Genomic DNA, 57,671 nt, shown 5'->3' with positions numbered 1-57,671 from the left:
AAAATTTCAGCTTTAGCCAGTAAAGGGCTCTTTTGAAGCCTGGCTTCTTTTGGGGCAATCCCAAAGTGCTGTTTAAAGGCTTTTGAAAATGAAGCAAGGTTGGCAAATCCTACTTTCAGCGCAATAACCGAAATGTTATCACTGGTATAAAGCATCAGCTTATAGGCATTCTCCACCCTCAGCCTTTTCTGGTAAGCACCAACTGTTTCTCCGCAGGTATATTTAAATATCCGCTGAATGTTTCGGTACGAGTAATGAGATACATCTTCCAGTTCCTCAATGGAAATCACCTGGTCATAGTTTTTTTCAATAAGGCTAATTGTATTGTAAACACAATTCAGGTTTGCGGAAGTCTCGTTTTTCATTTTCTATGCCGCCCAATGTGCGGACAGGATTTCCGATCAAAACATGTGCCTCTTTTCGTTCCGCAGATTGAAGGTCGCATTTGTCCGCTTCAGGGATCAAAACATTGAACCACCCTGGTGTAAGAACTAGTTTTAACATCAGGGTGCAAAATAGCACCGATATAAAAAACAGGATCATGAAAAATCTGCAGACTTTGATCAGAAGACAATTACTGACCGCCATGATGGCTTTTGCATCCGCGGTCTCCATTACAACGGCCAGGTTCGAACGGGATCCGCAAAGTTGCGGAATGATCGTCATGAGCCTTAAAAAAAAGAAGAAATCTGATGCTGAGGGAGGATGATGTTTCACCAGGTCTACAGGGAAATGATCAAAGGTTCCGGCGTTTTCGGGTAGTGATATGTCCGGTTGAAAGCTCAGGCTGTCTGCTTCAACCCGATATTGATTTCTGCAAGGGCTCTTCCGCTATAGTTTTGTCCTGTCAGATGATTAAAAAATCTGAATTACAGACCATAAAACAAAGACATCAGCATGGAATATCAACCAAACTTAGGTCGCCGCCGCTTTCTGAGCATTGCGTCCATCACTATTGCAGCTGCCGGGCTTGGCAATGCGGGCATTTTAAAAGCTGCACAAACAGCAACAAAGGCCAGTGTAAACGGAACTCAGCTATACGGCAGCTTTGACAAGATCAAACAGGTAAAAGCAGGTGTACTTGATATCGGATATGCAGAACTGGGTCCGGAGAACGGGCGTCCCGTGATTCTTCTTCATGGCTGGCCATATGATATCCATAGTTTTGCAGAATCCGCAGATATACTGGAAAAAAAGGGTTTTAGGGTGATCGTACCACACCTGCGTGGCCATGGCAGTACAACATTTCTTTCCTCAGAAAGTCCCCGGAACGGACAGCAATCGGCCTTAGCCCTGGATGTGATTGCATTGATGGACGCCTTAAAAATCAGTAAAGCCATTATCGGAGGTTTTGACTGGGGAGCCCGAACCGCCTGTATTGTGGCCGCTTTATGGCCGGAGCGTTGTGAGGCGCTGGTATCTGTAAGTGGTTACCTAATTGGCAGCCAAAAGGCCAACGAAATGCCGTTGTCGCCAAAGGCCGAACAAGCCTGGTGGTACCAGTTTTATTTTGCAACAGAGCGAGGTCGATTGGGCTATGAGGCGAACTGGCATGATTTCGCGAAGTTGATCTGGCAAACGGCTTCACCTAAATGGCAATTTGATGAGGCCACATTTGAACGCTCAGCAAAGTCACTCCATCATCCGGACCATGTGGCGATTGTGGTACATAATTACCGCTGGCGACTGGGCCTTGCCGAAGGAGAGCCACAATACGATGCGCTGGAAAAACAGCTTGCTGCTGCGCCGGTGATCAATGTTCCCGCGATTACGCTTGAAGGAGATGCCAATGCAGCCCCACATCCGGATCCCTCGGCCTATGCCCTGAAATTTAAAAGCCGGTACAGTCACCGGAACCTCAGCGGAGGTATTGGACATAATATCCCCCAGGAAGCTCCTCAAGCCTTTTCCGAGGCCATCATCGAAATTGCAAGCTGGACAAAATAATCAAATCACTTATCATAAATTTAAATAAAATGGAAACTCAAACAGTAATCACTGCAGCAGCTGCTGCCACAATCACTAAAGTTTTATACACAGGAAAAGTACTGGTTACCGGAGGCCGTGAGGGTCAGGCGAAAAGCACTGATGGCCGGTTGGAAATCAACCTTTCCAGTCCGGGGAGCTCAGGTACGGGCACCAATCCGGAGCAGTTGTTTGCTGCAGGATGGTCTGCCTGTTTCATCGGAGCAATGAAGATCAATGCTTCCAGCTTACAGATCCCCCTGCCTGCTGAAACCTCAGTAAATGCAGAAGTAGATCTGGCAAGTGGCGGGGATGGTTATTCGCTTCAGGCAAGATTGCAAGTCAATCTACCCGGACTCACAGCAGAACAAGCAGGCGCGGTTGTTGAAGCGGCCCATCAAACCTGCCCCTATTCAAAAGCTACACGTGGCAATATTGGTGTCCGGATCAGCATTGCGATTTAAACCTCGTTCTGCAAAACACAAAGAGAAGAGGAAATCGCTTCCCTTCTCTTTGCACCTTCACTGATCTTTTCTAATGATCAAAATATTTATCAATACATTAGATGATCATTATTTTAGAATTACCCTTGCAATAAAACACCTCATTATTGATGAAGAAAGCAGGCTTTAAGATTTCTCACACCATCATCTGGACCAGTTCAATCGTCTTAGGACTGCTGTCTTCTGTGCCACAACTGGCCTCACGTCAGTTTAATGCTTTAGAGGCGGTTGTGAATGCCGGCATTACCGCAATTTTCGCGGTGATGATGTGGTATTTCAATATTTACATGCTCTCAGGCAATGGCGATAAAGCCCGGAAACAAAGCATCTCTTACGGAAAACTCCTCAAATCCTTACTTTTTGGACTGGTCATCATGTTAGGGCTGGCTTATGTGCAGCAACTCATTCTTTCTCATATCGATTTTGGGCCGGTCATGCTCATGGTGGAGGTACGGGGAATCCTGATCAACCTTGTGTTTTACATGTTCCTGAACCTGCTTCAGCAGAACTATGAAAACCAGCATGTCAATATGGAACTCGAGCGCACCAGGAATGATAACCTGGGTGCACAATATGAATTGCTCAAACAACAGGTCAATCCTCATTTTCTATTCAACAGTCTGAACACCTTAAAAGCAATGGTAGAAACCGGGGATCAGCAGTCCGTAGATTTCATTTTGAAACTCTCAAATTTCTACCGCTATACCCTGGAAAGCCGCAAGCTGGACCTCATCCATGTAAAAGAAGAAATGGAGATCCTGGATGCTTACCTCTTTTTACAAAAAGCAAGGTTCGACGAAGGGTTCACCTTCAATAGCACACTGGACAACAATGCTTTAAGTACACTCATCCCTCCTTTCACTTTACAGCTATTGGTAGAAAACTGCCTCAAGCACAACATTGTATCCCTGCAAAGGCCCCTGAAAATCAGGCTCTACCAGGAGGGCGAAAAGATCGTGATCGAGAACCACATACAACTGAAAACCGGAGAGGCAGGTTCACTCGGTGTGGGTCTGAAAAACATAGAACTCAGGTACAGCCATTTGCTGGACAAACAGGTAGAGATCATCAATGACAACATTATATTCCAAATCAAACTCCCCATCATCTATGAACATCATCATCATTGAGGATGAGCTCAGAACAGCAAAATCTCTCGAAAATATCATCCGTGAAATCCGGCCGGAAGCCAAAATCACCGGCCCCTACCAAAGCATAGAAGCATCGGTTTCGGCACTCTCTGAAGACATCCGGCCCGATTTGATTTTTATGGACATCCAACTGGCAGATGGCCTCAGCTTTGAAATCTTCAAATCTGTAAAAATCACCTGTCCGGTGGTATTTTGTACCGCCTTCGACGAATATTCACTGGAAGCTTTTAAGGCCAATGGGGTTGATTATGTACTCAAGCCTTTCTCCAAAGAAGACATTGCCGGCTCTTTTAAAAAGGTTGATGAGCTGAAAAATTTCTTCCAGCAAAAGCAGATTCCGGATTTGGCAGAAATGCTGATCAATATTGTTCAACCTGCAGAAAAGACGAGTTTTCTGGTATTCAAGCACCAGAAATATACCACCGTACAAATTGACCAGATTGCATTCTTTTATATCCGTAACGATTCCACTTCAATCATGTGCTTTGACGGACAGGAATTTGCCTTGAACCAGGCATTGGATCAGGTTGCGGCTTCCGTTTCCTCAAAGCAGTTCTTTAGGGTAAACCGGCAGTACCTCGTCAACTTTAAAGCGATCAAAGAAGTGGAACATTATTTTTTACGCAAATTGTACGTTAAGCTCCTGGTGGAAACACCCGACAAACTGCTCATCAATAAGGAAAAGTCACAGCTATTTCTTTCCTGGATGGAAAACCGCTAGTTCTCGCACTTGTTTGTCCAACTCGCGGCTCGAAAAGTCTGGTTCAACCATTTTCAACTTAGTTTTAGCACTATTGAGGGATACTTTTGAATCAAATAAAAAATCAAAAGCTATGAAACCAATCCAGATTTCAACAATATGTACGCTGCTTGCACTCCTATTGTTTAGCGCGATCCTCGCCAGCAGAAGCGTTGCTTCAAAATCATCAACAGAAAGAACCATTAAGGGAGATGGTTTTGCGGTCCTTGAGCTCTTTACCTCAGAAGGCTGTTCCAGCTGCCCGCCTGCAGATGAGCTTTTGGCTAAAATCCAGAAAGAAGCAGGCAACAGACCGGTATATGTATTGACTTATCATGTCGATTACTGGGACCGTTTAGGATGGAAAGATGCCTTCAGCAATGCTGATTATTCCAAACGTCAGTACCAGTATGCCAGCAAGCTCGGCGCTCAGGTCTATACGCCACAGTTGGTTGTGAATGGCAAAACAGAATTTGTAGGTTCGAACGAATCCGCAGCAGATTACGCGATTAACAGCGCCTTAAAAGGCAGCCCTGCGAGCTCACTAGCACTCCATGGAAGCCTGCAAGCCGGTAAAATGGCATTGGATTATCAGGTCAGCGGAGATGGCGACAATGATGAACTTGTGATTGCGGTAGTACAGAAAAATGCGGTCAGCAAGGTAAAACGTGGTGAAAATGAGGGAAGGACCTTAGCCCATGCGCAGATCGTCAGACAGCTCTGTTCCTTTGAGCTGGAAAAAGCTAAAAAAGGCCAGGTCAGCATTTCGCTTTCAGAAGGTTTCAATACCGCTGGATGGGAACTGATCGGTTTCCTTCAGGATCCGGAAACAAGGGCCATTAATGCGGCAACCAGAGTTGTCTTTTAAAGCTCCCTTTTTAATCTCAGAACATTTTGCAGAAAAATGCCCCGTCCTTATCTGGACGGGGCAGAAATATCAATTAATTAAATCAAACCTGTCCAGGTTCATCACTTTTGTCCAGGCTTTCACAAAATCTTTTGCAAATTTACCCTGGGCATCTGAACTTGCATACACTTCGGCAATCGCTCTCAGTTCGGAATTAGAACCAAAAACAAGATCTGCACGTGTACCGGTCCATTTTACTGTTCCACTGCTGCGATCCTGGCCTTCATAAACTTCCTTATCGGCAGAAACCGATTTCCATACCGTATTCATATCCAACAGGTTGACAAAGAAATCGTTCGTGAGCTGACCAGGGCGTGAAGTAAAAACACCATGTTTAGCGCCATCAAAATTGGCATTCAATGCGCGCAAGCCACCAATCAATACGGTTAACTCAGGTGCAGTTAAAGTCAGCAAATGTGCTTTATCGATCAATAGCTCTTCCGTTGATACCGGAATTTTTGATTTGCGGTAGTTGCGGAAACCATCAGCCGCAGGCTCCAGATAGCCAAATGACTCAACATCGGTTTGTTCCTGCGAAGCATCCATACGCCCAGGTCTGAAAGGCACTGTAATGGCATGGCCTGCGTCTTTTGCTGCTTTTTCTACCCCTGCATCACCTGCAAGTACGATCAGATCTGCCAGCGAAACTTTTTTACCATTAGTCTGCGCATCATTAAATTCATTCTGAATGCCTTCCAGTATGCTCAATACGTTATGCAGCTGCGAATTGTTATTTACCTGCCAGTATTTTTGCGGGGCAAGACGGATACGGGCACCATTGGCACCACCACGTTTGTCGGAACCACGGAAGGTAGAAGCTGAAGCCCAGGCTGTAGAAACCAGTTCAGATACCGTAAAACCTGTTGCCAATACTTTTGCTTTCAGTGCTGCGATATCATTTTCATCGATCAGAACATGGTCTACCGCAGGGATTGGGTCCTGCCAAAGCAATACTTCCTGAGGTACTTCAGCACCCAGATACCGTTCGCGCGGGCCCATATCCCGGTGCGTTAACTTAAACCATGCACGTGCAAAAGCATCTGCAAAGGCATCAGGATTTTCCAAAAAGCGGCGTGATATTTTTTCGTATGCCGGATCAAATCTTAAGGAAAGATCGGTCGTGAGCATGGTTGGAAGGTGTTTTTTCTCACTGTCAAAAGCATCAGGAATAAAAGCTTCCGCATTTTTAGCGACCCATTGATGGGCACCGGCAGGGCTTTTGGACAATTCCCATTCAAAACCGAAGAGGTTTTCAAAGAAGTTATTGCTCCATTGCGTAGGTGTTTTTGTCCAGATCACTTCCAGTCCGCTGGTAATCGCATCGGCCCCCTTACCTGTACCATGGCTGTTGCTCCAGCCCAGGCCCTGCATTTCCAGGTCTACCGCTTCCGGTTCTTTGCCCACATTGTCAGCAGAGGCTGCGCCATGGGTTTTGCCAAAGCTATGACCACCGGCAATCAGCGCAACGGTTTCCTCGTCGTCCATCGCCATACGGCCAAAAGTATCACGGATATCTCTGGCGGCGGCAATAGGGTCCGGATTGCCATCAGGACCTTCCGGGTTTACATAGATGAGGCCCATTTGTACTGCGGCAAGTGGTTTTTCCAGGTTTCGGGAATGAACGTCGCCGTTCGCATTGTCGTCCGTTACCAGCACGCCATCACCCTCTACCCCAGGCGATCCATGTGCATAACGCAAATCTCCACCCAGCCAGGTTGCTTCAGAACCCCAATACACAGACTCATCTGCTTCCCATACATCTTCACGTCCACCGGCAAAACCAAAGGTTTCAAAACCCATGGATTCCAATGCCACATTACCGGCAAGGATCATCAGATCGGCCCAGGAAATGCTGCGGCCATATTTTTGTTTGATCGGCCAAAGCAATCTGCGTGCTTTATCCAGACTGACGTTATCCGGCCAGCTGTTCAGCGGTGCAAAACGCTGCAAACCTGCACCGGCGCCACCCCTTCCATCACCTACACGGTAAGTTCCGGCGCTGTGCCATGCCATCCGTATGAATAAGCCGCCATAGTGACCAAAATCTGCCGGCCACCAATCCTGAGAATCGGTCATCAGTGCATTAAGGTCTGTTTTTACGGCCGCAAGGTCGAGAGTTTTAAAAGCTTCGGCATAATTAAAATCTTCACCCATAGGGTCTGACAAAGAGGAATGCTGACGCAGAATACTCAGCTTTAACTGGTTAGGCCACCAATCGTTGTTTCGCGTGCCGCCACCTCCCACATTGTGTTTCATACTACCATTATGAAAGGGGCATTTACTGATGTCATTTGATTCTCTTTCCATGTCTTAAATTTATATAGTGAATTTTATTTAGGTGTCGCTAATTGTCAAGCTTTATAAATTTAAGATATTGATTTCAATAATCACTATCAATTAAATCTATATTAAATAGTTAAAAACTATTAAACAGACATCTTGTTGTATTCTCAAAATCTATTGTTATGAATAATTTCTTCAGAGGTATCATCGCCGCATGGGGCGCTAAAAAACTGGGAGGCGGTTGCCTCTCCACCATCGTTATATTTCTTGTCATCTATAGCCTGCTGGGTAAATGCAATAACAATACACGTGCGGCAACGCGAGATCAGCAGGTCAAACCAACCATTGGAGCAATCCATACAGCATACTGAGCAGGATCAGGTAGACCACATTTAACCTGAACTTAAAAATCAGCAGGAGAGATACGAACACCCAAAACAAGGCCATTAAATCCAGTTGATGTAACATTAAGCCCTGAGGAAAGAGCACATCTTTTCCGAGATAAAAGGTCAGGTTAAGGATCACCCCTACTACAGCGGCCGTAACAAAACCAAGTACATCACTGATGAGCTCGCTTCCCCGGGTACGTTCCAATATCGGCCCACCCACGAAAATGAAAAGAAATGAAGGTAGAAAAGTGTAAAATGTAGTCGCCAGCAGTCCGACAGTCCCCATGAGTAAAGAGCCGTCGAAATGGTTGTAACCAGCCATGAAACCGACATAACAAACCACAATAATCAATGGTCCGGGAGTGGTCTCCGCGAGTGCAAATCCATCTACCATCTGAGATTTGCTTAACCAGTTAAATTTTGAGACGCTAAATTGGGCCACATAGGGCAACACGGTATAAGATCCGCCAATGGTAAAGAGTGCCGTTTGGGTAAAAAACAAGACCAGGCCTTTCCAGAACGTAAAATCAGGGCTCAATACATAAAAACATACCAGGGGCAGCATCCAGAGGAAGAGAAACAGCAAGCTTTGTTTCCATAACAATTTAGCGTTGAAATTCCTCCCGCCCACAGTTTTGTTATTCAGGAAATAATCGTCTTCATTCAAACTTTCATGGGATTCAGGGGCTTTCTTTTTATAGACCAGAGAGGGCCATAAATACCTTAAGATCAAGGCCGATACAATTGTCCCCAGGATGATATAAGGCATGGAAATATTGAAGAAAAAAATACTGGCAAAGGCAAGCCCGGCTAATAAATAATGTGAAACGGTATGGAGTGCTTTTCTGCCTACACTCCATAGGGCATGGAAAATAATGGCCACGACAGCTGGTTTTAAGCCGCTGAAAATGGCATCCATCCAGGGCTGATTTCCATAGTTTACATAGATACAGCTCAGCGCAAGAAGAATAAACATGGAAGGGAGAATGAAAAATATTCCGGCCAGGACCCCTCCTTTTTTACCGTGAAGCTGCCAGCCGATATATATGGCCAGTTGCTGCGCTTCCGGTCCCGGCAAAAGCATGCACAAACTCAGGGCATGAAAGAACCTGCTGCTGCTGATCCATTTCTTCTTTTCGACCAGAAAACCGTGCATGATATTGACGTGGCCCAGCGTTCCTCCAAAACTAATCCAGCCTAGCTTAAACCAGAATCTGAGGGCTTCTTTAAATGACGGTGGGGAGATGGGTTTATTTTCTTTCATAAAAACACAAAGCTCCTCCTCCGGCAGAATTTTCTGCCCAAATAATGGTCTTTAAACAGATCATGAAGGCCGGTTTACAGGTATATTCAGGTTCCCGGTGAAGCTACCCAAAGATACGTTTTTTTACTTAATTTCTATCCAGACCGGCCCGTGGTCACTGGTCTTTTCCCATCCTCTGACTTCCCGGTTTACCCCCGCCCCGATCAGTCGCTGATCAATCTGAGGGCTCAAAAGAAAGTGGTCAATGCGAAGTCCGGCATCACGGCCATAGGCGTTACGGAAAAAGTCCCAGAAAGTATAAATTGTTTCCTCCGGATAGCGTTTTCGAATGGCATCTGTCCATCCCTGATCTACGAGGAGCTTAAAGGCTTCACGCACTTCTTCCCTGAACAAGGCATCATTGACCCAGCGTTCCGGTTTATACGCATCCTTTTCTGTAGGAATCACGTTAAAATCACCGGTAAGGATGGCTGGAACACCCATATCCAGCAGTTTTTTAGCGTGCGCTGAGAAGCGTTTAAGCCAAGCCAGTTTATAGTCGAATTTCGGACCAGGATAGGGATTGCCGTTGGGCAGATAAAGGCAGCCGATAACGATATCATTGACAATCGCTTCGATATACCTGCTTTGGAGATCTTCCGGATCACCAGGCAATTCCCGATGAACTTCTTTCAGCTCCGCCCCTGCAGAAAGAATGGCCACTCCGTTCCAGCTCTTCTGTCCATGCCAGATCGCCTGATAGCCTGCATCATTAATTTCAGCTAAAGGAAACTTTTCCTGCGGAGCTTTCAGCTCCTGTAAGCAAACTACATCAGGTTTCGATTCTTTTAGCCAGCGGAGTAATACCGGCAGGCGGGCATTGATTCCATTTACATTATATGTTGCTATTTTCATCTTTGGTAAATAAATTTTAATCGATCGTATTTTTCTCGTGCAAAAACTGCACCTCAATAACCCCCATTGATCCAGAGCAACTTATCCCGCTAAAAACCTGACCGTTTTCATCATCCTGAAGCTACAACAACAAACAAATAAGTATTATTATGTACTTATTTCATGTTTTATCAGCCATAAAATTAAAAATAAAGTACACAAATGCATATAATTAGTATATATTTACACTTTATAAATCTAAAAACATGTATTACGATTTAATAACCGAAGTAATAGGCCTCATTAAAATTTACGAGCAGGAGTCTGATCCTCATGAGCAGGATCCCTATTTATTTGGGCAATGGCTAAATGAATATTACCAAAAAACAGGACATGTCACACTTCCTGAACCGGAATGGGATGGAAAAGTAAATGGACGCTCAGCTGATAGTGTGATCAACACTTCCTTAGTTCACCTTTATAAATATGCGAGGTTGCATGCAAAAGCTGCTATAGTGAATACAGCCTTTTCAACACCAGACGAATTTATTTATTTGATCAGTTTGGTTTCATTTGGAAGTATGACTAAAACTGCACTCATCCGGCTCAATATTCATGAGAAATCTGCAGGAATGCAAATCGTGAACAGATTAATCAGTAATGGACTGGTAGAGCAAGCCGCATTAGATACGGACAAGAGAAACAGAATGATCCACATCACGCCAAAAGGAACCCAGGTATTAAATGAAAGCATGCAAAACATAAGATTAGCCTCAATGAAGGTAACAGAGCCACTATCCCATCAGGAAAAAATGGATTTGATCAGGTTACTGACAAAACTTGAAAACTTTCATGAGGAAAAAACAAGAGGGCAGTTATAACCCATTCTAAATCATCATCAATTTAAATACCTGCATGTCAGTTCATCAAAAAAAAGAAGGTCCGGAAATAGCGGTAATTGGTTCAGGATTTGCCGGAATCAGTGCAGCAGCCTATCTCGCAAAGCAAGGCTACCGCGTGGATGTTTATGAGAAAAACACAGCTATCGGTGGAAGGGCCCGCCAACTCATTACCGAAAATGGTTATGTCTTTGATATGGGGCCAAGCTGGTACTGGATGCCTGAAGTGTTCGAACAGTTTTTTAATGATTTTGGGTATAAGGCTGAGGATTTTTATGAGCTGCAATTACTCGATCCTGGTTTCAGCGTAGTTTTCGGTGCTGGCGAGGTCTTAAATATCCCGGCTGATTTTGAAGAACTCTGCCAACTGTTCGAATCCATAGAAAGCGGAAGTGCAGCTAAACTAAGGAGCTTTTTAACCGAAGCATCTTACAAATATAAAATCGGAATCGGGAAGCTGGTCTACAAACCCGGACTATCCTTCCTGGAGTTTGCAGATGCAGACCTGATAAAAGGTTTATTTAAACTGCAGGTTTTTACTTCTTTTAGTTCGCATGTAAAAAAATATTTCAAAGATCCCAGGCTCATCGCTTTAATGGAGTTTCCGGTACTCTTTCTTGGGGCAATGCCCGAAGACACACCGGCATTGTATAGCCTGATGAATTATGCAGGGCTTAAACTAGGTACATGGTATCCTAAGGGCGGTTTTGGAAAAGTGATTCAGGCCATGAAGGAAGTGGCAGAAAAGCAGGGCGCAAAATTTCACACCGATACTCCTGTGACCGCTCTTGATGTACAGGGAAAATACATTGTAAATCTCAGTTCAAGAAAAGGAACAAAGAATTATGATGGTGTCATTGCTGCTGCCGACTACCACCACGTCGAGGAGCAGCTACTGGATCAGACTTACAGAAATTATACGGAAAAATATTGGAACAACAAGGTTTTTGCCCCCTCCTGCCTCATCTTTTATCTGGGTGTAAAGCATAAAATAAATGGTCTAAATCACCATACCTTGTTCTTTGATGAAGACTTAAAGCAGCATTCCCAGGAGATTTATAAAGATGCACAATGGCCTGCTAAACCATTATTTTATGTGTGTTGTCCAAGTGTTACCGACCCATCGGTGGCACCGGCCGGACATGAAAATTTATTTGTACTGATGCCCCTCGCCCCGGATCTTAAAGATCCCGAAGCAATCCGGGAACAATATTTCCACCTGATCATGGACAGGCTTGAGGCCTATACGGGTTGCGCCATACGTGAACAACTGGATTATAAAAAAAGCTATTGTGTAAGTGATTTCATCTCAGATTACAATTCTTATAAGGGAAATGCCTACGGACTGGCGAATACGCTGATGCAAACTGCAACCCTAAAGCCCTCCCTGAAAAATAAGAAAATAGACAACCTGTTCTATGCCGGACAACTTACCGTTCCGGGCCCGGGAGTCCCACCCTCGATTATTTCAGGAAATATAGCCGCTCAACAATTGATAAAGCACCTAAATAAATAGCCATGAAAGAGATCTTCGATAAATTATCTGCAGCATGCAGCGAATTGACTACCAAACGTTACAGCACAAGCTTTTCTTTGGGGATTTATTTTTTAAACGAAAGGCTTCGTCAGCCTATTTATGCCATATATGGTTTTGTCAGACTGGCAGATGAAATCGTCGACAGCTTTCATGACTATAACAAAATTGCTTTACTTGCCAAGTTCAAAAGAGATTGCTTTGAGGCTATTGAAGAAGGGATCAGCCTGAACCCGATACTCAACTCCTTTCAGGAAGTCGTAAACAAATATCAAATTGACAAAGAATTGATTGATCTGTTCCTTCAAAGCATGGAAATGGATCTCAAACAAGAATTATATACTCCTGAAAAATACGATCAATATATCCTGGGTTCCGCTCAGGTCGTAGGTCTAATGTGTCTGCAGGTCTTTACTGAAGGAGATAAAATACAATACGAAAAGCTGAAGGATTCGGCGATGAAATTGGGCTCTGCATTTCAAAAAGTAAACTTTCTGAGGGATGTCAATGCCGATTATTATATGCTCAACCGCAGCTATTTCCCAAATGTGAACCTTTCCAAATTCTCTAACATTGAAAAAAAACAGATAGAAGAAGAAATAGAGATCGAATTTAAACTGGCGCTGATTGGCATCCGGGAATTACCTTCCTCTTCTAAAAATGGGGTTTATCTCGCCTATGTATATTACAAAAAGCTTTTTAACAAGATAAAAAACAGCACGGCTGAGAAAGTGATGACCCAAAGGATCCGGATTTCAAACGTTCATAAATTCGGATTGATGTTTGATTCTATCATCCGTTATAAAACCAATACCATATGAAAGCTGCTGTCTTTTTACTCCTGTTACTTTTTGCAACCAAAACCTATTCTGCAGAACCGGAACTCCGGGAAGTAAAGCGTTTGTTCGAAGCCGCAACACACAGTAAGGATTCCTCAGACCGGCTTTTGGAAATACTGTCTGGTATAGGGCCCTCCTCTCCGCCTCTTTTCATCTGTTATAAAGGAGCTGCCGAGATGATGCGCTGCAGGTACGGACTTAACCCAATCCATAAATTCAAAAGGTTCAAAAAAGGAAAAGCACTGATCGAAGCAGCAGTAAAGAAAGAATCTCATAACATAGAAATACGATTTTTGAGGTTTGCTATTCAGACTAATCTTCCTTCGTTTCTCAATTACAATGACGACATCACAAAGGATAAGCAGTTTTTATTAAGCAACCTGAAAACAATAAAAGATAAAAAATTGAAGGACAGCATATCAAAATATTTGTCAACTTCGAACTATTGTTCTGCGGAGGAAAAGAAAGGATTAAACACATGACGGAAAAAGATGTAATACTTCATTATAAAAAAGAGCTGTGCAATGACTAACGGATTGATCTATTTACTGATTACAACAGGTACTTTTATCTTTATGGAAGGCGTGGCATGGTTTACTCATAAGTTTGTAATGCATGGGCTTCTATGGGTATTACATAAAGATCACCACCAGAAAAAACCTCATTTCTTTGAAAAAAATGATTTCTTCTTTCTGATATTTGCGGCCCCGAGCATTCTTCTTTTCTTTTTTGGTGCAGAAGCAAGGTTCAACTGGATGTTCTACGTTGGTCTGGGAATTTTACTCTACGGCATCGCTTATTTCATCATACATGATGTGGTCATTCACCAGAGGTTCAAATGGTTTTCAAGAAGCAACAATACCTACATAAAAACGATCAAAAGGGCGCATAAAATGCATCATAAACACCTGGACAGACATCAGGGTGAATCCTTCGGCATGTTGTTTGCCGCGCGAAAATACTGGCAGCAATCTCAAAAAAAACAACGATGAAACATTTTGATTATATCATTGCCGGAGGAGGATGTGCAGGACGAAGCCTGGCTTTAAGGATGTTGCCTTACCTTAAAACATCCAACAAGCAGGTTCTGCTCGTCGACAAGACCCGTAAAATAGAAAACGACAGAACCTGGTGCTTTTGGGAAAAACAGCAGGATGTATTTGAACCCGTTGTTTTCAGGAAATGGAGTCATTTATCCTTTGTCAGCGCTGCTGAGCATCAGGAACTGGACATCCATCCTTATCAATACAAAATGATCCGCGGAGCGGACTTCTATGCTTATACCGGGGAACAATTATCGGAAAGCAGTCACATTAGCATGATACAGGGAAACGTAGAAAGCATCTCTACCGAAGAGGAAAAAGGATACGTAACGATCGACGGAACGCAGTTCAGCGCAGATTATGTTTTCTCCAGCATTCCCAGGATCCGGAAAAAAAAGCCTGACCGTTATCAGTATTTACTACAGCATTTTGAGGGTTGGACCATAGAAAGCAAATCACCAGTATTTGACGAAGAACGTGCCACGTTGATGGACTTTAACACTACCCAGCATGCAGGAACATCCTTCGTCTACGTATTGCCCCTTAGCTCAACTCTTGCTTTAGTTGAATATACTGTATTCTCTGAAAATGAGTTGCCGGATGCCGCCTATACAACTGCCCTCAAACAATACATACGGGAACAGCTGCATTGCGAAGATTACGACATCAAAGAAAGGGAAAAAGGTATAATCCCAATGTCTGACCATCCAATTAATCCAGGGGAAGGCCGCATCATTTATCTCGGCACTGCAGGAGGATTTACAAAAGGATCCACCGGCTATACCTTTCGTTTCATACAGAAACATACCGCTGCGATTGTCTCACAATTGCTGAAATCCGGGCATCCTTATATTTCAGCAGTCTCGCCAAAAAGATTTGAAACCTATGATGCGACGCTCCTTCATTTGCTAAGCAGCAAACGTCTTTCAGGGGAAGAAATTTTTTCCACCCTGTTCAAAAAGAACAGCTCCCGACAAATATTAAAATTCCTGGATAATGAAACCTCTTTGATGGAGGAAATACGGATTTTCAAAACCCTGCAAAAAAAGGAATTCGCAATTGCACTGTGGAACCGCAGCTTAAAACTGATAAAAGCCAATTGATATTTTAGCAAGGACCCCCATCTTATTTCTGCCTGCTGACCATTTCATTAATCCAAATCGGCGCAAATGGCGAAGTACATCCCTTAGATACCGGATAATCACGATAGATGCCTAATTTTTCGCCTATGGCCAATGCCCTGTTGCGATGCTCCGGAAAGCAGATGCCTATTTGAGCCAGGGTGGTATTCATCGTCCATTGTACTTCAGGAGCGGCATCAGTCATTTCGGATTCAATCCGGTCCAGGAGTGCCGGAAGGTCTAAACCATCCGGGCTTCTCACTACCCTTCCTGCGGTCAGGCTCCAGGCAGCACGTCCGGTCATCACGTCTTTTTCGCTCATCCACTTTTGCCGCAACACCTCTTTATCCGGATACTCCTTCACTACATAGGAATTGAGCCAATCTGCCAGCTGGTAAAATCTTGCAGCGCTGACCATTTCCTCCAATTCTATCGCACTGAGCTTTTTCGGAACAACGATTAATGTGGCCAGCAGCCTTGCTTCCAGGTTACCGGTCTTCCAGAGCTCTTTAGCCAATTCGTGGTCGCTCTTTATCTTTTTTGCAATTGTCCGGAGATCTCCCATTTTGACACCAAACTGGTCATCACCTGAGCCGTACTTGAGGTTCCGCGTGCTTACGCTCACATCTCCAAGTTCCTTTAGCCGCGTAAGAATTTCTTCAACCGTCATATCTAATGATGCTTTTTCTAAGGATAAATATACCCGTTTCAAATGAAATGCCCTATAGGATGATATTTCTTTTAAAGGCACAGCCCAGTTCCATAATGGAATCAGTTTTCGCAATACCGGGAATATTGTCGATTTTTTCATAAAGTATCTGCCTCATATGTTCATGATTTTTGGCAATAATTTTTAGATATAACGTATACCCGCCGCTGATGTAATAACACTCGGTAATTTCAGAGATTTTCTTTAATTCTTCAATGATCCGGATAGAATCATGGTCTTTTTCGAGTGTGATGCCGGTAAAGGAGCCCCAGTCGTAACCAATCTTCTTCTCATCCAAAACAGGCTTAATCCCTGTCAGGATCCCCTGCTCGGTTAATCTGGAGATCCGCTGATGAACCATGGTATTGGAAATGCCCAATGTGGCTGCAATCGCCGAATAGGCCATTCGCCCGTCTATTTCCAGTTGTTTTAATATTTGAATGTCAAACTCATCAATGTGGTCCATATCTATATTTAAGATTACGTTATTCTTTTAAACCGCTTTAAAGTGTTAAATAGACTTTTAAAACTAATATAAAAGTCAAATTAACTTTATATATAACACAAAATAATAAATTTTATTACCTTTGCCCTCATAAACAGTCAATTATGAATATTTCAACAAATTTAAGTAAAAGCGAGGAGCTAATAGAAAAAGAAGAACGATATGGTGCACATAATTATCACCCGCTACCTGTCGTACTGAAAAAAGGAAAAGGCGTTTTCGTTTGGGATGTTGAAGAAATGAGGTATTATGACTTTCTTTCTGCCTATTCAGCGGTAAATCAGGGGCATTGCCACCCGAGGATCATTAATGCGCTTAAAGAACAGGCTGAAGAACTCACCCTGACTTCCAGGGCATTTCATAGCGATAAACTTGGTGATTTTGAAGAGTTTGTATGTAATCTCTTTGGTTATGATAAATCGTTGATCATGAATTCCGGTGTGGAAGCCGTTGAAACAGCGATGAAACTTTGCAGAAAATGGGCCTACCAAATCAAAGGCGTCAGCCCTGATCAGGCTAAAATCGTCTTTGCCGACGGAAACTTCCATGGCAGAACGATTTCTGTGATCTCCGCATCTAACGATGAAAGTGCAAGAAAAGACTTTGGTCCCTTCGTAGCCGGAATCACCCATGTTCCATATAATGATGCAGATGCTTTTGAAGCGCTTTTAAAAGCAGATAAAAATATAGCAGGCTTTATCGTTGAACCCATCCAGGGTGAAGCGGGTGTCGTGGTACCGGATGCGGACTACCTGACACGCATTAAAGCACTTTGTCAGGCATACAATGTCTTATTCATTGCGGATGAAATCCAAACCGGAATTGCCCGTACCGGCAGTATGCTTGCTTCTTATGAAGTCGATTCAGAAGAAAAGCAAAACCAACCGGACATTTTGATCCTGGGGAAAGCCATTTCCGGTGGTGTATTACCCGTTTCAGCGGTATTGGCCAATGACGAGATCATGCTGACGATCAAGCCTGGAGAACACGGTTCAACCTATGGAGGAAATCCTTTGGCATGTGCTGTTGCTAAAGAAGCCTTACAGGTAGCTATTGATGAAAATCTGGCTGAAAATGCCCATAAAATGGGGGAAATCTTCAGAGCAGGACTGGAAAACATCGCCACAAAAACAGACCTGATCCAGTCGGTCAGAGGTAAAGGATTACTGAATGCCATTGTCATCAATTGCTCAGAAGAATCTGATATGGCCTGGAACATTTGTATGAAGTTTAAAGAGAACGGCTTACTGGCTAAACCTACTCATGGAAATAAGATCCGTTTTGCTCCGCCATTGGTGATCACTGAAGCACAAATTATCGAAAGTCTGGACATCATCGAGCGGTCATTGTTAAGCGTTGCTTAATACCTTATGAAAAGAACGATAAATCTGGTAAAAAACAGATCTGATATCGGCGCCGGAACCCGGGGATCCGATATGGGAATAGATGCCATTGAAATTGCCGCAATCAATAAGGGAAGTGAGTATTTTAACAATTTCAGTACGCTGGATGTCGAGACACATAACGAAACGATCTATAATAAAGACAGAAATGCGTTTGCCATAAGAATTGAACACGTGCTGCAGCAATGTACCAGACTTGCCGATGCAGTAGCGTACAGCTTATCTGCAAATCATTTTCCGCTTGTATTTTCAGGTGACCATTCCTCTGCGCTGGGCACAATCAGTGGCATCAAAACCGCATATCCGGATCAGTTGCTCGGGGTGATTTGGATAGATGCACATGCAGACCTCCATTCGCCTTATACTTCTCCTTCCGGAAACATACATGGCATGCCTTTAGCTGCAGCCCTGGCCAATGATAATCTGGAGGCTCAGCAGAACCAGATTACCGGAGACACGGCGCTGTTCTGGAATAACCTGAAAAACATTGGCACTGCCCAGCCTAAACTGAAACCCGAACATCTGATCTATTTTGGCGTTCGTGATACGGAAGAACAGGAAGATCAGCTCATTCAAAGTTTAGGGATCAAAAATTATAAAGTAGAAGAAGTACGTTTCAGAGGTCTGGAAACCTGTGTAAAAGAAGCATTGGAAAAACTGTCCGACTGTGAGATGATTTACATTTCCTTTGATGTCGACAGTATGGACTGTGATTTGATCTCATTGGGCACAGGAACTCCGGTTTCCAAAGGATTTGACCCCCAGGAGGTCATTGCCATTATTCAAACCATAGTTTCCTCAGGAAAAGTGCGCTGTCTTGAAGTTGTTGAAGTGAATCCCTTACTGGACAATAAGGGAAATAAAATGGCCGAAACTGCCTTTGAAATCCTGGAAAAGGTGACGGAATCCATCAGCGCCAGTCTTTAAAACAAAAATAAAGGGCTGATCATGATCAGCCCTTTATTTTTTAGGAGAGGGTTCCTACTTCTTGCTGTAGTTCGAGTATTCCGTAATCGTTTGAACGTTTACCGGCTGTCCCATAAATTTAGCCTGAATATTAAGGTCCTCGTTCACCGGAAAATAACGTTTCGTTTCTTCATTCCGGATATATTTGGTGATCATTTCCAGCTTCTCCGCATTGAGGATTTTAATTTTCAATGGCTTTTCATTCAGGGCCTGTACCTGTTCCAGTTTCTTGCTTTTCAGATTGATGCTCATATACAATCTGCAATCTTTCATAAAAGCAGCATCCTTCGCAAGAGAAAGGGCATCTGGTTTATAGCTAACCACCAAACGGTCTGCAGACTCGTTCTCAATTCTGTAACTTGCGTCGTCGGCTTTGTTTCCCGATTCGGGTTTGACTTTATTCTTGCGAAAGGTATTGATATCGCCCTTAGATGGAGATTTTCCTTCCACAGAAACTATGATCCACTGTTCTCCTTTTGGCGCGGACGGATCAAATTTTGCAACCGTTACATTCGTTTTACCTCCGGCTATTGTCGTTTGCCTGAAGTCGAAGGCGTAATCATCCGGTTCCTGAACATTGTTGGGATTGAGGATAGTAGCATCAATTCCGTGTTTAGAAAAGGCATCCAATACTGCGTTTTTTTGGGCAGAAACGTTAAGCGTGGATGCCACCAGAACAAAAAAAGCAAATGCTTTCCTTATCATACGACCTTCTCCTTCAAACTTCTTTGTGTTTGTGTTTTTCATTTTTCTATGTTGTTTATGATGTTTTGATGGCGCAAAATTATAACGAACTCAGGCCGCTAAATTTGAATCCTGATTGAAACAACGAAAATGTCAGGTGAAATGTAAATGAATCGTAGTGAAACGATTTTGAAATTATTAGTAATCCAGCCAGGTTTTGAACAAAGGAGCTTTTGCCCGACTTACAATGACCTCTTCTTCCTCCTGATTTTTTACTTTGAGCTTTAACTTGCCATTGAAAAAATTATGGACCTTTTCAATCGCGTTGACATGTAAAATATACTGACGGTTTGCCCTGAAGAAGTTTTTGGGTTCCAGTTCCTTCTCCAGTGTTTCCATGGTCTGCGGGACGATGATCTTCTCCCCGTTCATCAGGTTTGCATAAGTGATGTTCAGATGGGCATAAAAAAAGGCAATATCCTCCACATTGATTTTTCGATAACTATCGCGGTAGGGCAAAAAGAAACGCGTCCTGTATTCCCTGGGCTGCATATGGCTGATGAGCTCCTGAATCAGGGGGGATTGCTGATGGGATTTCTGCATGGAATTTTTTTCAAACTTTATAATGGCAGCTTCCAGCTCTTCCTCTTCCACCGGCTTTAGCAGGTAGTCTATGCTGTTGTACTTAAAAGCCCTCACCGCATATTCATCATATGCCGTCGTGAAAATTACGGGGCAGGCTACATCCGCCAGGTCAAAGATGTTAAAACTGACACCATCTGCCAGTTGGATGTCCATCAGGATCAGGTCGGGGGCTTCGTTTTTTGAAAGCCATTCCACCGTTTTTTTAACACTCGGCAAAACACCTGCAATCTCTATTTCCGGCCTGATGCTACGCATCAGCCGCTGGATCCGGTCTGAGTTGGGTTTCTCATCTTCCAAAATCAGGATCTTCTTTATACTGTTCATTTGATGAGGGGTACTTTTATGGTAAATGTTTGATGGTCATTTTCTATTACAGGCCCGATATCGCCCAATAAAGCATAACGACTGATGATATTTTTTAAGCCCAGCCCTGTAGATTCAGGCATTTTTATCAAGGGCAGCAGGTTATTGGACACGATCAGCTCATGATCACTGGACCAGATGCTGACCAGCAAAGGATTTTCTTCTTCTGTACGGTTATATTTTATCGCATTTTCTATCAGCAGCTGAAGGGTAACCGGGGGAATCAGCAGGTCAAGCTTCGATTCCTCAATGTTAATCCTGAAATCAGCGCCGCCCCCCATCCTGTTTCGGATCAGAAAAAGATAAGCCTCTAAAAACCGGAGTTCTTCACGCAGGCTGATCAGTTTCTTTTTTGAATTGATCAGCAGGTACCGGTAGACTTTCGCAAAATTCTCTGTGTACTCATGCCCCAGTTGCTGGTCTTTCAGGATCAATTCCGAAAGTACACTCAGGTTATTGAAAACAAAATGCGGATCAAGCTGTAATTTAAGTGCCTGCAGTTCGATTTCAGCAGCCAGCTGCTTGCTTTGAGCAGCCTTTATTTCAAACCCGGCCGATTTCAGTGCTTCTGTTTTCCAATTCTTCAACAGAAAATTACCGGTATTCAATGCAGAGATCATCAAACCCCAGAGCACAATTAAAATGAGGGTATAAGCCCCTTCTCTTAAACCGATATAAGGTGAAGGCATCGCCACAAAATCCCCGAGTACCAGAAAAATAATGCACAGGCAAATGACAATAAAAAATACGCCCAGGGTTTGGTACAATGCCTGGATCAATAAGCGCTTTAAAGGACTGATCATCCATGAAATCCGCTTATTTAAGCGTTTGTCGATGAAGAGGCTCAGCTCCACAATGGCCGCATAAAACAAGAGGTTCACCACAATATCCGAGAGGATCCTCGAAGCTGGCATCGCCAGGTATTCCCGCCAATAAGAAGCAGGGAAGATGACAAATCCCGTAGCATAAGAAAATATGCAGGTGAATACAATCATTAACACCCGCTTCGTTATACTCCTTTTCATGGTGTAACGCTGTTCTACGATTTCAAAGATGATTTTTAAATGGAAGGGCAAAATTATAGATTAAATACTAAATGCCAGGACGAAAAAAAGCACCCGGAAATATCCGGATGCCAATAGCGAAAGGGTGTAATTTAAAACCTGAAACTAATCCCCGCTGTGGCGATTCCTTTAAAACCATAACCCAGCTCCGCAAATGCCCCGATTTTCTTTCCTACTCTTAAGCCCACAGGATTCACCTGGAAAGCAAATGTCGTCGAATTGTGGCTGTAGGGCCTGCTACCAGACCGCTCTTTTGCCTGGCCGAGCAGCACTCCTGCAGCAGCAGTACCATAGAAAGTAAACAAAGGTGTTTTGATGTAGGCGAATTCTGCCGTTGGTAAAATCATCAGGTATTGTCCTCTCCTTGTTTCTTTGGTGGTTACTCCTGCCACTGTCGAATTGAAACTTTTATCCATTCTAAGGTAGCTGAAGTCTGCACCCACTTTTACCCGTTCAGAAAGGCGGTAACGATAGCCCAGCTCAAACATACCCAGATTTTTATTTTTTGTATCTTTAATTTTAGCCCCGGTAAACACCCGGGTAATCGCATCTGAAAGGGCATTTCCAAGATCATTTCCAATAGCTATTCCCGTTGCATCACTAATCCCGGCACGTAATTCATGTTTCTCAGACTCCTGAGCTGTTGCCGCAAAAGCCGAAAGGATGAAGCTCAAAATGATAATTGATTTTTTCATTATTTTTAGATTTTTATTAAATATTGTTTTTCATTATAGGAAGACCTTTATAACAGAGGCTTCTATGTTAATACGGAGAAAAAATAAATACCCCTATACCCTTGAATATTTTTTAATCGTAAGTTTGCAGTAATTCTTACCATCAATGAATGCAGACAGACCACAAGGGATTTAAGGAACTTTTTGACAGGAATTACCAGCAATTGTGTAATCATGCATTTAAATACCTTGGCGACCGGGATGAGAGTGAGGATATCGTTCAGGAGGTATTGATCAGGTTTTGGGAGATTAAAAAAGAAATGATCAATGATCCCGTCGCAAAATATTACCTGATGACAGCCGTCCGTAACAGGTGCATATCGGCCCTGCGCAAAAAGGTACACATGCTCTCAACCGAAGAAAATGAAATCGAGATTGCAGATACTGTTTATACGGAAAAAGCCGAATCAGAAGTGAAAGACCTTGTGGAACGGGCTTTTGAAAACCTGTCCCCTAAATGCGCAGACGTTTTCAAGCTCAGCCGCCTGGAAAATTTAACCTATCAGCAAATTGCAACAAAATTGAACATTTCCATTAAAACAGTAGAGAATCAAATGGGAAAAGCGATAAAGCATATGCGCAATTTCATCCGTCAAAATCCTGTTCTTTTACTTGCCGTAATCGTAATGGTAAAATTGTTCATTAATTTTATAGGGGTTTTTAGCAAATCAGTGTTTAACTAATGAGCAGGAACAGCAATATGGAAACAGAACAAATCAACGACCTGTTGGCGAAACATTTCGCGAAGGAAACAAATGCAGAAGAAGAGCTGATTGTTTTGGAATGGATCAAATCCAACCCTGAAGAGTACCTTTCATTGAAAATACTTTGGGCGGACAGCCATGTCGCAACACATCAGCAACTGTTCTCTTCAGACAAGGCCTGGACCAAGGTGTCCGGCCAGATCGGTGCCGGAGAAGACGCGGTCTTGTCTGCGGTTAAAGTCAGGACGCGCAGTTACTGGATGTCAGCTGCCGCGGTCCTTGTGATCATCTCTGCTGCCTTGTTTTTTTACACCACATCCCCTGTTACGGTCAGCACCCAAATGGCTGAAATTAAAAACATTACACTCAGCGATGGAAGTATGGTGACCTTAAATGAAAACTCGAAGGTCAGCTATCCACGTTATTTTATATCAAAGCGGAATATTGAACTCGAAGGAGAAGCCTTCTTTGAAGTAAAACATGAAGCAGAAAGGCCTTTTGTAGTGCAAACCAAACAGCTTCTGGTGAACGTACTCGGTACTTCCTTTCTGGTGAACAGCGCTGAAAACAAACCTTTTGTTAACGTTAAAAGCGGAAAAGTGGCCGTAAAAAATAAACTGACTGAAGATCACCTCGTGCTGATTGCAGGTCAGGGTGCGGGTCTTCTATCCGGAACCCTGCAAAAGGAACAGCTCAATAATGAAAACTACCTGGCCTGGAAAACTAAAGAACTCGCCTTCACCGACAACCCATTAAAGGAAGTTTTTACCACGCTTGAAAACTACTATCATGTGAAGATTACGACCGATCATACCGATCCGTTAAACTGCAAAGTAACCACCAGGTTTAAGAACGAAACACTGGAAGGTGTATTAAAGGAACTGAAGCTCCTTTTCGGCTTTAACTACAAAATAACGGGTAACCAGGTCAGTATTTCAGCCATCATATGCCGGTAAATGCTTAAATACTTATGCTGCTTATTTCTTGTTCTTTTTCTCTTCCCGGGACATGAAAAGCTCTGTGCCCAGGAGAAGAAGGGCTTATCCGATCAGGAAATCAAAATCGACTTCAGTGAAGGAACACTGGGACAATACCTCAATGCGATCACTGCCCAGGGCCTGAACCTGTCTTACAGCAGCAACCAACTCCGGCTCTCAGATAAAATCAAACTAAACAAAGGCGTTTATAAAGCTGGCCAGCTGCTGAGTTTGTTATTGTCTTCCTATCCGGTAGAGATCAAAACAGAACTCCACAAAATCATCCTGTATATTCCTCAATCGCAGGAGCCAAAATCCTATACCCTCAGTGGCTTTGTGTATTCGGGTGAAGGTATGGAAGCACTCCCCTATGCCTCTTTAGGCGTATCGGGAACCAATGTGGCAACGCAAAGTAATGAATTTGGTTTTTACACAATCAGGCTTCCCGCAGGTATCAATCACCTGCAGCTGAGTTATTCAGGATATCCTACCCTCAGAGATACGATTAAGATGACTGCGTCAAAAGTTCTCAATTTCAGACTTCAACCCGGACTGCTACTCGCCGAAGTCAAGGTCCATGCGAGCAAATCCGGCACAGGCACAGGGCTGGCAGACTTGCAAAAGGTTGACCTGAAGGGTGTCAACGACTTGCCAATGGCATTGGGAGAAACCGATCCACTGAAAACCATACAGCTAAAAGCCGGTATTTCGGGCGGATTAGCAGGCGGAAATATGTACGTGCGTGGTGGAAGTCCCGATCAAAATCTCGTACTGCTGGACGGCATACCCGTTTACAATTACAATCATTTTACCGGACTGCTTTCCATCTTCAATAGCGACGCGGTAAAACACATCGATTTTTTTAAAGGGGGATTTCCTTCCCGTTATGAAGGCCGCTTATCATCCGTAATTGATGTCAAGACCAAAGATGGAGATATGCAAAAATACCATGGTGCAGTGAATATCGGTCTGTTGACCAGCTCTGCTATGATTGAAGGGCCTTTGATTAAAAATAAGGTATCATTTTTAGGCAGTTTCAGAAGAAGCTGGATCGATGGACTTAGCCGCCTCCTTTCCAACGGAAGTGATGATGTAAACTATTACCTGTACGATGCCAACCTGAAAATCAATTATCATATTGATTCCACCAGCCGCATCTATCTGAGTGCCTATCAGGGCAGCGACCGTTTCAACCTGAGCATTTCCGACGACATGCCCTCGCAGGTAGCGATGAAATGGACCAATCGGTTGTTGTCCTTCCGCTGGAATAAAGTATATAATCCCAGGCTGTTTCATAACAGTACAATTTCCTTAAGTCAGTTCAAAAATCAGCTGGATGACGGGGAAGAAAATGTCAGCAACGAGTTCAACCGGATTACCGACCTCGGTTTAGACAACGACCTGAGTTACAGCTGGAGCAATACCCTGAAAAGCTATTTCGGAATCAAGGCAAAACTGACCCGGTTCCGCTCGGCACCAGATTCAGAGGTAGATCCTGTAATGGAAGACCAGCAGTCTGTACATTTGCAGGCTTACACAGACAATGATGTAGATATTTTGCCTGCACTCCGGCTAAGGACAGGTTTACATTATACTGCTTTTATCACGAGTGGCAAAACCTATCATTCCTTTCAACCGCGTATAAAACTGACTTATAACCTTAAAGATCAGCATCAATTTTATGCATCCTACGCAATGATGGCACAGTTCTATCACCAGGTGTCGATCAATCCACTGGCTATACCCAATGAATTCAGGATCCCCAGCAGTTCCGGGATACCACCTCAGCAATCCATGATCTATGAAATCGGTTACCTGAAACATCTTTCTCCTGCAGGAAGAATCGGCATTCAGGTCTACCGAAAGAATTTTTCAAACCTCCTGATGTACAGACCTCAACAAAACGCGCTGGACAAAAAAGCAGCCCCGGACCGGAACGATCGTTTACTCAGTGGAAAAGGTTACAGTCAGGGTATCGAAGTCGAATATGCCCAGGAGTTTAAGTGGCTGAGTATTAATGCCGCCTATACGCGCTTTAAAACCATGCTTATTTTTGAGCAGGTCAATAATGGAAAAGCCTTTAAAGCGCCTTATGACCTCAGAAACCAGTTTACTACTGCAATTACGATACGTATGGGCAGCAGGTGGAGCTGTTCTACCCTGTTTACCTACAGCGGCGGCATGCTCGTGACACTGCCCCAATATGTCTTACCTGATCTGGATGGTGTGCTCTCAGGGGCAGCAAAGAACGAAAAAACCTATTTTTATACTCCGGAACCAAATAATTACAGACTTAGGGACAATTACAGCCTGAACGTCGGTGCAGTAAACCGTACCAATTTCCGAAAAGGACGACAAGGAAGATTACATTTCGGAATCAATAATATTTTGGGCAGGCCTTTGCCTTTTCAGGTAACAGCAAGCCTGGAAGACAACCAGGTAAATGTTACTCAGCTTTCACCTTTTAAATTATTACCATATGTGGGTTACTCGTATACATTTTAAAACCCCGGTTTTATTACTCGGTTTTTCGGCACTTCTTAGCGGCTGTGAAGAAACGATAGCACCAAAGTTTCCAGATGAAAGCAAGATAGCCGTAACTGCTGAACTTATTGCAGACCAGCCTCCGGTCCTGCATATTGTTGAATTGAACAGCATCGGTTATGCCGGAAGCGCCAAACCAATAGCAGACGCAGAAGTAGCCATTCAGGACCTGCAAACTAAAGAGCGCTATACATTTTCGGCCCAGGGCAATGGATACTGGAAAAACGAAGGATTCCAGGCAAAATCCGGAAAAACTTATCAGCTAAACGTAAAGACAAAGAACCAGGAAGTCAAAGCGGTTTCTACCGTACCTGCCCCACTTAACACAAGTGCTGAACGCAGCGATAACAGTCAAACCACGATCAGCCTTAACCTGCCTGTCGCTAACTTCAGTCCGCTGATCATTACACTGGAGTCCAGAAGCTACCGTATGGAAGGCACAAGTGTTGTATACCTCGGTGACTGGGAAAATACGGGCATGATCTGTAAAGACCCGGCAACAGATAACATTCGATATGGAGAACTACCAGCGCCCTGGTTAAAGCTTTTTATCCCTGCTGAAACCACAGCCAAAACATTGACTTTTAATCCTGAAAATCAGACTGGAATGAGAAAATACAGGCTGCATGTGAAAGCAGCAGAGCCGGGCTATTATAAATATGTTTACGATTACGAATACCTGAAAAACAACAATTCCAGTGGTTACTTTTCTTATATCGCACTGCAAAGCAATGTCATAAAAGGCCTGGGTATTTTTGCCGGTGTTTACGAAAAAGTGATAGAACTTTAGGATTCGTTCAAAGATGTACTACAGTCTGTTTTATACTGTAGTACATCTCAATCAACCTCTTATCGTCTGGAAGTAAAAAACCTCAGCCCCAGTTCAAAGGAGCTGCCCAGCGTACCTCCGCTAAAGCCATCACTCCCCGAATTGTAGGCTCCGGAAATCTGAAAAGCATCGAGCACTTTAAAGCCAATTCCAGCGGTTACACTTTTATTGGAATGGTACAAGCCATAGATATTGATCGTATTCTGCACAAAGTCAACATTTGCGCCTGCATCTATTATACTTTTCAGCCCTTTGAAACTACGAAAAGCAACTTTTGGTTCCACATGAACCGGATTGCCTGCATCACCAAAACCAAACTTATAAGCTGCCGAGGCAACTAAAGTTCCCTGGCTCAGCACCGTCTTTTCTGTGTTCCTCAGTGTAGAGACCAGATTCGGGCTTACCGCCTGAAGCGTGAAGCCATTGTACTGAAAAGCCAATCCAAAATCTGCTTCAAACTGCATTTTTCGGTCATTAAAGTTGTACAGCATTTCATCTGAAGGATCACCGATAATCTGGTTTGCATTGAACCTTTCCTGTACCCCACCCGCCGATATTCCAAAATGCAGGCTTTGGTTGTCGTCATTTAGTTTTAGCTGATAGGCATAACTTCCCATGATCCTAGTCGTACTCAAGGCGCCGACCTTGTCCAGCAGCAAATTGAAGCCCAGTCCTACTGCGTTGTTCAAGCCATAATCCGCGGTAAATGACACCGTTTTAGCCCCATTGCTTACCGAGGTAGATTCCCTGTTGTAGGCGGTATTGATGTTGAGTTCAGTTGATTTTAGCCCGGCCATTGCGGGATTAACAATATATTGATTCTGAAAATATCCTGCTCCAAAACTGCTCGTCTGAGCATTTGCTGCCATAGGCACACAAAAAGCCATGGCCAGCAGGAGGATTAGCAGTAGTATAGTTTGAATTTGATTTTTCATTTCATTTCTTATTTAATGATCGTTAGCACCCCTGTCTGTGGTTTATTCCCATCATTTGTTTCAATCACATAATAATATCCGCCTTTGGGCAACGTAGCACCATTATAGCTGCCATCCCAATCGTTGGTATAGTTCTTCCTGCTAAATACCAAACGTCCCTGGCGGTCCATCACCTTCACCTCCGCATTTGGAATCTTTTCGATTCCCCAAACCATCCAGGTATCGTTCTTGCCATCCCGGTTTGGGGTAAGCACATTGGAGATCACCAAAGAATCCTGTGGGGAAAGCACGATACTCGCCGTTGCCGTACATCCTGTTGGCGTGGTTGCCGTCACCGTATAAATCGTTGAACGTTTCGGCCTTACCAGTAATTTAATTCCGTTCCTTGCCCCATCAATACCATCTGCATCTGCCCATTCATATCTTGTCTGATCCGGAAATTCTGTGCTCGCGGTTAAATTTACCGAGGTATATCTGGAAAGGTTTTCCGTGCCTTTGTCGGAAACAATTTTAACGGTAAACGGCGTAAAGTAAATCTTCACCATAAACTCCGTACTATCTGAAGCAAAGCCCTCTGTACCTCCGTCATCTTTCACCGTTACCATAACCATGGCAGAGTCCCCTGGAACCGCCAGGCCGGTTGTGGTCACTTTATAATTGACGACGCCATTCGTCACCACCGGATTAAAAGCATAAGCAGAAAAGAATTTCTTACTCTCTTCATCCCCAGCCTTAACACCTGTTACTTTCAGTTTCTGAATTTTCTCAAAAGCAGGTCCCGGCACCACACCATTAAAGGCTAAACTATACTCACCAGTCCCTGTACAAATTTTACGTGGAATAAGTGGCGAGGTCGTTAAGGGAGCCGTATTGATCCCGGTGGTCAATACTTTCAACACATTGGAATAAGCAGATTTGGTCCGGTCTTTCACTGCCGCTATCCGGTAATAGAAATAGGTTCCCGGCCATACCGTAAGGTCTGCGAAACTGCTGGTATTGGCTGCTAAGGTTTTCACTTCCTCAAACAACACATTGTCTCTTGACCTTTCCAGCAGGAAGCCCGTTTCATCTGATGAGCGGTCTGTCCATTGCAAACTGATCTCTGTGTCTTTTATCGCAGTGGCGATCAGGTCGGCGGGGATCAAAGGCAAACCATCTGTAGGCAGTGTTTTTCCTGTAGCCACATTCGACCAGCCGGATACTGCGGTTGGCCTATCTCCTGCTGCCTTTAAACGGTAATAATAGGTAGCACCGTCGAGCAAATTACGATCTGTAAAAGTACTAACGGTGCTTTCGAGCGTATCAATTGGCTGATAAAACAACCCGTCTTCTGAGCGCTGTAAAATCAATTCTTTAACCGGAATGGTTTTATCTTGTGTCCAGCTCAGGCTGATCGTATTTACTGTAGTTCCGGTAACCGCTAAATTGGCGGGAATATCCGGAGACCCCGGATCAAGTCCCAGGATTTGCCATTCGGAGATCTGGTAACGTACAATATCGGTAGAACCATTATTTGAGGTAAAAGCAATGCGGTAAAACTTAAAGGCTTTTGTTCCCGGATTTGCAATCTGATAACTGTAAGTCGTGATCCTTTCGGCTGTTGCACCAAGTTGATTGGTCCTGGTATCCAGGACTGTCCATGCGGCATTGTCATCCGAACCTTCAAACCTCCAGTTTTTAGGATCCCTTCCCGGGGCATCATTGGCCGTGCTCAGGGTATAACCGGTTACAATGTAAGCACCCTTAGGCTCATATACGGCAGATAAGTTTTGTCCAGTCTGTGCATTAAAGATCAGCCATTTGGTGGCAATGTTGTTGTCGATAAATTTGGAAGAACCTTCCGATCCGTTCGGACCGCTGCTGTTATCCGCACTTACAGTCAGCTTTCCACCATCATCGGTGATGTCGGCAGGAAAACCTTTAATGCCATTTGTCGTTACTTTTACAATGGCAGAATAAGGAGAATTACCCGTGTAATTATAAGCCCTTACCCGGTACCAATACGCGGTATTTGGTATCAGGGACTCTTCCGTATAAGAGGTGATGGATTTGTTCAGCTTACCCATAGCAGTAAAATTGATACCATCCGTTGATTTTTCCAGTTCAAAGCCCCCATCGGTATTAAAAGCCAGTGTCCATGATAAAACAGCCTGGGTTCCTGTAGGGGCAGTTGCCTGTAATACAGGGGCAGTAAGCAGTGCGTCATTAATGGTTGTAATTTTACGGATGATGGAATATGGCGAAACCGAAATGTCGTTTTTACCCCTTACCCTGTACCAGTAGGCCGTATTGTGGGTTAAGGTGGCATCAACATAAGTTGTCACCGCTTTATCTACACTTTTTAGAAGGCTAAAATCAGTGCCGTTCAGCGACCTTTCCAGTTCAAAAGTACCGGAACCACCAATCGGCAAAGCCCATGATAAATTTGCAGTTGAACTTAATGTTGTGGAACCCGTGGCCGTAAGTGAAGGTGCATTCACGATCACATCACTGGCCGTAATGATTTCTTTTACCGCAGAATAGGCCGAATAGACCGCTCCTTTTTTCACCCGGATCCTGTACCAGTAAGCCGTATTGCGCTGTAAAGCATCCTCTGCATAAGTCAGCACCAGTTCGTCCATGGTTTTAAGCAAAGTAAAGTTGACCCGGTCTGTAGAGCGTTCCAGTTCATAACTTCCCACTCCCCGGATTTCCTGTGTCCAGGAAAGATTGGCAATATTGCCTACACTGCCTGCTGTCGCGGTCAGTGTAGGTGCAGAAAGCTCATCTGAATAAGCAGACAGTTCTTTGATGTCCAGGGAACTCCTGCTGATTCCCGTAAAGACAAACTTATAATACTTATAGCTGATCAGGTTGGTTACCGTTGCTGCAGGATTTTGATTCCCCGGAGCGAAGGTTTTCGTATCGATCAGTGTCCAGGTACTGTTGTTCTGAGAACCTGAGAGACTGATGCTTGTCGCATTGTTCGAATTGTAATAGTAATTGATCACATAATCCACCAGTTTTGAAGGAACCGTACATTCTGCCAGCAACTCTACCGTTCCCGATGGGGCACTGCTGAATTCAACGTCCGTACCTTGGTTCCCATCATTGATGTCTGCAATCTTGCCATATACAATTGCTGCCGCAGAACTGATTTTTACGTTATCGGGTCTAAATATATTTTTTTGTGCCATGATTACTTTCGCCGGCAGCAACAGCGCCAGCAAAAAGAAAATCCTTATGAATTTTATATTCATGATAAATAAGTTAAAAAGTATAAGATATTACATGTTCACGTCGTCGTTTTCCCTGCGGTCCACACAGCCCTGAATTTCGACTACATTCTGTTCCTTCACCCCTTTCACATAGCCCCTCAGGCGCTCCAGGTAATCATTTGGAAACATATTGAAGTCAAACATCATGATTCCTTTGTAGCCCTGCTGCATCAACGATCTGAGCGTTGCTTCCGGATATCCTCCACCCGAAAAAGGTTTGGTACTTGGGATGAGTTTTCCGATTGGAAAACCTGCCGATCCCGGAGATGGGGTTTCCGGATAATAGGCCGAAGAACCTGCATCGGCTACATCGCCCATGCGTTTCCCCAGATAGGAAGAGGATCCGGCACCACCATAGATGTAACAATGCACAAACTTATCCGGCAGCAAACGTTTCACTTCCGAAACCACCATCACAAAAGACTCGTTGTTGGCATAGGCAGGACTCTCAGAATATTCATCATCAAAGTCTATGGCATCCAGGCCCAGACGACGGATCTCTATGGCCACATGTTGTGCAAATTCAGTCGCCTCTGCCAGGTTCCTGAAATTTCTAAATCCCGCAGCATCGTGATTGCCCAGTAAGGTCATCCCGACTTTAATCCCTTTACTCTGTACATACCTGATGTAACCTTTATTAATCAGTCCCTGTACCTGTCTGTTATAAGTCACTTTTACTTTCTTTGTTGAAGGATCAATATTGATGTTTGGTGCAAATACCCAGGCCAGGTCTATAACCGGTTTTCCTTCATCATTTAAAAAGCAGGTCACATTTTTAAAGGCCCTGTTATTAACTTCCACATAGGCAATCAGGAGATTCTTTTTGTTGGCCAGCGGATTACCTCCGCCACCTGTATTGCCGGCAAGCGAATCTGCAATCCTGATCGAATCCCTTTTTTGTTTGGCGATCTGCTCAATTTTCTCGGCTGTCCAGCCATCCTGCTGCGTTTCCAGTTTATTCTTAATTTCCGGAAAATCCTGTTCTGTTTTTACTTTGCGACAAGATGATGCAGCAATCAGGATCAGGCAGGCAACGATATATATACTTTTCATATTAGCTCATTTAATGGTTCAAATCTTGTTATTTATCCCACCAAACCCTTTTGGTCAGGTCCAGGTCGTTCCCACCTAAACGGGATACCGCCTCATTGTAATTGGCCGCATTATAGGAAGCCTCTCTGTTCGGATAATTCAGTCGCCTTGGAATCACCCCATTGGTACGGTTACCCGGGTAATTGACCGGAGTCAGTACCGGATATCCGCTGCGCCTGTAATTGGCCCAGGTTTCCGGAAAATTAAACAGTGTAGCGACCCAATATTGCGTGTTGATCATCTCGAGTGATTTTTCCAGACTACTTTCGTCCAATGGATGTGCAGCGGCAAAGGTTTCCACTTCTGTTCCCATCGTCAGCATTCCATTCAGCTGTTCCAGGGACCTCATGGCCGCGACCAGTCCGTTCCGGTAATGGTCTTTTGCTGAAACTGCGCCTACATCCCAGCCTCTTGCTTTTGCTTCGGCCAGCAACAATTCTGTTTCTGCATACGTGATCAGAAATGTGGAGAAGGTCGGTTGTGCAAATACCTTTGTTAAAGGCCTGGCATAGTTCCCTAAAGGAGAGGCATTGTTGCCCTTACCCGTTGCGCCCGGATAGCCCGGAGCGGTCTCTATACTCCTTACCCCGTTGATGTCATAACCATTGGGCATGCCCACAGGCACTTCGTTTATTTTTCCCGCAGGTGCCGGTTTGGTTTGTGTATAACCAAATGCAGGCCTGGTCAGATCATTGTTAAACACCATTCCTGTATCCGATTTTTCGGTAATCACATATAACCTCGGATCATTGTTGTTTTTCAGGAAATCGATAAACGTTTTAGACCACCTCACCTGTCCGAAGGTCACCGCATCACCAAACCAGGAATTGGCCGACTTATTTTTACGTTCTTCTGCTGTGCCGTTAAACTTCAGGATGGCATTGTCCGTAAAATCCTTAAAGGTTTTGTCTTTGGTTTTCTCTGCATAAGCACGTGCCATATCCGGATCAGCTTTGGTCAGGCGCATGGCCACCCTCAGCATTAAAGAATAAGTAAAGCGGGTCCATTTGTCGATATCCCCGTCATAAAATAAATCACCCGTCATCTTGGTTTTGGTTTTATCCAGTTTTCCCGCTGCATCTTCCAGCGTGGCGAGCATGTCCTTGTAAATGTCGGCCTGCAAATCATATTTCGGATACAGCGTTCCATTCTTTTGGGCATAAGGAATATCCCCGTAGGTATCTGTAATTCGTTGCATCGCCATCACCCGCATAATACGGCTCACCTGGATCAGGTTGGCATATTTTACCGGATCTTTCTTTTCTGCAAGCTCCTGTGCTTCGGCAAATAAACCTGCTGCAATTTGTCCGTCCGCAAAAAAGCGGTCATTATAGGAGAACAGTTGCGAACTGTATTTATCTCCGGCGCTATATGAGGTCTGCGTAGCCGTCGACGCCAGGACCTGCATCATTGGTGCCAGTTCATACAATTGAAATTCTGTGATGTTTCCATAATTCAGTTGTCCTGAAGTCAGCAGGTAATTCGGGTCCATATTGCCCTCATTGGCTTTTGTTGGATCCCGGTTCAATTCCTCAAAACCTTTAGTACAACCAATGGTTAGGATTGCCATCAGGCATAAATAAAAAGCTATCTTTTTCATCGGCTTATATTTGTTTTTTTAATGGTTATGAAGCGATTATGACTTTAGTATTCATTAAGTAATCCGTAAGATCATAATGGTTTCAACCTTATATTTTTTAACTTTTAGCGGTTACCCTATTTAAGTTTAATGTTCAGGCTCAGTCCGTAATTGCGTGTCTGTGGCAATCCGGCGCCTTCCAATCCTGCATTTCCCGTCAGTGAGGAGAAAGTATCTTCAGGATCAAAGTTTTTGGTATGCTTCATTAAAGTGAACAGGTTCCGCGCCGCAAAGCTGATGTTTACCGAGGCCAGAGGACCATTCTTTAACAAGCTGGCCGGCAAGGTATAACCGAACACCACCTGACGCAACTTGATGAAGCTGCCATCATACACCGTAACAGAAGAGACGTTTTTTACCAGTCCCGGATAATAATCCTGTGCAGATACCACTTTGGTATTTTCCTTCCCATCTTCGGTTACCCCTTTTACTACGATCCCCGTTTCCCGGCCTTCCAATGTCTTTTTATTCAAGCCGTAATAGGTGCTCAGGAAATCTGTTGCCGAAAGGACTTTACTGCCAAAGCGGTAATCAATCAGGAAGGAAAAGTTAAAAGCTTTATAATTAAAGTTGTTGTTCAGGCCACCATAATATTTAGGTAATCCTGAGCCCATTGGCTTAAAATCTCCCCTTACCGGAATGCCGTCAATCCCAACGATAATCCGGCCATTGGCATCATACTTATAATCATAAGACATGATCTGAGCGAGTGGCAAACCCACTACCCCATACACACCCGAACCGTTAGAATATGGACCAACAGTTGGCCGGTACTGCCCTTCATTTGCATTCTGGATTCTCGTTGCTATGCCATCAATGTTCAGCAGTTTGTTTTTCACCAAAGAGAAGTTAAAAGATACATCCCAGCTAAAATCACTGCGTTGAAATGGCGTGCCATTCAGCGTCAGTTCCAGTCCCCTGTTTTGGGTTGATCCCAAAGGGATGTAAGTAGATTCATAACCACCCGAAGCCTGACTGATCTGTTGCGACACCAGCTCGTCCTTCGTTTTACGTGAAAAATAAGAAGCCACCAAACCTACTCTGCCACCCCATGCTTTCAGCTCCAAACCCGCCTCTAATTCCTGCATTGTATAAGGGTTTAGGTTTTCCGGCAGGATCTCCTTTGCCAGATTTACATAAGGTTTCCCTTCTGCCGTCCCGGTAGCAATGGTATAGTATTTTGCGTTCTTAAAAGGCAAAGCCTCGCCACTTGTTTTCGCGTAAGCCAACCTGAGTTTTCCCAAAGTCAGCTCAGGAATTTTAACCAGGTTCGTAAATATAAAACTGGCACTTACCGATGGGGTGAAGATGCCTTTTGTAGTGGTACTGAACCGATCGTACCGTCCGGTGTTGCTGATCGTCAGGAAGTTTTTATAGGTAAAATCCAGGGTATAATAAGCCGAATTGGTTTGTAACCTGTTTGGCGAAGGATACAAAGGATTTACAATCGTCAGGTTGGAAGGATCATAGAAGTTTGGGATTTTCCACTGCGAACCCGAAACGCCTACTTTTTCGAAATTAAACTTACGGATGTTTCCGCCCAGTGCAGCATCCATGCTCAGGTCTGGGAATAGCTTTTTAGTATATCCGGCCAGTACATCTACGTTCAACTCTGTAGTAGTTGCGTTCGACAGTTCTTCCAGTTGCCCGTTTGGATTATAACCGATTCCTGTAGGTTCAATCTTTCGCGTATGATCGGCAGTGTAATCGTAACCCAAACGGGTCTGCAAATACAATTCCTTTGTAAAATCATACCTCAAAGCCGTAGAGGAAATCAGGCGTTTCCTACGTGTATTTGCAATTACTTTGTCTACCACAAACCAGGGATTCGGAATATAACCACCATTTCCAAGGTGATTTTCATTACCGGTGGCAGGATCGTAAATGAGCTTTAAATAATCCGGGCTTACATTCGCCGGCAAGAGTCCCATGGTAAAATTGGGGTTCCGGCTCATGTCGCCCAGGTTAGACCTTAAAGTCACCTCTTCATTTAAGAAATTCATCATGGCCGTTAGCTTTAACTTGCTGATGAGTTCCTGGTTGATGTTCAGGTTGCCTGAATAGCGCTTCAAACCGCTGTTCGGAATTACCGACTGGTTATTTGATTGCGAAAGAGACATCCGCATATTTCCTTTTTCCCAGCCCCCTAAAAAGGCAAGCGTGTTGGAAAACACCACTCCGTCTCTGTAAAATTTACCCAGTTGATTTTCTACCGGAGCATAAGGATGCATGAGTCCATCCTGTCCGATTGCCGGCTCTCCGGTTAGTTTCGCACCCCAGCTGTTCAGACTGGAAGCGACAAGATCGGCACCTGTAAGGGGGATTTTTCCGTTCAGGCCCTGTCCGTATGCTTTCTGATAATCGGTATTGTCTACAATCGTATTTAAACTCACATTACCACTGTATTCCAGGCCGATCCCTTTCTGTCCTTTTCCATTTTTAGTGGTGATCTGAACCACGCCATTGGCGGCCCTTGTTCCATACAAAGCCGAAGCTGCAGAACCATTCAGGACGGTTACCGTTTCAATATCGTCGGGATTGATGCTCGAGATTCCATCGCCCATATCCTGGCCTCCATATACACCCGGAGAGCCCTTTTGGGTATTGTCCATCGGTACCCCATCAATTACAAATAAAGGACTTGAAGAAGAAGAAAAATTAGAAACCCCTCTGATCAGGATTCTGGCTGATGATCCCGGGCCACTGTTTACCCCGCTCACATTTAAGCCTGCCACTCTACCCGTTAAGCTATTTGCTACATTGGGTTCTTTGGCCTGGTTCAGCAGGTTTCCGCTTACATTCGTAACTGCATATCCCAGTTTTTTATTGTCTTTGCTAATCCCGAGGGCAGTAACGACCACTTCTTTCAGCTGTCCCAGGTCTTCCAGTAAGATAATGTTAATCAGTTTACGGTTGTTAACCGCTTCTTCAATTGATTTAAAGCCGATGTAAGAAAATTGTAGCACACTCTCTCCCTCTGCCTGGATCAGGTAATTTCCATTTCCATCAGTAATGGCCACCTTTCCGGTCAGCTTTACCTTAACAGTGGCACCCGGAATAGGCATCCCTTTTTCGTCGGTCACCTTTCCTTTAATCTCGATCTGTTCTTTAACAGGAAGAACCGGTTCGTTCTTTTCCTGGACAATAATGGTTTTGTTTTTGATCACAAAACTTAATCCTTGTCCTCCCAGCACCTTATCGATCACCTGTTGCAGGTCTGCATCTTTAATACTGATGCTTACCGGCTGGGCTCTTTTTAACAAGCTCTGGTTCCAGATCACGTTATAGCCGGTCTGCAGGCGGATCTTTTTAAATATTTGTTCTAATGAAGCGTTTTTTTCCTGGAGGGTAACTTTTTGGGCCTTTGCTGCAAACGACAGTTGCAAAAAGACGGTGATCATTAAAACAAAGGCTAGTTTCATAATCAGCAATAATTTGGGTACATAGCTTTTCAGCCCATGCACTAAGTGATAGTAAAAGTTCATACATTTGGTTAGGGTTAAAACGGTTGTCCCTGAATTTTCAAGGATTGCAGGACAAACCGTTAATTGTTGAATAGACAATGCTCTGTAAACCGGGATCAGCTGCGCAACATCTGGTTCCGGTTTTCCAGATACTTAGTTTCTTTTTCTGAGCTGATGTGGTTCGTTCATTTGGTTAGGTTTTGTTTGGTTTATATATTGGTTTGTTAAATTCCTTGTTTGATCAGGGACTGACGATGACCTTAGTTCCTTCTGTCTTAAAGTTGACTTTTCCAGCCAGTGCCAGTACATCCAGGACTTCCCTGATGTCTGTGAATTTAGATACACTTCCACCGATCACTACATTTGAGAAATCTCCTTTGTACTCCACTTCTACGTTGTACCATCTGGATACATCTTTCATGACCTGGGTCAATGGTTCATTGCTGAACATAAACTGACCATTTTTCCAGGCCACTGCCTGTTCCGTATCTACATTTTTAAGGCTAAGTCCTGTTGCCGTTAAGCTGGATTGCTGGCCGGGTTTAAGAATGGCATTACGGGGGCGTAACAATTCAGAAACACGGACCAGCCCTTCCAGCAAAGTAGTTTTGGTGCTGTTTTCATCACTGTAGGCGTTCACGTTAAAATGTGTGCCCAATACTTCGACTTCCTGTCCGCTGCTGGCTACAATGAAAGGCATCTTTATGCCTTGGGTTTTCAATTTGGCGACTTCAAAATAAGCCTCTCCGCTCAGTTCCACTTTCCTTTCCTTTTTATCCGCAAAGCTGACCGGGAATTTCAGTTTCGTTTCGGCATTTAGCCAAACCTTTGATCCATCGGGAAGATTGATCTGATACTGTCCGCCTCTGGGTGTTTCAATGGTATTGTAGAGGTTGCCCGGTTTGGCAGATTGCTGATCTGCGATGGTATAAATGAGTTGTCCGTTTTTGGTTTTGGTAATGGTGATCCCTGCCTGACTCGCCAACTGGCCATTTGCAGCCTCATTCAGGGAGATTTTCGAACCATCGGCCAGCGTCAGGAAAGCCCTGTTGCCGCCTGGTCTGATCTCCGTTTTAGCCATGCTGTTCCGGATCTCCGGAATTGTGCCTTGATTTGCGTTGAAGAAATAGAATGCAAGTCCTGTTACCAACACCACACTGGCCGCTGCAGCAATTCTTGGCCATAAGGATCTTTTAGCTACCGGTTTTAAGCGCTCTTTTCTGAAACCATGTTCCTGATCAGAAAGGTTACCTTCGATAGCAGTCCACACCTGGTCCAGGTTCCCCTCTAATTCTGCCGGATCAAATGAAGAGGGTTGCTCGCTGGCGTATTTGATATACCAGGTATTTAAAAAAGCACTTTCGGCTTCGGTTAATGTTCCGTTTTTATACTTTTCGATTAATTTGCTGATCTCTGTTTCCGACATATGGGGATGCTTATATATGGTAAGACATTTGACCAATAAGAAAGAGGTAGATGGAATTGAAATTTATTTTCAGGACTGATTCAGGAGGATCAGCAGGAAGGAAATCACCTTGAGTTTTACCCTCAATATTTTTAGGGCATAGACGATCTGTTTTTTAACAGTCTCTTCCGCAATGCCCATTCTTTGTGCAATTTCCTTATTTGACAGCTCTTCCCGTCTGCTTAATACAAAGACCTCCCGCATACGTGCAGGCAAATTCTGGATTTCTGCTTCGATCAGCCGGGCCATTTCTTTTTCCTGTACGGCCAGATCGGTACTGAAGCTACCTGTATTGTGCAGTTTCAACATCGCCTGCATGTGTTTTTCCACGTGTTTCTGATGCAACAGTAAATTGAGGATTTTATGTTTAACGGAACTGAAGAGGTAAGATTTCAGGGAAGTACTGATGCGAAGCTCTTCTTTTTTTATCCAGATGGCTGTGAATATTTCCTGTACCACATCCCTGGCCTGCTCATCGTCCTGCAGCATTCTCCGGGCATGTAGGAAAAGAACGGTTTTGTAACGCGAATAGATTTCAGCAAAGGCCAGCTCATCCCCTTTTAAAAGACATTCGATTAAATTACTGTCGTTTAAGGTGCTGTAGTAAGCGTTTGTCTTCAAGGTTTGGTTTGGTAAAGGTCTGGAAAGCTATACATTTTTTTTAGAAGTCCATAATTACGATTTGTAGAAAGCTACAAAAGCGCTCCGTATCCTCCCCATAAAATTCAACATTAACTAAACTCTAACACTAATTAACATTCGTTAACGCTGATTCAGCACTTATAGACTTTATATTTGTATCGTCAATAAGTCCTTACGGGCGTATTACGTTACGGACCGGTAGTTGCAATTTGCTTCTGCCGGTTTTTTTATAAGCACTGTTTCCTTACTGTAAAGATTTGAGATGCTCAGTTGGCGTAAATCCGGTGATGTCTTTAAAATACCTGTTAAAAGAGGATTTTGCCCTAAAACCGGCATCATAGGCCAGCGACAGGACATTTACCGGGATTTCCTTACGGTGTAAAATCTGCATCTGGCTGATCGCATACTGGATCCTGTATTCATTGATGTATTGATAAAACGACTTTTTAGCATAGGTATTCAGCGTTTCCGAAATGTGGTACTTATTGATTCCGGTGGCCTGAGCCAGTTTATCGAGGTTAAGCTCACTGTCTGCGAATAATTTATGATCTCTGAGGTGATTTTCCAGACTTTCCCATATTTCCTGTTGTTTTTCGGCCGTTAAAGGAGATTTTCGTTGCAGGGAATTGTCTTTAGTGACCAAAAGTTTATCTGTTGAAAAATCCTTCACCACAAAACTGTTCAATTCCTGAGGATGCCCTATAAACAACCGGTAGTATCCAATCATGATACATAAAAGGGTAAGTATCGCATAGACGATACTTCTGATGAGCAAGGGATGCACAAAACCATTCAGGTAAGGACTCACAAAAAATGGAATACTGAGTACCGCGATGAGTAAAAAGCAAGCCGCAATACGCTCGACCATCTTTCTTTCTTTTAATTTTCCGGTCAAATGCCGGCGGGCAACGCGCAGGGCCAGAAACGCGAAACAAAGCTCAGAAGCCAGTAAAGCAAAGGTGCTCACCTCATTATACCAGGCCAATAACCGGTAATCTGATGATTTTGAAAGGAACAGTACCCCTCCAACTGTAAAGTAAGCAATCGCACCCAATATAAAAGGCAGAAAAAAGTACCACCTGGAAGCAGGAATAAATTCACTATGACTTGCTTTTAGGGCGTACAAATACAGTAAAGGGCCATAACAAAAACCGATAAAAGTATTCATCTGATGCCGCACCTGTACATCATCAACAGAACTGAAAATGAAAAACTTTATGGCAAGATGAGCAGCAATACAAGACAGCAACAGGATCAGTAAGCCGTCACCGCTGCTTTGTAATCTGCTCTTCAGCAATAACGCGATAACGATCATTGCCTGAAATATGCCAATGGCTATAATGTACTGCATGTAGACGTTCCCTATTGATACACGAAGCTAGTCATCAAATATTAAGAGAATATTAAGTTACACCCTGTTTCCGGTAGAAATGGTAAATAAACATATTGATAACAATTAGATAACACCACATAAATCACTGTATATCAATACAAAACAGTCCCAGCACAACGTCTGACACCTAAGACCTGTACCTGCGGTTGGGCTAAGTCGAACTGTTGCCCATCTTAGCACAGTTTTGCAGAAAATAAAAAACATGATGCATACGTTTACAAATGTTAAAAAGCTGACAGGCCTGCTATTACTGATCCTGTTCAGTACCACCAGCCTGCTGGCCCAGGTGATCAAAGGGACGATCACCAGCAAAGACGGTACACTCCCCGGGGCCAGTATTCATGGCCTGACTTTCAAATTGAGTACTTCTTCTGACCTTAACGGCGAATTTACACTAAATGCGCAGCTAACCGGTAAAGCTAAAATCGCGATCTCTTATATTGGTTATGCCACTAAAATAATTGACCTGGAACTCAGCAGCGGTGTCAACGCACTGGGAAACATTGAAATGATCGCTGAGCGTAAAAACTCCCTGAGCGAAGTGACCATTTCAGGTAGTATGGCACCTTCCCAGGCAAAGGCTTACAGCATTAAGAAAAATTCGAATGCAATTATGGATGTCATGGCCGCAGATGCCATCGGAAAGCTGCCAGACCGTAATGCGGCAGAAGCAGTACAAAGAATGCAGGGCGTGGCTGTAGCCAGATACCATGGCGAAGCCGATCAGGCCACAGTTCGGGGAACACCTTTTGCCTGGACATCCACCTTATTTAACGGAAACCGTTTACCCAGCTCAAACGTAATGGGTAACCGTTCATCGGTATTGGATGCAGTACCTTCAGAAATGATCCAGTATGTACAGGTAGCCAAGGCCATCACTCCCGACATGGAAGGAGATGCAATTGGTGGTTCCATTAACTTTATTACCAGAACAGCACCCACCAGCAGACAACTGAACCTGAGTGCTGCCGGCGGATACAACACCTTCTCTAAGAATGGTACCTATAATGCCTCATTGGCCTATGGCGACAGGTTTTTCAATAATAAGCTGGGCCTGATGTTATCGGGTGCAATATGGGACAGACAATGGGGTGCCGATTCCTTTGATGCCTCCTACAATACCGGGCTCGCTGATCCTCATCAGAAAAAATCAATCAACACGATTATGTACAAACGCTACATGGGTAGCCGTCAGACCATGGGTGTCAACCTGGGTACAGAATATAAGTTTGATGCTTCGAACAAAGTATTTTTCAGGGGGATGCTGAATAAATTTGATGACATCAGGCCTGTTTATGAGTCGTACGTAGACTATACCAATAGCCGGTATCAATACAATTATCGCTACTCACATTACCAGACCTCTTTAAAAGGAGCTGAACTTGGTGGAGAACATCAGCTGAGCAGCAGGCTAAGGTTAGACTGGGCAGTGAGCGATTACAAAAGCAAATATTACCTGGAAACCCCTCCTACCTATGGCACAAAAGGATTGCCCATTTCTACCTTCAGACAGAAAATTACAGGAGGTTTCAACAACCTCTCTTCTGATGGCAAGCGGTACTGGGCTTTTGATTCACCGAATGGTGTTGGCGGAGATCCCATGCATTTCGATGCCGGCCTGAATAACCCTGCGGAAATCATGAATGCCGACAAATTACTTTTACAGCAACTGGTCATTGCCCAGCTGGATAACAGCGAACACGACCGCAATGCACAATTGAACGCAAAAATAAATGTCAGCCAAAAAATCAACCTGAAAATGGGTGGTAAATACAGGCATAAATACAGAGAAAGTACTTACGGATCCAGCATTGTATTTATGCCTGGAGCAGCCATGGGAATACCTTCTTCTCCTCCATTGGTCAGTTTATCACAACTCGAGACTAAAGATTTTCCGTCGGGATCAAAATTCTTTGGGGCAATGGATGGCAATCACAACCAGTACATCATGAACCCATTGACCAAAAACCAGTTGTTTAACTTGTTCAGTAACGATTTTTTAAGTCCGAATGGTTTTGTAAATGTAACTCCAAAAACCAACCCCACGGCCTTATACAATGGAAAAGAGGAAGTCGCTTCTGCTTATGCCATGGCCGAGATTGATGCCACAGATCAGCTTAAAATCATTGCAGGTGTCAGAAACGAATACACCAGTATGGAATTAAAAGGATCTAAAGCGGTTACCGCCGGAACTCCTGCAGTAACAACTATATCCGAATCTACGGTAAAAAACAACTACAATGCATTACTGCCAATGCTTCATTTGAAGTATGCCCTGAATGAAAAATCCAACTTAAGGGCAGCTTATACCCGCAGTTTTATCAGGCCGAGTTTCGGAGACATGACGCCAGGTACTTCAGTCGACAATACCAAAAATCCCATGTCCATCAGCCAGGGTAATCCCAATCTAAAGCCTACTTTCTCGAATAATTTTGATGTAATGGGCGAATATTACTTCGACAACATTGGCATCCTGTCTGGCGGGGCTTTCTACAAGAAGATAACCGATGTGGTCTTTACCGACGCCAGCATGCAAAACATCAATGGCACCGATTTTATGGTGACCCAGGCTAAAAACCTTAACAATTCTACATTATTTGGTTTCGAGGCGGGCATCAATAAACGTTTTGATTTCCTGAATGGCTTCTGGAGTGGCTTTGGGACAGAGTTCAATTACACCTATATCGATAGCAAAGTCAAGGTACCAAGGGGTACCGGCAACAACATCAGCCTGGACAAATCAAGCCTGCCCAATCAATCTAAGCACTTGTTTAACGCCATTCTTTTTTATGAACGCGACCGTATGATGGTCAGACTTGCGGGAAATTACCGTGGTGCTTCAGTAGAAACGATCAACCAGCAATTGGGACCCGACTTTTACATCTGGACAGCGGCCAATTTTACGGTTGATGCCTCCGCCACCTATACCATCAACAAACACCTGAAAGCTTTCGTTGAACTCAACAACCTGAGCAATGAACCTGTAAAAACCTATTTGGGAGATCGCCGCAGACTCACGACCAGTGAATGGTATGGTCGGCGCGGACAGGCAGGTATCAGATGGGACATCGTCAGATAACCGCTATTTTATTTAACACCATTACATTCAAAACCTATTATTAAAATCATTTTATGAAAAAAGCAGTATTATTCATCGCTTTATTAATTCCTTGCCTGGGTATGGCTCAACTGGCAGACAGCACTAAACGACTGGTACACCTTAAAGGCGCACTCAACTTTCGCGATATAGGCGGCTATCCAACGAAAGACGGAAAATCTGTGAAATGGAACAGGGTTTTCCGCAGTGCTTCGATAGCGGGCTTAACAGATGCGGATATGGATACACTTCGAGATAAACGCATTTATACAGTGATTGATTTACGGGGTACCCAGGAATCAGCTGCTGCACCAGACCGCTTGCTGAAAGGCACCGATTATACGTTGAGTCCTGCCGGAAGTGACAGCCTTCCTTCAAGTGCGCAAATGGCCGCATATCTTAAGAAAGGCGATTTCCTGGACAATTTTTACGGCGATGGGGGGATCCGTCATTTTGGGGAACGTTACAAACCCGTATTTCAAAAATTACTACAGCTAAACGATACGACAGCCCTGCTGTACCACTGTTCAGGTGGTCGCGACCGCACCGGCATGGCTACCGCTTTGTTTTTGTATACACTGGGCGTTCCGCAGGAAACCATAGCAGCTGATTTTACCGCTTCTAATGTTTACCTGCTGCCGATGATGGGAAAAATGTTTGAGCCTATGGCAAAGGCCACGGGAATGAGCAATGAAGAAATTAAAAAGAAAATGGACCTGCGCCCGGAACTGCTCGAAATATTCTTCAAATCAATTGAAAAAAAGTATGGCAGTATAGAGAAGTTCATGGAAAAGGAAATGGGGATTGGTAAAAAAGAGCGCGCAATTTTAAGGAAGAAATATACTTCATAAATATAGCAACACTCTTTATACTAATTTCAAAAGCCACCAGTTTATAGATCAACTGGTGGCTTTTTAATTGCCTTAATTTTACTTTTCAGCAGGCTTATGGCTTACCGTATTAATGTCTCTTGTAATTTCTTTCAGGCGTTTTGAAACTGCCTCCGGCATCTCTTTCTGATATCTTCCTCCAATTATTTCAGACAGGAATTTTTCCGTTTCGGCGTACATGGCCATCCTGTTCACTGGTTTATAAAAGCCATGCCCTTCATCATCCGCTAACAGATAGCTTACTTTTTTACCTTTTTCACGAAGCGCAACTACGATCTGGTCAGCTTCGGCCTGCTTCACCCTTGGGTCATTCGCACCCTGTATAATGAGCAATGGCTTATTGATCTTATCTACACTGAACAGCGGACTGGCTTCTTTTATCCGTTGCTTTCCAGCTTCAGTTTTCGGGTCGCCAACCATACCATATAGAAAGGCCCGTCCTGATTCCCAGTAAGGGGGAATGGATTCTAATAAGGTAAAGATATTGCTCGGCCCTACGATGTCCACTCCAGCTGCATACAGATCAGGCGTAAAGGCCAATCCTGCCAGGGTAGCATAACCTCCATAACTTCCTCCCATAATGACGATACGGCTTTTGTCTGCGACACCTTTTTCGATCAGGTCTTTTACACCCCAGGTGATGTCATCCTGCATCAGCTTACCCCATTGCAAATCGCCCGCATTGAGAAACTGCTTCCCATAACCGCCACTGGCACGAAAGTTCGCTTGTAAAACAGCATATCCACGATTGGCCAGAAACTGTACTTCCGGATCATAACCCCAGTTTTCCCGGATCCCCTTAGGGCCTCCGTGTACCAATACGATCAAAGGCAGATTTTTTCCATTCGAACCGACAGGAACAGTCAGATAGCCCGGAATTTCTAATCCATCACTGCTCTTATAGGATATCGGCCTCATTGCAGCAAGGTGCTGTTCTACCTTTTTAAGTTCGGGGTTTGGAGTATACTGGAGCACCAGTTCCTTTGTTTTGGTATCAAAGAAATAAACCTCTGAAGCATATTTATCACCCCATACCGCGATTAAAAATTTTGAATAGTCTTTGGTTGAGCTGGAAAAATTCACTTCTCTTCCCGGAAACTTACTTTGCAGGTATTTGTAGTTTGCTTCCCAGGTTTTATCTTTCCAATACGTATCTGTTTTGTCGGAAGTGTAGGAAGTAGAGATAATTTTACGCGTATTCCTGTCTATAGACAAACCACCGAAATCTACTTTTCCCTTAGGGTCACTTTCGATTTTTGTCAGCTTTTTTGTCTTAGGATCCATGAGAAATAGTGTAGAAAGGTTTAACTCACCTTTATTCGTCTCCAGGTAGAATTTGGTGTTGTCTTCGTTCCAGTCCAGGATACCAGCGCCCTCTGTTACTGATGTTTCATAGATGGGTGTAAGTTTTTCCCCTTCTTTATATAAAATCTGACTGTTTCCTTTTTCATCGGTTTTATTGAGTATTCTCAGGTTTTCATCCCAATCAAAATCGTACCCGGTAATCCTTTCTTTGTTTTCATAAATTTTGGTCAGTTTACCATTGGAGATCTGTAGAGAATAGAGATCATGCCATGCCTTATCCCGGTCATTAATCCCCACCATCAACAAGTCCGGATTTTTGCGGCTCACCATAAAAATCTGTACAGCTACATCTTTCAGTGGTGTAAGATTTCTGGATTCCGGGAAAGCATTTGTTGATCCGGCGATAGGATTTACAGCAAAAACATTTGCATTCTCATCGCCATCTTTGTCTTTTGTGTATAAGATATACTTGCCATCTTTAGTCCAGAAGTAACCATTCAGCGGACTTTTACTATCAGTAAGCGGACGCGCTTTATCGAAAGGTTCTTTAAAGGATTTTACCCAGATGTTCATAATACCGTTGTACTCTTTCATAAAAGAGATGTACTTCCCGTCAGGACTGATCTGCCCTCCGGAGATCTTAGGATTTCCAAAAAAAAGTTCCCTGTCCAGCAAAGGTATTTCCTGCGCATGGGCAGATTGTAATCCCAGAATCAGGATCATAAGAGAGAATAGTTTTTTCATTTAATAGATTTTAGAGTTTAGCTGAATTCTCCTTTTTAGGAGGTATTCACAGATTTTGCGTACCGCAGCACTTAATGCAACAATGATGCAAATATAAAAATTGCAAGCTACGCCACAATAGTGTTAACTCTTTTTTAACTATTCTTTAACTCTTTTCTAACTAATCCCCCCTATTTCTCATACTGCCAAAACCTTCCTTTTCCTTCTGCGATCCATTCTAAAGATTGCTCCATTCTCTTTTGTCTGGTCGCCTCTGTTTTTGCGTCAGTAATCCAAACGAGGTATTCTTTTCTAAAAGATGGAGATTTGCTGTCAAAAATCTCTTTCGCCAAAGGATTGGCTTCCAGTTTTTCTGTAAAGTAATCCGGGACTTCAATCGTTTTTGGCTTTTCAGATACCGGCCTCGTTTTTTTAACGCCCTTTTCATTTAAAGCCATCGCTTCTTTGATATAAGCAACCAATATCTCCCTGGATGGCAAATCTGATAAGGACTTTATCTTATCCATATAGCCCATCTTTTGGCCGGCCCTGACGCTTTCCAATAGCTTTTCATCGCTCATCAGTTCCGCTTTGTAAAGGCTGAACGAACAATGTTTTTTGTAGGCTGCAAGGATACACATCATATCCCCTTTATAATCGAAGTGTGGATAGCCCCATTTTATGATTTCTTCAACTTCCGGGCAGGCTTCATGAATTAATTCCCGCAAATGAGTAAGTATTGGTTTTGCAAAATCGGCAGATCCTGCAATGTATTGGTCAAATTGTGGATTGAGTTTTGACATTTTAATCAGTTTTAAATGGTTTAGGATACCACAAATATGAAACATCAATTTGTACTAAACATATACATATGTTGAGAAAATGATTTTCATTAGTACAAGATAATACGCTCCTTTGGCAGTTCGGATACGCTGAAAGACTTTTTTTTAAAGCACAGGATAAAATTATAAAAAGGATAACCCGCACCAGTTAAGGATACGGGCTATCAAATTAACGCTCTCGATACAAAGCTATATCCCGATTATGAAGATTTAATGAATTTTAATATAGGAACACTGATATTGATGGCATGAGCCCTTTGATTCCTGCAATTTGACCTGTCAGCCTGCCTGCAGTTTAAATCTTTAACTCAAACAAAACCGGACAAATTCGGTTTGTAATAACAAATAATAATTTACAGATTTATTTATGGATTTTACAGTAGAACTCGAAGATATGGTTGCGATGATTGTTTCCATCATATGTGGTGGCGCAATCGGTTTTGAGCGGGAATATAAAAACAAGTCTGCCGGCTTTCGTACCATCATTCTGATTTCCCTGGGTTCTACGATTTTTACCATCGTTTCCCGTCATGGTGTCGGGGCTGATGACCGGATTTCGGCAAATATCATCACCGGCATCGGTTTCATTGGTGCAGGCGTCATTTTTAAAGACAAAATTTCTGTACGGGGATTGACCACTGCCGCTGTAATCTGGACTTCGGCCGCAATTGGAATGACAACCGGAATTGGTTATCATGCATTGGCCTTATGCCTGACGATCATCACACTTGGCGTATTGTTAATGGTGACCAGGGTGGAGCGGATGATTGCTCAGTTACAAAAAGAACAGCTCATCAGCGTCACATTTCGTGATCCGGACTATGATCAGATCCAGCAACTGGAGAATACTTTAAACACAAAAGGCCTTTCTTTAGAACGTTTGGAAATCGCCAAAGAAAACAACCATTTAATGGTTACGTTCAAAGTATCCGGCAAGAAAAAGTATTTGATAGAGATGAGTGAAACGCTCGCTACCCGGCCAGAGATCTTAAGCTTCTCTTAAATAATGTATTCAGCTCCCCCATTGGTTCAAAAATAGTCCGGATAGTTTTCTACACTCCATGAGCTCAACACACAACCATTACATATAAACAACTGTTTTACAGACAGGTTAAGCGCCGGTCACAGCAAATATTTTAGGAGAAAAAAAATATTGTTGTTTCGAAAGCCGTTTATCGATAAATTCCACCCATCAAAGGCAAAGAACAAAAACAGGTCTATTAACAGATAAATACATCTATTTAAAAATAAATTTGTACCCGATAAATAAAAACGCATGAATCCTGATGACAAGCTTAAGGAAGATTTAGTAAAAAATTATAATGACCGTGCGGACATTTTTCTTCAGGAAGAGAACCATTTCAAAAGAAAGAGTAAAATCATCTCTTCTTTCAGGCTTCTGCTCGGGATTCTTACTTTGGTGGGTATATGGATGTTCACGATATATCCTGCCGCCTACTGGTTAGTCTTGTCCTCCCTCTCCTTTATCTCTTTTTTTGTCGTGGTTGTTCTCGATGGCAAGACCAACAAAAAACGTCAGTATTTTCATCGTTTAAGAACCATAAATGAACAGGAAAGTGCTACTTTAAACGGGAAGTCCGCTTCTTTAACAACAGGTTCATTGTATTCATCCCAGGATCATGCCTATGCTTACGATCTGGACATCTTCGGTGCCGGATCGCTTTTTCAAATGATTAACCGCACCTGCACGCCCAGCGGAGAAAAGCTGCTTGTTGATCACCTGAGCAATCCGGATTTACAAACCCAACATATTTTACAGCGTCAAAAAGCGATTGCAGAGCTGATGCCTTTGCAGGATTTCCGGCAGCAATTTATGGTGACAGGCCAGGAAAACAGCGAAACGCCCAATGACATCTTACAACTCAACCTTTGGTTGAATTCCGCAAACAGCAAGCTAAACAACCCGGTGATTGCAACTTTTCGCTTTATACTTCCCGCAGTTACGCTTATACTTTTATTACTGGCGGTTTTCGGAATCATTTCTTATTTTTTTGTCCCTGTTTCCATTCTGATAAATATGGCCTTTCTGCAATTGTACAGAAGCCAGATCAACAAGATTCATGCGGTTGTGTCCCATAAACATCACATCCTGAATAAATATGCAAAGCTGCTCAAACACCTCAACGATCAAACATTCAGCTCCGAAATTTTAACTTCATTACGCAGGTATGGTAAAGATGCCGATAGCAGCCTGAATGCATTATCAAAAACGATGAGCTTCTTTGACCAACGGTTGAATGATTTAGTGGCCATCGTATTAAATGGTATTTTTCTGTCCGACTTCCATTGTGTCATAGCGCTTGACCGCTGGAAACAAACACACAAGGATCATATGCCTCAATGGCTTAACAGTATCTTTTTGATGGACGAGCTAAATTCTTTTGCCAATTTCGCATTCAACAATCCCGATTACACCTACCCCACCTTTAGTGACACCATATTTTTTGAAGCAGAAAACCTGGGCCATCCCCTGATCAGAGATCACGAATGCATTAAAAACAATTTCTCTTCCTCAGCCGAAGAAAAGGTGATCGTGCTGACAGGAGCAAATATGTCCGGGAAAAGTACTTTTCTCAGGTCTATGGGAATCAATCTGATCCTGGCCTATTCAGGTGCTCCGGTTTATGCGACGAAGTTAGTGTGTAATAAAACTACAGTCTATACCAGCATGCGTGTAACGGATTCTCTGGGTCAGGATACCTCCTACTTTTATGCTGAACTGAAAAGACTTTCGGCCATAGTCAAAAACCTGCGGGAAGGAACAAAAATGTTAGTCCTTCTTGATGAAATCCTGAAAGGAACCAATTCTGACGACAAATTGCTGGGCTCTATTGGTCTGATTGAGGAATTTCTACAATATGATTGCCTGTGTTTAATCGCTACGCACGATCTTGCCCTGGGCGAACTCGAAAATAAATATCCAAAACAGATTAGTAATTATTGTTTTGAAAGTGAGCTGAATTCTGATCAGCTCACGTTTGATTACACCATAAAACGCGGGATTGCCAAAAACAAAAACGCCACGTTTTTAATGAGAAAAGAAGGCCTGATAAAATAACAGCAGCGCTGTCACAAAACAAATCGTATAAATTATATTTAATTACTTCAAAATATTAACTTAGTGTCTGTAATACCCACAGACAATTGAAGTGATATCGGGAAAATTCTTTCCTTGAGTCGCATTTAGAGGTCTTATTGTTCTTTCTCTTTAAAAAAGAGCCCATCTATTCTTTGATTAAAAACCTTGATATTGAATAAGTGTGCAATTTGACTATTAATTATGTATCCGCTATAAAGAAGAGCTTTTGTATCCATTGACAGAAATTAGCCATGAATAAACCCATTACTGATAATTACACTACGATTGAGAAAATGTTTGCAACAGACAAGACTTTACATCAGCATTTCGAGGAACAAGCAACCAAATCACCTGAAAATATCGCTTTAATTTTCGGCGACACAGAAATCTCTTACTTTAATCTTAACCGAAAGAGCAACCAGCTGGCAATGCTCATCAGAGAACGCTTCGAAAATCTGACAGGAACACCACTACCTCCTGAAACCCTCATTCCCATCTGTATGGAAAAGGGAATAGAAATGATCGTTGCAATTTTAGCAATTTTAAAAGCAGGGGGAGCCTATGTTCCAATTGACCCGGCAATACCTCAAAGTAGAATTGACTTTATATGGAAAGACCTTGATGCAAAACTGATCATCAGCCAATCCCGGATCCCCGAAACCTACACGCTTCAGTTACCTGAACAAAAAACTGTTTTTGTTGATTTGGAAACACCCTTATTAAAGGACTTCGACGAGCCATTTGACTGGTCAGTTTATAGTAGACCCGAAGGCCTTGCCTATGTGATCTATACTTCCGGCACTACCGGAAATCCCAAAGGGGTAATGCAAACTCACCATAATGTAATCAGGTTATTCAAGGCTACGGGTACTTCTTTTCAATTTGATGCGCATGATGTCTGGACATTTTTTCACTCTTATGCATTTGATTTTAGCGTTTGGGAAATATGGGGCGCCCTGCTCTATGGAGCCAAACTGGTCGTTGTAGACAAACAGCAGACCAGGGATATGGATAGTTTTTATCAGTTATGCTGTGCTCATAGCGTCACGGTTTTAAATCAAACCCCATTCGCTTTTTATAGATTTGCAGAAATAGCAGCAGAAAGAACAGACAGTGCTTCCCTGAGTTTACGGTACATCATCTTTGGAGGAGAAGCCTTAAATGTAAGCCTGCTGAAGCAATGGTGGACCTATCAGCGGGATAATGCACTGCAAACAAAGCTGATAAACATGTATGGCATCACAGAAACAACTGTACATGTCACCTACAAAGAAATATCCGAAAATGAGCCTTCTATCTCAAATATCGGAAAACCAATCAGCGATTTAACCGCATACATCCTGGACAGTGATGGACAACCGGTAGCAGCAGACATTGCCGGCGAGCTCCACATCGGAGGAGCAGGACTGGCAACAGGATATCTCAACAATCCGGAACTTACTGCACAACGCTTTATCCAAAACCCCTTCGCCTCTGATCACGACCGGCAAATGGGATACACCAGAATGTACAAAACCGGTGACCTCGCACGCTGGCTTCCGGACGGAAACCTTGAATATATAGGAAGAAATGATGATCAGGTTAAGATCCGGGGATACCGGATTGAACTGGCAGAGATCGAACATGCACTCGTACAGATTCCCGGTATCACACAAGCGGCCGTCATGGCAAGGCAAAGGCCCGGATCTACAGATTCCGCTAAATACCTCGCCGCATATTATGTATTAAACCCGGGACATTCCGTTCAGAGAGATGCGGAGATCCTCGGCAGCTGGGAAGACCTTTACGATTCAGAATACAATAAAAATGAAGGGGAAATACTGGAAGCAGATTTCTCGGGATGGAACAGCTATGTTACCGGAAAGCCCATCCCCCTACCCGAAATGCAGGCATGGAGGAAAGACATCCTGGATACCCTCAATTCCCTGAAGCCCAAAAGCATATTGGAAATCGGTGTCGGCTCCGGCTTACTGATGTACCCCCTGCTCGAAACAGTCCATCAATATACAGGTCTGGACATCTCCAAAGCAGTCATCGATAGACACAGGAAATATCTGGAAAACAAAAAACATGAGGTCAGGCTATTCCATTTAGCTGCAGACCAGGTTGACCATATTCCGCTGAAAGAAAGCTTTGACACCATCATCATCAATTCGGTATGCCAGTATTTCCCGGGCATTGTCTATTTTGAAGATGTGCTCTTAAAAGCCTTTGAAAAACTGAGCGAAAACGGCACATTATTCCTTGGTGATGTAAGGAACTATGACCTGCACAAACAGCTCATCGCCGACAAATTCCGTTACGCAGAAAAAGCTGGCACCGACCAGGATATAAACAGAATTTCCCTGAGGGAAAACGAACTGCTCCTGTCACCAGCATATTTCAATGGTCTGCAAAACAGATTTACGGACATGCAGGTTACCGTAGCTGAACGCAAAGGAAGCTATGAAAATGAACTCAGCAGGTACAGATATGATGTACTGATCTCCAAAAAAACAGACAATAAGCTGCTCCACCAGCAAACACCTGGCAGTAACCAGGTTCATACCCAGGCCTTATATAACGTACCTTTTCTAAATCAGCTCAGCGATGAAGACATTCTGTCTGCGCTCAGAAAGGCTTTGCCAGAGTATATGGTCCCGGCAGCGCTGGTGCAGATGGAAAACTTCCCCCTCACCTCCAACGGTAAACTGGATAAAAAGGCATTCCCTGATCCTGATATGGGCTCAGATGAAGCAGATTACCTCTCCCCGCAAAACGAAACGCAGGCGGCGATCTGTACAATCTGGCAGGAAGTACTCGGACTGAAACGCGTCAGTATCGATGATGATTTCTTCCGGATCGGAGGCGACTCTATCCTCAGCATACAGGCCGCCAACCGGGTCAGACAGATGGGATTCAATTGCGGGGTAAAGGATATTTTCTCCTGCAGGACAGTAGAAAAACTGGAGAAACACCTCCGTCACAACCGAAATCAGGTAGCCCTGAAATCCGAACAAGGGCTGCTTTCCGGTACCTTTGGCCTCCTGCCGATACAACAATGGTTCGTTCATTGTATAAAAAAAGGACAGCTGCCGGCATTCCACCACTGGAACCAGAGTTTTTTGATCAGGACCGATGTACTTGACATCCGGCAGCTGGAACAGGCTCTGGAAGCACTGGTCGGCCACCATGACATGCTCAGGGCAAGATTTACCGTATCCGGAACGGAATGGCAACAGTCCTACCTGTCCGATATGGAGATCCCGGAACTGAAAGCCCTGGATGTCAGGGGGCTTACGGAAACGCAGATCGAACAGAGTCTCTCCCTTTGGCAAAATGATTTTGACCTGACCAGCGGTCCCCTCTTCCGTATGGGATACCTGTCCGGGTATGCCGACGGTTCGGCACGCGTTTACATCGCCCTGCACCATATGATTGTAGATACGGTCAGCTGGCGCATCCTGGCCGAAGACCTCAGCACACTTTATAAAGGCAAAAAACTTCCGCAAAAAGGCAGCAGTTACCGGCAGTGGGTACAATATATGGAAGGTTACAGCAGCCGGTTTCCCAACGAGGAAATCTATTGGAATACACTGATTCCTGAGCTGACTTCCCATCCGGAGATGGAGCAGAAAGCCTTTTCAGCTTCCTTTGAACTGGATCCGGATACAACACAGCGTCTGCTGCAAAAAGCACCCGCTGCCTACAATACCCAGGTCAACGACCTGCTGATGACAGCACTGGCTTTTGCCCTTAAAGATACAGACGGGAAAGACATCCATACCATTACTCTGGAAGGTCATGGAAGAGAAGCCCTGGATCCCGGCATTGACCATGGAAGAACCCTGGGATGGTTCACCTCTCTGTTCCCGGTCAGGATTAAAACCGAAGCTTCAATTCTGCAGACCATTCCAGCAATAAAGGAGATGCTCAGGGCCATTCCAAACAGAGGAATCGGCTACGGCGCATTTACCGGACACCAGGGGAAACTGCCCCCCCTAAGGTTCAATTATCTCGGACAATTCGATAAACCGGATGGTAACTGGCAGATCACCGGCGAAGGAAATCTGCTTGATGTACACCCCGACAATACTGATGATCTTCTGATTGACATCAGCGCGATGGTGACCGGAGGAAAACTCCGTTTCTCCATTACCACAAAACTGGGAGAAGACTATACGAATCAAATAAACAACCACTTACAGCAACGACTAAAAGAAACAGTTCACCATTGCATAGAGAAAATTCAACTGGAAGGCCCCGGCTTTACCCCAGCTGATTTTCCTGACCTGCAGCTCAGTCAGCCACAACTGGATAGCCTGCAGACAGCTGCTGTCAAAGCGCAGAACTCCATCACGCACATATTTCCGGCCAACAGTCTGCAGCAAGGCTTCATCTATCATGCACTGACTCAGCCCGGCGATGATGCCTATATGGTCCAGGTCTTGTACGATTACCAGCAGCAGCTGGATATTCCCGCCTACACAGCGGCATGGAAAACCGCCCTCGACCGTTACCCGATCCTGAGAACAGCATTCGACTGGCAGGAGGGCACCATCCAGGTGGTCTACAAAAATGGCCTGCTGAAATATACTTTACATGATCTTTCCCAGCTTTCGCCATCCGAAAGGGATGAGCGCATAGAAGAGATCCTCGCAACAGACAGGGCACAAGCCTTTGACCTGGCCAGTCCTACCCTGCTCAGGTTAATGATCATCAAACAGTCCGACAACCTATATACGGTTATCAAGACGGAACATCATGCGATCATGGATGGATGGAGTGGCAATGTACTCTTAACATTTGTACATCAGCAATATCAACTGATTAAAGAAGGTAAGCACGTTCCTTCATCAGAAGACAGCTCCTACCTGCTGGCACAACAATACATCCAGGAACAGCGGCAATGGGCAGATGCTTATTGGGAAAAAGCCCTGGCAAATCTGGACGAAGCCAACGACATCAGCCCACTGCTCAGCAGACCGGCAGATCTGGACAACTACCGGCAGGTTGAACTTTCCGCTGAAAGCAGGATCGCCATTCCCGCTGAATTGCTGAGAAAAGTCAAAAACCTGTGCGCAAAAGAAGGTTTAACAATCAATGTGGTCGTACAGTTCCTCTGGCATAAAATCCTGCAGGTATACAGCGGCAGTGACAGAACCCTGGTAGGCACCACAGTTTCGGGAAGAGAACTGCCTGTAGAGGGGATCGAGCAAAGTGTTGGCTTGTACATCAATACACTTCCGCTCGCCATAGCATGGGACAACGAAAGTACAGTAACCGAACAGATGAGGCAGATCCAGCAACAGGTTACAGAGCTCAATACACATAGCTTTACAAACCTGGCAAAGATCCAGAAACATGGACAGCGGCTGTTCCATACGCTCTTTGTATTCGAGAACTATCCCGAAACTGAAGACAAGGAAAGCGTACTGCAGGCAAAATTAAGGAGATACGTTGAGAAACTGGATTATCCGATTGCTGTCGTTCCCTTTGAAAAAGGCCATGAACTGATCATACAACTGCAGTACGACCAGGCTTATCTGGACGAGCCTGCGGCAGAGGACATCCTCAATACTTTTCAACACCTGCTGGAACAGGTTATTGCTGATCCGTCCAGGAAACACAGTTCCATCTCCCTGCTCAAAGCTGAGGAGTATGATCTGCTCCTGCAGGACTTCGGAGGAGCCCTCCAGCCCGCCCCTCAAAACGAAACCCTTCATGCGGTTTTCTCCGCACATGCCAAACGATGCCCGGAACAGATTGCGCTGATTTTTGCAGAAAACCAGTTATCGTACCGGGAACTGGACCAGAAAAGCAACTGCCTGGCCAGAACCATCAGGGAAAAGTATGTACAGCTCAGCGGACAGGCGTTAAGCCCGGACACCCTCATTCCCATCTGTATGGACAGGGGAACCGAAATGATTACCGCCATCCTTGCCGTACTCAAAGCCGGTGCCGCATATGTACCCATCGATCCCGCATATCCACAGCACAGGATTGACTATATCCTGGCGGATACCAATGCACAGATTGTGCTTTCTCAAAAGCACATCACACAGGCCTATCCCATCCTGCTGCCTGAAGAAAAAATAGTGCTGCCGCAAAACCACAGTCCTCAATCAACGGATCCGCTTCCTGAATACAGTACTCCGGAAAGCCTGGCCTATGTCATCTATACTTCCGGCACGACCGGAAAACCCAAAGG

Annotated in this window: 44 protein-coding genes (1 of these 44 running past the window's edge); 24 read left to right on the top strand and 20 right to left on the bottom strand. The window is 43.9% G+C overall.

Features of this window, described 5'->3' with window-relative positions; translation table 11 throughout:
- Positions 1 to 365, bottom strand: the 5' end (the start) of a protein-coding gene (locus DBR43_RS26520; protein ID WP_124586360.1) for a GyrI-like domain-containing protein. The gene continues 472 nt to the left of window position 1, outside the view; the window shows 365 of its 837 coding nt (coding positions 1-365); it begins with the start codon at positions 363 to 365; its stop codon lies beyond the left edge, outside the window.
- Between the two features lie 176 nt (positions 366 to 541).
- Here DBR43_RS26520 and DBR43_RS33060 point away from each other — a divergent pair, with 176 nt between their 5' ends.
- The 6 genes from DBR43_RS33060 to DBR43_RS26495 all read left to right on the top strand — a co-directional run bounded on the left by DBR43_RS33060 (position 542) and on the right by DBR43_RS26495 (position 5,226).
- Positions 542 to 709, top strand: coding sequence for a hypothetical protein (locus DBR43_RS33060; protein WP_158622603.1), 168 nt, complete (start codon positions 542 to 544; stop codon positions 707 to 709).
- Between the two features lie 188 nt (positions 710 to 897).
- Positions 898 to 1,947, top strand: coding sequence for an alpha/beta fold hydrolase (locus DBR43_RS26515; RefSeq protein ID WP_124586359.1), 1,050 nt, complete (start codon positions 898 to 900; stop codon positions 1,945 to 1,947).
- 29 nt (positions 1,948 to 1,976) lie between these two features.
- On the top strand, positions 1,977 to 2,429 hold the full coding sequence (locus tag DBR43_RS26510; RefSeq protein ID WP_124586358.1) for an organic hydroperoxide resistance protein: 453 nt from the start codon (positions 1,977 to 1,979) through the stop codon (positions 2,427 to 2,429).
- A 149-nt stretch (positions 2,430 to 2,578) separates the two neighbouring features.
- On the top strand, positions 2,579 to 3,598 hold the full coding sequence (locus DBR43_RS26505; RefSeq protein ID WP_124586995.1) for a sensor histidine kinase: 1,020 nt from the start codon (positions 2,579 to 2,581) through the stop codon (positions 3,596 to 3,598).
- Positions 3,579 to 4,340 (top strand): LytR/AlgR family response regulator transcription factor, encoded by a 762-nt coding sequence (locus DBR43_RS26500; RefSeq protein WP_124586357.1) that lies wholly within the window; start codon positions 3,579 to 3,581, stop codon positions 4,338 to 4,340. Before DBR43_RS26505 ends, DBR43_RS26500 begins: the two co-directional genes overlap by 20 nt.
- A 112-nt stretch (positions 4,341 to 4,452) precedes the next feature.
- Positions 4,453 to 5,226, top strand: coding sequence for a DUF1223 domain-containing protein (locus DBR43_RS26495; protein ID WP_124586356.1), 774 nt, complete (start codon positions 4,453 to 4,455; stop codon positions 5,224 to 5,226).
- 69 nt (positions 5,227 to 5,295) lie between these two features.
- On the opposite strand, the gene katG is transcribed toward DBR43_RS26495, so the two are convergent.
- Positions 5,296 to 7,572: a catalase/peroxidase HPI gene (gene katG, locus DBR43_RS26490; RefSeq protein WP_124586355.1), complete on the bottom strand. Its 2,277-nt coding sequence runs from the start codon at positions 7,570 to 7,572 to the stop codon at positions 5,296 to 5,298.
- Positions 7,573 to 7,730: 158 nt separating this feature from the next.
- Here katG and DBR43_RS26485 point away from each other — a divergent pair, with 158 nt between their 5' ends.
- Complete coding sequence (locus DBR43_RS26485; protein WP_124586354.1) at positions 7,731 to 7,919, top strand: hypothetical protein; 189 nt, start codon at positions 7,731 to 7,733, stop codon at positions 7,917 to 7,919.
- Here the strand turns inward: DBR43_RS26485 and chrA are convergent.
- Both chrA and xth read right to left on the bottom strand, forming a co-directional pair.
- Entirely contained in the window at positions 7,882 to 9,201 is a 1,320-nt protein-coding gene (gene chrA / locus DBR43_RS26480) for a chromate efflux transporter (RefSeq protein WP_124586353.1), read from the bottom strand. The two genes, DBR43_RS26485 and chrA, sit on opposite strands and share 38 nt — an antisense overlap.
- A 123-nt stretch (positions 9,202 to 9,324) precedes the next feature.
- Positions 9,325 to 10,095, bottom strand: a complete 771-nt coding sequence (gene xth / locus DBR43_RS26475) for an exodeoxyribonuclease III (RefSeq protein WP_124586352.1) — start codon at positions 10,093 to 10,095, stop codon at positions 9,325 to 9,327.
- 245 nt (positions 10,096 to 10,340) lie between these two features.
- Between xth and DBR43_RS26470 the strand changes: the two genes are divergently transcribed.
- From DBR43_RS26470 to DBR43_RS26445, 6 genes are read left to right on the top strand one after another with little or no spacing between them, the layout of a single operon-like run.
- On the top strand, positions 10,341 to 10,955 hold the full coding sequence (locus DBR43_RS26470; RefSeq protein ID WP_124586351.1) for a MarR family winged helix-turn-helix transcriptional regulator: 615 nt from the start codon (positions 10,341 to 10,343) through the stop codon (positions 10,953 to 10,955).
- 34 nt (positions 10,956 to 10,989) lie between these two features.
- Positions 10,990 to 12,489: a phytoene desaturase family protein gene (locus DBR43_RS26465; protein WP_124586350.1), complete on the top strand. Its 1,500-nt coding sequence runs from the start codon at positions 10,990 to 10,992 to the stop codon at positions 12,487 to 12,489.
- 2 nt (positions 12,490 to 12,491) lie between these two features.
- Positions 12,492 to 13,328, top strand: a complete 837-nt coding sequence (locus tag DBR43_RS26460; RefSeq protein WP_124586349.1) for a phytoene/squalene synthase family protein — start codon at positions 12,492 to 12,494, stop codon at positions 13,326 to 13,328.
- Positions 13,325 to 13,828: a hypothetical protein gene (locus DBR43_RS26455; RefSeq protein ID WP_124586348.1), complete on the top strand. Its 504-nt coding sequence runs from the start codon at positions 13,325 to 13,327 to the stop codon at positions 13,826 to 13,828. Before DBR43_RS26460 ends, DBR43_RS26455 begins: the two co-directional genes overlap by 4 nt.
- Positions 13,829 to 13,870: 42 nt before the next feature.
- The gene (locus DBR43_RS26450; RefSeq protein ID WP_199757141.1) at positions 13,871 to 14,338 is read left to right on the top strand and encodes a sterol desaturase family protein; all 468 of its coding nucleotides are present in this window, start codon (positions 13,871 to 13,873) and stop codon (positions 14,336 to 14,338) included.
- Positions 14,335 to 15,492: a lycopene cyclase family protein gene (locus DBR43_RS26445; protein WP_124586347.1), complete on the top strand. Its 1,158-nt coding sequence runs from the start codon at positions 14,335 to 14,337 to the stop codon at positions 15,490 to 15,492. Before DBR43_RS26450 ends, DBR43_RS26445 begins: the two co-directional genes overlap by 4 nt.
- Positions 15,493 to 15,514: 22 nt before the next feature.
- Here the strand turns inward: DBR43_RS26445 and DBR43_RS26440 are convergent, their stop codons facing one another.
- Together DBR43_RS26440 and DBR43_RS26435 are read right to left on the bottom strand one after the other, a co-directional pair.
- Positions 15,515 to 16,180, bottom strand: coding sequence for a DNA alkylation repair protein (locus tag DBR43_RS26440; protein WP_124586346.1), 666 nt, complete (start codon positions 16,178 to 16,180; stop codon positions 15,515 to 15,517).
- 52 nt (positions 16,181 to 16,232) lie between these two features.
- Complete coding sequence (locus DBR43_RS26435; protein ID WP_124586345.1) at positions 16,233 to 16,685, bottom strand: Lrp/AsnC family transcriptional regulator; 453 nt, start codon at positions 16,683 to 16,685, stop codon at positions 16,233 to 16,235.
- A 143-nt stretch (positions 16,686 to 16,828) separates the two neighbouring features.
- On the opposite strand from DBR43_RS26435, the gene rocD reads away from it, so the two are divergent.
- Complete coding sequence (gene rocD / locus DBR43_RS26430) at positions 16,829 to 18,088, top strand: ornithine--oxo-acid transaminase (protein ID WP_124586344.1); 1,260 nt, start codon at positions 16,829 to 16,831, stop codon at positions 18,086 to 18,088.
- A 6-nt stretch (positions 18,089 to 18,094) separates the two neighbouring features.
- Positions 18,095 to 19,054, top strand: a complete 960-nt coding sequence (locus tag DBR43_RS26425) for an arginase (protein ID WP_124586343.1) — start codon at positions 18,095 to 18,097, stop codon at positions 19,052 to 19,054.
- A gap of 54 nt (positions 19,055 to 19,108) precedes the next feature.
- On the opposite strand, the gene DBR43_RS26420 is transcribed toward DBR43_RS26425, so the two are convergent.
- The 4 genes from DBR43_RS26420 to DBR43_RS26405 all read right to left on the bottom strand — a co-directional run bounded on the left by DBR43_RS26420 (position 19,109) and on the right by DBR43_RS26405 (position 22,544).
- Positions 19,109 to 19,840 (bottom strand): hypothetical protein, encoded by a 732-nt coding sequence (locus tag DBR43_RS26420; RefSeq protein WP_124586342.1) that lies wholly within the window; start codon positions 19,838 to 19,840, stop codon positions 19,109 to 19,111.
- A 135-nt stretch (positions 19,841 to 19,975) separates the two neighbouring features.
- A complete protein-coding gene (locus DBR43_RS26415; RefSeq protein WP_124586341.1) occupies positions 19,976 to 20,746 on the bottom strand; it encodes a LytR/AlgR family response regulator transcription factor in 771 nt (256 codons plus the stop codon).
- A complete protein-coding gene (locus DBR43_RS26410; protein ID WP_124586340.1) occupies positions 20,743 to 21,810 on the bottom strand; it encodes a sensor histidine kinase in 1,068 nt (355 codons plus the stop codon). The genes DBR43_RS26415 and DBR43_RS26410 overlap by 4 nt, the downstream gene beginning before the upstream one ends.
- 131 nt (positions 21,811 to 21,941) lie before the next feature.
- A complete protein-coding gene (locus DBR43_RS26405; RefSeq protein WP_124586339.1) occupies positions 21,942 to 22,544 on the bottom strand; it encodes an outer membrane beta-barrel protein in 603 nt (200 codons plus the stop codon).
- Between the two features lie 149 nt (positions 22,545 to 22,693).
- Here DBR43_RS26405 and DBR43_RS26400 point away from each other — a divergent pair, with 149 nt between their 5' ends.
- From DBR43_RS26400 to DBR43_RS26385, 4 genes are read left to right on the top strand one after another with little or no spacing between them, the layout of a single operon-like run.
- Positions 22,694 to 23,266, top strand: a complete 573-nt coding sequence (locus DBR43_RS26400; protein WP_124586338.1) for an RNA polymerase sigma-70 factor — start codon at positions 22,694 to 22,696, stop codon at positions 23,264 to 23,266.
- Positions 23,266 to 24,243 carry a FecR family protein gene (locus DBR43_RS26395; protein ID WP_124586337.1) on the top strand — a complete coding sequence of 326 codons (978 nt, stop codon included), beginning with the start codon at positions 23,266 to 23,268 and terminating at the stop codon, positions 24,241 to 24,243. Before DBR43_RS26400 ends, DBR43_RS26395 begins: the two co-directional genes overlap by 1 nt.
- A complete protein-coding gene (locus DBR43_RS26390) occupies positions 24,244 to 26,769 on the top strand; it encodes a TonB-dependent receptor domain-containing protein (RefSeq protein WP_124586336.1) in 2,526 nt (841 codons plus the stop codon). It begins immediately after the preceding gene.
- Entirely contained in the window at positions 26,744 to 27,598 is an 855-nt protein-coding gene (locus DBR43_RS26385) for a DUF4249 family protein (protein WP_158622602.1), read from the top strand. Before DBR43_RS26390 ends, DBR43_RS26385 begins: the two co-directional genes overlap by 26 nt.
- A 59-nt stretch (positions 27,599 to 27,657) precedes the next feature.
- Here the strand turns inward: DBR43_RS26385 and DBR43_RS26380 are convergent, their stop codons facing one another.
- The 8 genes from DBR43_RS26380 to DBR43_RS26340 form a co-directional block, all read right to left on the bottom strand.
- Positions 27,658 to 28,572: a PorP/SprF family type IX secretion system membrane protein gene (locus tag DBR43_RS26380; protein ID WP_124586334.1), complete on the bottom strand. Its 915-nt coding sequence runs from the start codon at positions 28,570 to 28,572 to the stop codon at positions 27,658 to 27,660.
- An 8-nt stretch (positions 28,573 to 28,580) separates the two neighbouring features.
- Positions 28,581 to 31,811 carry a gliding motility-associated C-terminal domain-containing protein gene (locus tag DBR43_RS26375; protein WP_124586333.1) on the bottom strand — a complete coding sequence of 1,077 codons (3,231 nt, stop codon included), beginning with the start codon at positions 31,809 to 31,811 and terminating at the stop codon, positions 28,581 to 28,583.
- 27 nt (positions 31,812 to 31,838) lie between these two features.
- Positions 31,839 to 32,882 carry a glycosyl hydrolase family 18 protein gene (locus DBR43_RS26370; protein WP_124586332.1) on the bottom strand — a complete coding sequence of 348 codons (1,044 nt, stop codon included), beginning with the start codon at positions 32,880 to 32,882 and terminating at the stop codon, positions 31,839 to 31,841.
- 28 nt (positions 32,883 to 32,910) lie between these two features.
- Positions 32,911 to 34,521 (bottom strand): SusD/RagB family nutrient-binding outer membrane lipoprotein, encoded by a 1,611-nt coding sequence (locus DBR43_RS26365; RefSeq protein ID WP_124586331.1) that lies wholly within the window; start codon positions 34,519 to 34,521, stop codon positions 32,911 to 32,913.
- A 116-nt stretch (positions 34,522 to 34,637) separates the two neighbouring features.
- Positions 34,638 to 37,982, bottom strand: coding sequence for a SusC/RagA family TonB-linked outer membrane protein (locus DBR43_RS26360; protein ID WP_158622601.1), 3,345 nt, complete (start codon positions 37,980 to 37,982; stop codon positions 34,638 to 34,640).
- A 283-nt stretch (positions 37,983 to 38,265) separates the two neighbouring features.
- Entirely contained in the window at positions 38,266 to 39,450 is a 1,185-nt protein-coding gene (locus DBR43_RS26355; RefSeq protein ID WP_199757140.1) for a FecR family protein, read from the bottom strand.
- A 69-nt stretch (positions 39,451 to 39,519) separates the two neighbouring features.
- Positions 39,520 to 40,110, bottom strand: coding sequence for an RNA polymerase sigma factor (locus tag DBR43_RS26345; protein WP_124586327.1), 591 nt, complete (start codon positions 40,108 to 40,110; stop codon positions 39,520 to 39,522).
- A gap of 265 nt (positions 40,111 to 40,375) precedes the next feature.
- Positions 40,376 to 41,482: a helix-turn-helix domain-containing protein gene (locus tag DBR43_RS26340; protein WP_124586326.1), complete on the bottom strand. Its 1,107-nt coding sequence runs from the start codon at positions 41,480 to 41,482 to the stop codon at positions 40,376 to 40,378.
- Between the two features lie 244 nt (positions 41,483 to 41,726).
- On the opposite strand from DBR43_RS26340, the gene DBR43_RS26335 reads away from it, so the two are divergent.
- The gene (locus DBR43_RS26335) at positions 41,727 to 44,603 is read left to right on the top strand and encodes a TonB-dependent receptor (protein ID WP_124586325.1); all 2,877 of its coding nucleotides are present in this window, start codon (positions 41,727 to 41,729) and stop codon (positions 44,601 to 44,603) included.
- 53 nt (positions 44,604 to 44,656) lie between these two features.
- Complete coding sequence (locus DBR43_RS26330) at positions 44,657 to 45,472, top strand: tyrosine-protein phosphatase (protein WP_124586324.1); 816 nt, start codon at positions 44,657 to 44,659, stop codon at positions 45,470 to 45,472.
- 78 nt (positions 45,473 to 45,550) lie between these two features.
- Here the strand turns inward: DBR43_RS26330 and DBR43_RS26325 are convergent, their stop codons facing one another.
- Positions 45,551 to 47,560 (bottom strand): S9 family peptidase, encoded by a 2,010-nt coding sequence (locus tag DBR43_RS26325; RefSeq protein WP_124586323.1) that lies wholly within the window; start codon positions 47,558 to 47,560, stop codon positions 45,551 to 45,553.
- A gap of 170 nt (positions 47,561 to 47,730) precedes the next feature.
- Positions 47,731 to 48,342, bottom strand: coding sequence for a YdeI/OmpD-associated family protein (locus tag DBR43_RS26320; RefSeq protein WP_124586322.1), 612 nt, complete (start codon positions 48,340 to 48,342; stop codon positions 47,731 to 47,733).
- A 406-nt stretch (positions 48,343 to 48,748) separates the two neighbouring features.
- Here DBR43_RS26320 and DBR43_RS26315 point away from each other — a divergent pair, with 406 nt between their 5' ends.
- The 3 genes from DBR43_RS26315 to DBR43_RS26305 all read left to right on the top strand — a co-directional run.
- Positions 48,749 to 49,384: an MgtC/SapB family protein gene (locus DBR43_RS26315; RefSeq protein ID WP_124586321.1), complete on the top strand. Its 636-nt coding sequence runs from the start codon at positions 48,749 to 48,751 to the stop codon at positions 49,382 to 49,384.
- A 273-nt stretch (positions 49,385 to 49,657) separates the two neighbouring features.
- Positions 49,658 to 51,460 carry a MutS-related protein gene (locus DBR43_RS26310; RefSeq protein WP_124586320.1) on the top strand — a complete coding sequence of 601 codons (1,803 nt, stop codon included), beginning with the start codon at positions 49,658 to 49,660 and terminating at the stop codon, positions 51,458 to 51,460.
- Between the two features lie 272 nt (positions 51,461 to 51,732).
- On the top strand, positions 51,733 to 57,671 hold a 5,939-nt coding region (locus DBR43_RS26305; protein ID WP_124586319.1), incomplete at its 3' end, for a non-ribosomal peptide synthetase.

The sequence above is a fragment of the Pedobacter sp. KBW06 genome, assembly GCF_003852525.1.
GTDB lineage: Bacteria > Bacteroidota > Bacteroidia > Sphingobacteriales > Sphingobacteriaceae > Pedobacter.
This window is presented reverse-complemented; position numbering and strand designations above follow the sequence as displayed.

What these genes read in the sequence shown, in the direction of transcription:
- DBR43_RS26320 (WP_124586322.1), bottom strand. Translation starts at nt 48,342, where the DNA reads ATGTCAAAACTCAATCCACAATTTGACCAATACATTGCAGGATCTGCC.
- DBR43_RS26450 (WP_199757141.1), top strand. Translation starts at nt 13,871, where the DNA reads ATGACTAACGGATTGATCTATTTACTGATTACAACAGGTACTTTTATC.
- DBR43_RS26385 (WP_158622602.1), top strand. Translation starts at nt 26,744, where the DNA reads ATGTGGGTTACTCGTATACATTTTAAAACCCCGGTTTTATTACTCGGT.
- DBR43_RS33060 (WP_158622603.1), top strand. Translation starts at nt 542, where the DNA reads ATGAAAAATCTGCAGACTTTGATCAGAAGACAATTACTGACCGCCATG.
- DBR43_RS26440 (WP_124586346.1), bottom strand. Translation starts at nt 16,180, where the DNA reads ATGACGGTTGAAGAAATTCTTACGCGGCTAAAGGAACTTGGAGATGTG.
- DBR43_RS26510 (WP_124586358.1), top strand. Translation starts at nt 1,977, where the DNA reads ATGGAAACTCAAACAGTAATCACTGCAGCAGCTGCTGCCACAATCACT.
- DBR43_RS26515 (WP_124586359.1), top strand. Translation starts at nt 898, where the DNA reads ATGGAATATCAACCAAACTTAGGTCGCCGCCGCTTTCTGAGCATTGCG.
- DBR43_RS26455 (WP_124586348.1), top strand. Translation starts at nt 13,325, where the DNA reads ATGAAAGCTGCTGTCTTTTTACTCCTGTTACTTTTTGCAACCAAAACC.
- katG (WP_124586355.1), bottom strand. Translation starts at nt 7,572, where the DNA reads ATGGAAAGAGAATCAAATGACATCAGTAAATGCCCCTTTCATAATGGT.
- DBR43_RS26335 (WP_124586325.1), top strand. Translation starts at nt 41,727, where the DNA reads ATGATGCATACGTTTACAAATGTTAAAAAGCTGACAGGCCTGCTATTA.
- DBR43_RS26395 (WP_124586337.1), top strand. Translation starts at nt 23,266, where the DNA reads ATGAGCAGGAACAGCAATATGGAAACAGAACAAATCAACGACCTGTTG.
- DBR43_RS26495 (WP_124586356.1), top strand. Translation starts at nt 4,453, where the DNA reads ATGAAACCAATCCAGATTTCAACAATATGTACGCTGCTTGCACTCCTA.
- DBR43_RS26370 (WP_124586332.1), bottom strand. Translation starts at nt 32,882, where the DNA reads ATGAAAAGTATATATATCGTTGCCTGCCTGATCCTGATTGCTGCATCA.
- DBR43_RS26445 (WP_124586347.1), top strand. Translation starts at nt 14,335, where the DNA reads ATGAAACATTTTGATTATATCATTGCCGGAGGAGGATGTGCAGGACGA.
- rocD (WP_124586344.1), top strand. Translation starts at nt 16,829, where the DNA reads ATGAATATTTCAACAAATTTAAGTAAAAGCGAGGAGCTAATAGAAAAA.
- DBR43_RS26460 (WP_124586349.1), top strand. Translation starts at nt 12,492, where the DNA reads ATGAAAGAGATCTTCGATAAATTATCTGCAGCATGCAGCGAATTGACT.
- DBR43_RS26355 (WP_199757140.1), bottom strand. Translation starts at nt 39,450, where the DNA reads ATGTCGGAAACAGAGATCAGCAAATTAATCGAAAAGTATAAAAACGGA.
- chrA (WP_124586353.1), bottom strand. Translation starts at nt 9,201, where the DNA reads ATGAAAGAAAATAAACCCATCTCCCCACCGTCATTTAAAGAAGCCCTC.
- DBR43_RS26330 (WP_124586324.1), top strand. Translation starts at nt 44,657, where the DNA reads ATGAAAAAAGCAGTATTATTCATCGCTTTATTAATTCCTTGCCTGGGT.
- DBR43_RS26375 (WP_124586333.1), bottom strand. Translation starts at nt 31,811, where the DNA reads ATGAATATAAAATTCATAAGGATTTTCTTTTTGCTGGCGCTGTTGCTG.
- DBR43_RS26340 (WP_124586326.1), bottom strand. Translation starts at nt 41,482, where the DNA reads ATGCAGTACATTATAGCCATTGGCATATTTCAGGCAATGATCGTTATC.
- DBR43_RS26465 (WP_124586350.1), top strand. Translation starts at nt 10,990, where the DNA reads ATGTCAGTTCATCAAAAAAAAGAAGGTCCGGAAATAGCGGTAATTGGT.
- DBR43_RS26435 (WP_124586345.1), bottom strand. Translation starts at nt 16,685, where the DNA reads ATGGACCACATTGATGAGTTTGACATTCAAATATTAAAACAACTGGAA.
- DBR43_RS26390 (WP_124586336.1), top strand. Translation starts at nt 24,244, where the DNA reads ATGCTTAAATACTTATGCTGCTTATTTCTTGTTCTTTTTCTCTTCCCG.
- xth (WP_124586352.1), bottom strand. Translation starts at nt 10,095, where the DNA reads ATGAAAATAGCAACATATAATGTAAATGGAATCAATGCCCGCCTGCCG.
- DBR43_RS26410 (WP_124586340.1), bottom strand. Translation starts at nt 21,810, where the DNA reads ATGAAAAGGAGTATAACGAAGCGGGTGTTAATGATTGTATTCACCTGC.
- DBR43_RS26425 (WP_124586343.1), top strand. Translation starts at nt 18,095, where the DNA reads ATGAAAAGAACGATAAATCTGGTAAAAAACAGATCTGATATCGGCGCC.
- DBR43_RS26485 (WP_124586354.1), top strand. Translation starts at nt 7,731, where the DNA reads ATGAATAATTTCTTCAGAGGTATCATCGCCGCATGGGGCGCTAAAAAA.
- DBR43_RS26500 (WP_124586357.1), top strand. Translation starts at nt 3,579, where the DNA reads ATGAACATCATCATCATTGAGGATGAGCTCAGAACAGCAAAATCTCTC.
- DBR43_RS26325 (WP_124586323.1), bottom strand. Translation starts at nt 47,560, where the DNA reads ATGAAAAAACTATTCTCTCTTATGATCCTGATTCTGGGATTACAATCT.
- DBR43_RS26415 (WP_124586341.1), bottom strand. Translation starts at nt 20,746, where the DNA reads ATGAACAGTATAAAGAAGATCCTGATTTTGGAAGATGAGAAACCCAAC.
- DBR43_RS26420 (WP_124586342.1), bottom strand. Translation starts at nt 19,840, where the DNA reads ATGAAAAACACAAACACAAAGAAGTTTGAAGGAGAAGGTCGTATGATA.
- DBR43_RS26400 (WP_124586338.1), top strand. Translation starts at nt 22,694, where the DNA reads ATGCAGACAGACCACAAGGGATTTAAGGAACTTTTTGACAGGAATTAC.
- DBR43_RS26380 (WP_124586334.1), bottom strand. Translation starts at nt 28,572, where the DNA reads ATGAAAAATCAAATTCAAACTATACTACTGCTAATCCTCCTGCTGGCC.
- DBR43_RS26365 (WP_124586331.1), bottom strand. Translation starts at nt 34,521, where the DNA reads ATGAAAAAGATAGCTTTTTATTTATGCCTGATGGCAATCCTAACCATT.
- DBR43_RS26360 (WP_158622601.1), bottom strand. Translation starts at nt 37,982, where the DNA reads ATGAAACTAGCCTTTGTTTTAATGATCACCGTCTTTTTGCAACTGTCG.
- DBR43_RS26470 (WP_124586351.1), top strand. Translation starts at nt 10,341, where the DNA reads ATGTATTACGATTTAATAACCGAAGTAATAGGCCTCATTAAAATTTAC.
- DBR43_RS26405 (WP_124586339.1), bottom strand. Translation starts at nt 22,544, where the DNA reads ATGAAAAAATCAATTATCATTTTGAGCTTCATCCTTTCGGCTTTTGCG.
- DBR43_RS26315 (WP_124586321.1), top strand. Translation starts at nt 48,749, where the DNA reads ATGGATTTTACAGTAGAACTCGAAGATATGGTTGCGATGATTGTTTCC.
- DBR43_RS26310 (WP_124586320.1), top strand. Translation starts at nt 49,658, where the DNA reads ATGAATCCTGATGACAAGCTTAAGGAAGATTTAGTAAAAAATTATAAT.
- DBR43_RS26505 (WP_124586995.1), top strand. Translation starts at nt 2,579, where the DNA reads ATGAAGAAAGCAGGCTTTAAGATTTCTCACACCATCATCTGGACCAGT.